The following is a 42,925-nucleotide window of genomic DNA, read 5'->3' as shown; positions in this document are numbered from 1 at the left end:
GTCTTGGAGTTCTTCGACAGAGATCTCGTCGAGATGGTCCATTGACTATAGCAACAATCTCTGAGCGGAAAATTCTAACGGATACTATAACTCGCTGCTGTCGCGCGAAGTGTGTGGGAGTAGGCATTACACTCAAGGCCGGAGAGTTCCCCTGCCTTCGCGACCCGTCAATTGACCGCATTGGCGCTCGCTGGCCACACGTCGTACTCGTCAAAGAAGTCCTTGATAATCAGCGAGACGCGAGGATGGAAGCCGAATGGGATGTCACGAACGGCATCCTCCGTTTTTGGAATCAGGCCAGTTCCTCAGCGTCATCTCGTCGTTGTGTTCTACGCGCTGTTTCACCTGCTGGCGGCAGGAACCGCAGATTCCCATCGACTCCCGACCCTTGATGCAGCGTTCGTGAACTGGAATGCAGATCATATTCCGATCGAGGTCGACCCACCGCTCAACGAGGTGGGCGATCTCGCCTTGTCGCATCCCCAACTGTCCAGCAAAGTGGAGCACAAACCCGGTTTGTAGTGAGTAGAAGTCGTCCATCTGGTGAGAGCCTCAAACCAACCGCTCAAACTCGTGTTGATTCAACGCATCTTCTCTCGAGTGGTGGACTTCATTGTAGTTTGATAAGTAAATAACACCATGCTCACATCAATAAGATGTATAATTACGCTGCTTGCAGCGCTGATTCACCCGTCCAATCCGCTCCTCAATATCAAATGGCTACCAGTTCTGCTTAGTCCGAACAGCTGTGTGTTGTTACCTGCTCAAACCCACTGATAACTGATGTGTTGTCCATAGGTGGCCATGCAGCGACACCGGCGTTGAGGGTGTAGCTATCGCTGACTGCCCAGCCACGCTCACGATATACGCTTGCGGGCGAAATTGTTGTTTTCTGCTTTGGTGTTAGTATAATAACATATTCAACATCGCCCTCAATATGCACCGTTGTGCGTTTATCAACGTTCTCAGAGTACCCGAGCCAGATTCGCTTGTTCTCTGTTGGATCAACGAATCGAACCCCGACGAACTCTGCTGGCAGGCCGTCACGATCCCCGTCGCGCCAGACTGTCGAATCTGAATAAGGCGCGAACTCAACAGAGAGGCGGTCCGGTACGTCCGTCATAGACTGAGCGTAGCTGGCCTGTGTCCACGTCCCTGTCTCACGGTTTGGCGCTTCGACCGTCAGCATCGCAGAACCGTTATTTGGTCCTGACTGACTCGTGAAGCTGCCGTTTGGTTCAAGCCCTGGTCTCCAGACGTTTAGTGACCACAGGGCTGGCCGTTGGTCGCCAAATTCGTTATCGTACATCCAGTATTCGAACGAGCTATCTTTGACTGCTGGTTCGCAGACTGCATTTGGATAGAGCCCGCTGAGTGCTTTCCGAGCTGTGTTCTCCCTGTCGTTCACTCTGACTTTGAAGCTGGTATCTTGTGGAATACCTTGCTGGATATACTTCACGTTCAGCGTGGCCTTCGTCGTCTCTCCTGCCGGTATTCGTGATATGTTAGACACCCAGTTGTAGTTGTTCTCTGATTTCCCAATGACGGAGAAAACAGGGTCAACTGGCTGGTCTCCGGTATTTCTCACTTTGACGGTGATCTCAGTGACTTGTCCAGTGCCGTTTGGATCAGCTGCACCAACGACGTCAATTTCTAAGTCCGACCCCGCTTGATCGACTACAGAGAGGCCAAAGACGAGGCCGACGAATACTGTGAAGCCAATCGCAAGACCAAGGGCCGGTGATATCTTCTTACGCATACTCCACCTCCGGGGACGTGTCGGCATCATCGCCTTGGTATCTATACATGCTTATAATTACGATGATCGCGATTGGGAGTAGCATTGTATAGTATTTCTGTGACCCTCGGTAATTCAGGAACATAAGTAGCATCGGGACAACCCACATCACATCTTTCAGTTCGTCAAGATAGAGGACGTAGGCGATAGCCGCAAACGCAAGTCCACCAAGGAGGACGTACGAATACGCTGATTTTGCAATCGGAACTAATCCTGCCCAAGAAAGGGCCGCGAGTCCCTGTCCATAAAATATCAGTGGCGCTCCTTCGCCAGCAATCGGTGTGAAAACGCCTTGGAACCAGGCTTCTGGGCTGGAGATGAGAAATGGTACATTCGGAATGAGGAATACTATTGATGAGATGCCGCCATATCTAATTGAGCGTTTGAGCCCTGTCCGATAATCGTCTGCACCAAAGACAAAGCGCAGGACGATGAACGGCCCGATAAGCCACGGATTTTGCTTTGCTGCACAGGTGATACCAAACCAGACGGCAGACAGGTCAAGATCGCGGTACCAGAACATAGCAGCCAGCATCAACGGCAGCACCCACAACATCTCGTAGTCGACGACGACTGTATTGAGGAAGCCCTGGTTAGCGAACAAGGGGAGAACTGGAATAACGCCCCACTCATCAGGCGCGTACCAGTAGATCAGCAGCACGACGATCGGGAATAGTATGACTGCACCCAAAAGACGGACATCTAATCCCATCCAGACGACGGGTACATACGCCAAAAATGAGAACGCGGGATACGACAATGACACGACGTGTGTCCCATCACGTTTTGGCGTGCTGACGTACTCATTGTGGCGCAGTAATTCATGAACTCCGTCGAAAGGAATTTGATACGGGTTGACGCCTTCGAGAACTTGCATCGCTGCATATCGTGTGAAGAGTGGAACATCGCTCCCAAGATGCGTCGGGCTCACTATGTATATGGTCCCCAATGCGAAGACGGTCGTTGAAACCAACAGCAAGCCGACCGAGCTGTGTTCCACGAACCGGAGCCGGGTTGAGCGAAAGAGTAGATGTGCGCCGATAATAAGAGCACCTGCCCAGAGAACGAGAACGATAATTGCGATAGTGGGGTGTTCGTGAATCCGGGAGCGCCGATAGATGCTCATCGAATATCCAAAGAGTATCATCACTGCAATGACGACCCCGATCCGCCTTAGATACCGCATTGACCGTTGAAGGTCTGAATCTGAAGTCATTCTATTGAATATGAGAGGCCACTGATGAGGACCCCTTTTTAACGTAGTGATATGCTGTCGGAACGAAAAGGAACAGAAACGTGGCTACAAGTGCAAGTGTTGCTGTACCACTGAATTCCATGTTGCGCTAATTCGACAGTCGATACATAAATGTATTGAAGCACTGGAAGTAGGATCCCCTTCTGCGCCGCCCTCTGTAACTTAGATTAGTTGATGGATCGTGGACGGTTCAGCACTGCTCGTCTCTACAACCATCTGTCGACTGCGCCCAGTCTTCCATGCGTGCAGCGATTCGAGCGAGCAACTTCTGGACCATCTCGAAGTGTTAGCCGTCATATGGGGTGACGGCCGCAGAAACAGTATACGACCCGGGTTCAAATTCGAGAGTCCCATTCGCTCCGGCAGCATCACACTTTGCCTGAAGATCATCGCAGGGACTGACCTGAACGCGATTATTAATTGTGTTCTCTCAATTGAGTACTTATCAAACGCTGGCTCCATCGAGTGTGCATACGGATTCTCCCCCTGTAACAGAAGGACAACCGAAAATTGGCAGGACAGCATCGCATCGGTACCGAGAGTACCCTGAAACGGATTCAGGAAGAACGCTATTATAAGCCCTGTGAAGATGACTGCAATCGAGACGTATGCTAGAGGTCAACCCCATTTAGAGAGATTGAGTTTAAGAACTCCAGCAATCGTGAGAGGAAAAACGAGACCGTAAATCGACCACAGAGTTAGTAACGTTGTAGAACCTCCGATTGGAGACGCATATCCTCTCGATGTCAACCAAAAATCATCAGCGCCGCTGCAGATACGATAAGACGATACTACCGATAGCAAGAGGAAGTTCAGGCTCTGGATCACTCATAATTATGTCCTAGGTGTTGGGGAGGAACGCAAACTTCTCCGCGCCGAGGAAGTTCCACAGCGAACTTCCGCCAATCGCGGCGAGATTAGCGATCAGATCAGGCGTTCCGAGTCCCTGAATGGCTACCGCGAGCAGCCCCGTGTAGATCAGGAACCCGGCGACAGACACTAGATTGAACCGCAGGTACTTCCCGAGGAGTCCATTCTCTGGTTGGTCGAACGTGATCAACCAATTTCCGAGGAAATTCCAGTGGACCGCAGCGACGAACGCGGCCGTCGCCGCTAGGAGGTAGTGGGAACCGATTCCGCGTCCGGCCATGAACACGAGTGTGTTCACGACGACGCCGATCCCACCGACGGCTCCGAACTCGAGCGCTCGAGTCGCGCGCTCCGGTTCGACGAACCGCTCGAGTTCACGACTACTCATACCGAGCATCGCGACGTGCTCGGCAAACTTCACGTACTCGTCGTGGGTGAGGTTCGACTCGCCACGTTCGCGTTCGGTGAACACGTACGGCACTTCGGCGACACCGTCAGGATCGCACTTCGCGAGTACTTCTAGCAGGATCTTATAGCCCTTCGGGTTCAGTTCGGCCTCGGCGAGAATATCCTGTCGGACGGCGAAGAACCCGGACATCGGATCTGAGATACCCCTGGCTTCGGGGACGCCCAGACGAGCAGCGCTTGTCGCACCGGCGCTTACGACGCGCCTGAACCGCGACCATCCTTCGATGCCACCGCCATCGATATGACGGCTGCCGATCACGACATCGGTCCCCTCCTCGAACGCGTCAAGGAGTTCGGGGAGCTTCTCAGGTGGGTGTTGGAGATCGGCGTCGATGACGGCGCAGAACTCGTAGGACGCTTCCGAGAAGCCGCGCAACACTGCCGTTCCGAGTCCGCTTTCCTCGGTTCGCCGGATCACCCGAACTCGGTCGTCGTTCGTGTATGCTTCACGTGCGATCCGCCATGTTTCGTCCGGCGAATCATCGTCGACGATGACAATCTCGACTGCGTGCTCCGATAACGCAGTGAGGCACCGATCGATTATTGGTTCGACGTTATCTCGTTCATTGTACGTCGGGATGACAAGCGTGACGCTCTTACTGTCTGCGAGAACTTCATCGACGGATTCGGACCGCGGATAAGCTATTGTCTCTGCGGAGCGTACTTGTTGCTCTGCAGTATCAGTCTGCTCTATCAGTATATTTTCTTCCGCCATTTAACTATATGGTTATATATGGCGTAGAGCAGATCTTACACCTGACTGCATAATCAGGATTATCTGATGATCTGATCTCCCCATGAGCACACCCTATCTTCGATCCTTCTAGCACGGAGCAAGACTTCCCCCTGTTATCCCCCGTATATTTCTCACGACCCATATTTTTTCCATACATTTTCTCACGTGGCACGTGCTGACTGTCAGAGGTGTTCTGACGAACGTAATATAATCTTAATGGCCGATCGGTCGCCCTCTTCTGAGAAAATCATGGGAGGAAAACGACAGGCCAACTCAATGAATGTGGGAAAACAATAATAAAAATTGACTTTGTGTCCGTTATTTACATATAGTATTTTATATTCATGTATAGGACCTATTTAGATATGTAAATGAGGGTTCGGAAATTGATCTAGAAACCGCTGATGGGGGTCACCGATAAAATAGTTTATTCCACGTGATTGACTGTGTTTCCGTTCAGTACGTCTTCTTGGGTGACAGTGACCGTTTCATTTCCGATAACATACTCGCCAGTATAGGGGACTGTCACCGTAATTTGACCGTTCTCGCTGACTGTCACCGTCCGTTCGTATGTGAATGATTCGGCCGATACGGACACGTCAGTACTGAGGGTTACAGCCTCGCCTTCGTAGCCAGACATGGTGATCGTCGCTCCGGGCACTACCGCGAACGCCGCGACATCATCGGCGGCGTATACCGCTTGATAGTGGGCGAGCGCATCGGTATTGGATCCGCCGGCACCCCAGTTCTCGAGCAAGCGGGCCTGCGCGCTACTAGCCGGACGTTCCCCGTCGGTCGCCGTCACGACGACGTAACCGACCCGGCCATCGAACCGGTCGTACCAGCCGTCGGGATCGGACGTCGACTGAAACGCATCGTAGTTGGTTCGGGCGTAGCTGTAACTATTGGCTTCCCCGTTGACGAGATAGTTGTACATCCGGTTGTCGCCCCACTCGCTCAGCACGTAGGTTTCGGGATACGTGCGGTCCGTCGTCGCGGCGTGGTCGTCGATCGCGCCCGCGGCTTCGACCTGTGCCTCGCTGTGGGTCACGTCCGCCGTCAGTCCAGGGACGTAGATGAGGCTTAGTCCGAAGACGAGCAACCCGATCACGATCACGTACCCGACTGCACGCTTGTCGGGTAGCGAAATCGACGGCTCGAGCCCCCGGCCACCGTCCGCGGCAACCATCTCCCTCTCTCGAGAACCACCGGTTGAACCAGAATTTCGGCCCTGAAACGGAACTGGCGTACGCGCCAGTTCGACGACCGAAAGCAGGTGGACGATGCCGAGGCCGGTAAGCACGGCCAGCGGGATCGCGAGTTGGCCGGCAAATCGCACCTGAATACCTGCCAACACGAGGAGATAGCCTGCGTAGGTACCAACGAGTAGCCACCCGGGTTCGTACTCACGGGTAACGGTCCATGCTACCCAACCCAGTACTGCCAACGCGACATAGAACCCCATGCCGAGCTGGTATAGCGGACCGAAGATCACGACGTATTCCATTGCGAACAGGGAGGCCGTCTCAGTCGCTCCACCGCGGAAAAAGAGATCGGTCGCCCGTTCGGCCGCGTTGGTCCACGCCGCAGGACGGAGGATTCGAAACCCGACGAGTCCGACGATCGCGACGACCGCTTCGAGAGCGATCAGTCCTCGAGATCGGACGTCGAACCGCTGCCATAGTTCCCCAAGCGCGGTCACGGCAGCCCCCCCTCCGAACACCAGCATTGGTGTGACTGCGACGAACGATGCGTGCCACCCCCACTGGTGGTGGACGACAAGCGAAAGACTACTGCCGACGAGCAATCCGCCGAGGAGTGGCAGATTCGCACGCACTGGTGAAAGCCCCGCTCGAACGTCGAGTGCGACGCGGAATCCGATGTACGCTGCAAGTGGAACCAGCAGTAGTGGCGAGCCACCCCACGTATGGACTCCGGCCACGACTGAGAGTCCGAAAAGGACGGCGATACTCCATGTCGTCGGTGATCGGAGGTGTTCTCGAACGGCTGTATCCTGATTGGTGCTACTCTCGAGTCGTCGCTGCAGGTCGACGGCGAGCCACGTGAGCGTTACCAGCGTGATTCCGAGCCAGAAATACTGATGGGCATTGTGATCGAGGAAGCCAAGCCCCGTATAGACCGCGTGGATCGGCGTCACCGCAAAGACGAGAACCGATGTGATCCCAACTCGGACATCCCGTGTCAGCAGGATGGTAAGCTCGTAGAGTACGAGGGCGAGCGCAACGGACGCGAAGATAGGCAGCCACGCCGCAACTGTATCGGCCGCGCCTTGGCCACCGCCAAGCAACTCGGCGAGGAACCAGTTCGTTGCGTGCGAGAGCGGCCGTCGGCTGGCCCCTTCGGTTGGAAGATTGATAAGAACTCCGTAGTCCGCCGGTCCCGCACTCGCCGCCAACAACTCCTCCATCCAGTATCGGAAGTAGTACGGGTCATTTCCTGGTGACACGATGTAGCCCTGCTGGAACACTGACCCATAGGCCGTCAGTCGAGCCGCAGCCACGACCAGTAGGCACCCCAGCAGCCCCGTCAGGGCCCGGAAGTCAACCGTGTCCCGAAACTGCTCGAGGTCAATTTCAAGCCCGCCGTCGTCCGCCCCCGCCTCCGGCTCGACCTCCTCACCCGTCAGCGCGGCCTCGACGATCGTCGGCTCCGCGACCTGATATGCGTCGTCGGCCTTTGAGACGATCCCTCGCGAGACGAGCTCCCCGAAGGTACCAGAGTCCAGGTCCACATCGTCGAAGGTCCACGTCTCGTGGTCAGCGTCAACTGCGAGGACGGCCTCAAGCGCCTGTTCGCCGTCATCGTGATCCGCGAGAAATGATGCGGTCACGTCCGCGAGGCGGCCCGCATCGCCGTCAGTAGGCATTGTGCTGCAGGAGAGCAGACAGGGCTATCATGCTTTCGCTCTGAACGAACGGTAACGGCCACGCCTGTAGACTTACCACACCTGTGCGCCCGGTGTACCACATTCGTCACAAATCACTGCTTCGTTCCCCTTGTAGCTGTCCTGCACGAGTCGTCCCCCCTTGCAGTAGGAACAAGCATTCCCCTCGAGCGCCTCGAGGAGAGGGTGTCCAGAAGCCGTATTCTCCGTCAGTTGCATCTCGTTAGCATCAAGTCACGATCTTTGTATAGTTCTTTTGCCCAGGTTGGTCATAAGCTAGGTAGTTCTCTGGAAGCGCCTTGGGATTAGCTTCGACGGAACGGTCACCTAACGAGTCTTACGAACGCCCCGCCTCTGGACACACGTCGCTCCTCAGACCAGTATAGAGACCATGCCGCCGCCGACAATCGCGAACGTTCCCAGACCGAAACAAACGAGCCAGAACGGAACGCGATCGACGGCCTTCATAAGCGCATCGATCGTGCAATAGCCAACGACAGCGCTGAGACTCAACGCCACCAATGCCGGCCCTAGTGCGATTCCCGGGAGGCCGCCGGCTCCCGCGACGGTGAGCGCGGCCGCCCCCAGGCTTGCGGGGATCGACAGCAAAAACGACAGGCGGAACGCGGTCGGTGGGTCGTAGCTGCGAAACAGCAGTGCACTCGTCGTGACGCCTGACCGCGAGATGCCGGGCAGGATCGCGACGCCCTGGACGGCCCCGACCAGCACCGAATCCAGCAGCGTCGGTGCGTCGCGGATCCCTATCGACATCGATTCAGATACCAGCTGCAGGCCACCCGTAAGAACCAACAGGACGCCGATAACTGCGATGAAGACGCCACCGGTGAGCTGGCCGGCGAGGTCGACCGCATAGACGTATAACGGAATGCCGACGAGTCCGGTCATCAGCGTGGCGACGACGACGTACGACGCGATGGCGTTCTCGCCACGGTACGCATCGCCAGGCCGCCAACTGGGCACCGCGCGGACGGCCGCCGCGATGTCGTCGCGGTAGTAGGTCGCCGCCGAGAGCGTCGTCCCGACCTGCAGGAACAGCGCCAACTGCACGGCGACCGCGGGATCGGTCCCGGCGAGTGTCAGAAACAGCGAGAGGTTGCCCTGACTCGAGACGGGGAGCCACTCGACGACTCCTTGGACGATCCCGGCGAGTATCGCGACGACGAATTCAATTCGACTCACTGCCGGGAATTCGGTAGTGATTTCACTCGACTGTTACGCTCTTCGCTAAGTGCCGCGGCTTGTCGATCGATCGCTCCAAACCATGTGCAATCCAGTAGGCTACCAGTTGTAGCTGAACGTTCGCGAGCACCGATCCACCGAGGTCGTCGGTGGCAGGAATCTCGAGGACGTGGTCTGCATAACGTGTCACCCTAGATTTGCCGTCGGTGACCACCACGATGGGCGCATCCCGAGACGCAATCTGTTTGACGTTCCCGATCGTCTTTCGGGCGGTCTCGCCGTCACCGGTGACGATCGCGAACACCGGCGTGTTCTCGGTCACGAGTGCGAGCGGGCCGTGTTTGAGTTCGCCGGCCGCGAACCCCTCCGCGTGCCGGTAGGTGATCTCCTTCATCTTCAGCGCCCCCTCGAGTGCGACGGGGTAGTGATACCCCCGTCCGACGGAGAAGTACGCGTCCGCGTCGACGTACGCCTCGGCGACCGCCTTGGCGTCGGTCGTCTCGAGGACGGTCTGGACCTGTCCGGGAACGTCCCGGAGCGCCTCGAGTTCGGCGCGCGTGGGATCGTCGCCGAGTTCGAACGCCAGCATCGCGAGCGCGAGTTGCTGGCTCGCGAACGTCTTCGTCGCGGCGACGCCGATCTCGGGACCGGCCCGGATATAGAGGGCGTGGTCGCACTCCCGCGCGGCCGAACTCGCGACGGTGTTGGTCACCGCGAGCGTCGTCGCCCCGGCCCGGGCGGCCTCGCGCAGGGCGCGCAACGTGTCGGCGGTTTCCCCGCTCTGGGTGACGCCGACGACGAGCGTGTCGCCGTCGACGGGAACGCGATCGCTCGCGTACTCGCTGGCGAGGAACGCCTGCGCGCTCACGCAGCCGGCCCGGAGCCGTTCCGCGCCGAACATCGCCGCGTGATAGGAAGTGCCACAGGCGACGAACTGGACCGGCCCGTCGTGGTCGATATCGCTCAGTTCCTCGAGATTGACCGTCCCCTCGAGTTCGTCGATCCGGCCGCGGAGACACTGGCGGAGCGAGGACGGCTGCTCGTGGATCTCCTTGAGCATGTAGTGGTCGTAGCCGCTTTTCTCCGCGTCTTCGGGATCCCACGCGACCGTTTCGATCGGTCGGTCGACGGTCTCCCCCTCCCCGTCGGTGACGACCGCACCGTCGGCGGTCAGTCGGACGAAGTCACCGTCCTCGAGGTAACAGACGCGGTCGGTGTGGTCGACGAACGCGGGGACGTCGCTCGCGAGGTACGTGCCAGTCTCGCCGAGGCCGACGACGAGCGGGGAGTCCTGCCGGGCCGCGTACACCGTCTCCGATCCGTCGAACACTGCGGCGATCGCGTAACTACCCTCGAGTTGGTCGATCGCCGACCGGAACGCCGTTTCGGGGTCCGCGCCGCGGTCGAGGTAGCGTCTGATCAGGTGCGGGACCACTTCGGTGTCGGTCTCACTCTGGAACGCGACGCCCGCGTCGGCGAGGTCGTCGCGCAGTCGCTGGTAGTTCTCGATGATCCCGTTGTGGACGACGGCGACGCGCTCCGCCTCGTCGCTGTGGGGGTGGGCGTTGGCATCCGTCGGCGCGCCGTGGGTGCTCCAGCGCGTGTGTCCGATTCCGACCGATTCGCCCGCGAGGTCGTCTCGGGGAACTGTTTCCTCGAGGGCCGAGAGTTCGCCGGCGGCCTTGTGGACCGCCATCGACGGGGTCGGCACGGCCAGCCCCGCGGAGTCGTAGCCGCGGTACTCGAGCGTCGAGAGGCCATCGAGGACCACGTCGACGGCGTCGTCACCGCCGGTAGACCCGACGTATCCGACGATTCCGCACATCGTTACTGCACCTCGGTCCCCTCTTCGACCGTCCCGCGAACGGTCGTTCCGGCGTTGATGACGGCGTCGGAGCCGACGATCGTTCCCGGCGCGTAGGTCACGCCGCCGTCGTCGCGAACGCGGTCCGCGAGCAGCGCACCCAGTTGCTCGCCCTCGTGGACGCGGTCGCCGACGCGGACATCTCCGGGCCCGCCGACGACAGTCGACCCGGTGCCGACGCGGACGTTGCGGCCGGTGACGCAGTCGACGAGCGCCGCCCCCGACCCGACGCGCGTGTCGGCATCGACGACGCTGTGCTCGACGACGGCGTTCGCCCCAACCGTCACGTTCTCGCCGAGCGCGACGTTGGGTCCGACGACGGCCCCGGGGCCCACGACGCAGTCCGCCGAAATCACGGTCGGCTCAACGATCGTCGCCGACTCGTGGACTCGCGCGGTCGACGATACCGTACTCTCGACGCCGTCCGCGCTCTCGAAGAGGGTCTCCGTGACCTCGAGTAAGTCCCACGGATACGTCGCGTCGATCCAGATCCCGTCGGAGGTGACGCCGCGGACGGTCTCCTCGGCGTCGACCGCGTTCGCGATGCCGTCGACGAGCGAGTACTCGTTGAGGTGCGGTTCCGGACCGTGGAGATAGTCGAAGAGTTCCGGCTCGAACGCGTAGACCCCCGCGTTGAGCTTATAAGTGCGGTCATCACGGGGCCGTTCGACGATAGTCTCGACGGTGCCGTCGTCCTCGCAGATCACGCCGCCGTACTCGCCGACGTCCGCATGCCGAATGAGCCCGAGCGTCGCGAGCGCGTCGTCGTCGTTCTCGTGGGCGTCGAGAACATCCTCGACGATCTGTCCGGCGACGAGTTGGTCACCGTTGAGGACGAGCCGCGGCTCCGAAACCGCGGATTCGGCCGCCAGCAGCGCGTGGCCGCTACCGAGTTGCTTGTCCTGGACGACGTACTCCAGAGAGGAATCGCGGTACGTCGACCCGAAATGCGACTGGACGTGGGTGTGGCCGTAGCCGACGACGACGGTGATCTCCGTGATCCCGGCGTCGACGAGCGCGTCGAAAACGTGCTCGAGAATGGGTTTGGTCGCCGCGGGAAGCATCGGCTTCGGTCGATGCTTCGTCAGCGGCCGCAGCCGGGCTCCCTCGCCCGCCGCGAGAACCACCGCAGAACGGATACTCATGTCGACAGTGACAGTAAGGCACTACTATCAGTGTTGTGGCTCGGGTTTCGTCTCTCACTGACTCGAGCCCACCGGCGTCCGGACAGACGTGCTGGCCCGTTATGAGAAATCGACGCTTCCCTGACTCGAGTTCCCGACCGCGTTGCGCTCTGTGAGGCTTACCTCGGCACGTTCGAAATAGCGGTCCGCGTTTTCGAGACGAGGTCCTCGAGTAACGCTCCCGCCGGCCGAACCTCGTCGGTGAGACCGACGCTCTGGCCGGCGAACAACGCCATCTCCTTGATCTCGCCGTCGACGGCCGGCGTCGCGAGCGCTTCGTCGTAGCGTTCGATCGGCTCGCCGCTGCCGTCACCGTCGTCGGCCCGCGCGATGACATCGTTCTCGCCCGGCCGTTCTCCGGCGGGTGGCCGTCCCTCGCGGTCCCAGCGCTCGAGCGTCTCGTTTTCCAACACGCGGTGTGGGGTTCCGGGCCAGCCCTTGTCGAAGAGGATCGTGTGCTCGGTTTGGGTCTCGTCGCTCTCGCGGAGTCGCCGCTGGTACTCGTCGTGAACCGCCGCCTCCTCGGTCGCGACGAACCGGGTGCCAAGCCACGCGCCATCTGCGCCGAGGGCCAGCACGGCTGCGATCCCGCGACCGTCTGCGATCCCGCCGGCCGCGACGATCGGGACCTCGTTGCCCACCGCGTCCGCGACGCGGGGCACGAGCGCCGTCGTCGCCACCTCGCTCTGGACGTGGCCGCCCGCCTCGAGGCCCTGCGTGACGATCACGTCGACGCCGCCGTCGACGGCCGCGCGGGCCTGCTCGGCGCTGCCGACGGTCTGAGCGACGACCGCGCCCGCGTCGTGAATCCGATCGACGTAGGGGGCCGCCTCGCCGAACGAGAGGGTGACGACATCGACGCCTGCTTTGAGGATCGTCTCGAGGTGCTCGTCCGTGTCGACGACCGTCGTCGCGTCGTCGAGGACGAGGTTGACCGCGAACGGCTCGTCGGTCCGCTCGCGCGTGTCGCGGATCACTCGGCGGGTCTCCTCGAGATCGCGCCACGTGACCGCGAGGTGGCCGAGTCCGCCGGCGTTCGAGACGGCGGCCGCGAGTTCCGGCGTCGTCGCGCTCCCGATCGGTGCCTGTACGATCGGGTACTCGATCTCGAATGCCTCACAGAGCGGCGTCCGGAGCGCCGTCTCACCGCTCATGCCTGCTGTTTTTGCTTATCGAGCACACGAACGTTCTCGATTCCCGTCTCGGGGTACTGGCCGTCGTCGTCTTTCTCGACCGCTTTGACCATGTCCCAGACGACGTTCAGGCCGGTCGTCACGCCCTCGAGAGCCTCCATCTCGCAGCCCGTCTTGCCGGTGGTCTCGACGCCGACCCGGACCTCGACCCGGTCCTCGGCGAGCGAGAACTCGGTGTCGACGTTCGTGATCGGGATCTGGTGGCACATCGGGATCGTCTCCCACGTGTGCTTGACGGCCTGAATCGCGCCGATGCGAGCGGTCGCGAGCACGTCGCCTTTCCCGACCTCGTCCTCGCGGATCGCCTCGACAGTGGCGGGCCGGAGGCGGATCTCTCCGGCCGCGACCGCACGGCGCTCGCTGTCTGATTTGTCGCCGACGTCGACCATCTGGACATCGCCCTCGTCGGTGGTGTGCGTGAGGTCGTCGGCCGCGCGTTCGCCCTTGCTCGCATCGGCTGCATCGGTGTTTGACTCGTCGCGCGCGTCGTCGTTCTCACTCATCGGAATCACCCCACAAGGCCGCCGGGATCTCGTCTACCATCTCCGACGCGAGGAGCCCGTTCGTCTCGGTCTCGGCGAGTCGCTCGCCGGCGAGTCCATTGACGTACGCGCCCGCCGTCGCCGCGTCGAGCGGGTCGGCGTGCTCGAGCAGCGCCGCGACGATGCCGGCGAGCGTGTCGCCAGTGCCGCCGACTTTCATGCCGGGCGCGCCGGCGCGGCTGATTCGGGTCCGTTCGCCGTCGGTCGCCACGTCGTCGACGCCCTTCGCGAGCACGACGTGACCCAGTTCGGCCGCGAACCCCTCGATTTCGTCGACTGCATCGCGGAGCGAGTCGGTGTCCGGACCGCCCATCCGCGCGAGTTCGCGGCGGTTGGGCGTACAGACCAGCGTCGCGTCCGTCTCGAGGTCGGGAACGACCTCGAGCGCGTCGGCATCGACGACCGCCGGCCCGGTATAGGACTCGAGGAACGCGCGCGCGGCCTCGAGGGTTTCGTCGGCGGTGCCGAGGCCCGGACCGAGGACGACGATATCGTCGTGGCGCTCGGCCGTATCGACGAGGCCGTCGACCTGCTCCGGGGTGAGCCGGTCGTGCTCGTAGGGCTGGACGATGAGATCCTCGGCGTAGCCCTGGATCTCGCCGGCGACGGAGTCGGGCGCGGCGACGAAGGAGAGTTCCGTGCCGGCCCGGAGCGCCGCCTGCGCGGCCAGCGCCGGCGCGCCGGTGTAGGGACCGCCGCCGATGACGAACGCGCGGCCGTCGCGGCTCTCGGGGCGAGCGAGGGCGATATCGCCGGGGCCGGCGAACCGCTCCGCGGCGGCCGGAATCCCGATGTCCGCGACCGTCACGTCGGCCGCGAGGGCCTCGAGTCCCGGCTTCGTGTCGTGGAAGGTGACGACCCGGTCGGCCTCGACGCCGTTTGCCGCGTGGTCGCCCGCGTCGGCGTCGAAACCCGAGGGCACGTCGACCGCGACGACGGTGGCGTCGGCGTCGTTGATCGCGTCGGCCGCGGTCGCGGCAGGCTCTCGAAGGTCGCCGCTGATCCCCGTTCCGAGCATCGCGTCGACAACGACATCCGCGTCCGGGAGGGCGAACCCGCTCGAGTCCGTGATCTCTCGCGTGTCGTACTCGGCCTGCTCGAGGGCGTCCCAGTTCTTGCGGGCGATATCCGTGCCGATGGTCGCGGCGCGCCCGAGCAGCAATGTGGTGACGTCATATTCATCAAGGAACCGGGCGGCGACGAACGCGTCCCCACCGTTGTTCCCGCGGCCGGCGACGATGGCGACTCGAGCCCCGGGGTCGGCCGCCTCGCGGACCGCGCGGGCGACGGCGTGTCCGCTCGATTCCATCAACTGCTTTCGCGGCACGCCCAGCGCCGCGGCGTTCGCGTCGACGGCAGCCATTCGCTCGCCTGTGATCATGGGCGAGGGTTCGACGGGCCGTCCGTTCAACGTTGCGGACCCCGTCGGAACCCGGGAACGCAGTTAGGCGGCAGAGCCAATTCGATCGAGTCCCTACCGCCGACGTGAACGTCTTCTGGCTCGACGAGGACCCGCGGCTCGCGGCGCGCTATCACTGCGACCAGCACGTGAACAAGTTGCTGCTCGAGGCCGCGCAGGTGCTGTGTACCGCGGCTCGCGAGAACGGCTTCGAGGCTGACTTTCTCTATAAATCGACCCACGTCGATCACCCCGTTACGAAGTGGGCGACGGAGTCGCGGGCGAACTGGCTCCGACTGCGCGAGCACGCCGAGGCGCTCAACGCGGAGTTCGTCGAGCGCTACGACAAGGACGGCGACCACGCGAGTTGGGATGTCATCGACCGCATCGACCCCGACGAGATCGCGTTCCCCGCCGCCGAGCCGACGCCGCGTCCGCAGGCCATGCCCGACGAGTACAAACGACCCGACGACCCGGTGGCCGCCTACCGCGCCTACTACGCCGGCGAGAAGGCCGACTGGGCGGAGTGGCAGTACACCGAGGAGCCGCCGTGGCTCGAGGCATACCTACCCCAGCCCGAGTGACCCTCTCAGCCGGAACGTGACGGTCTCATCACTCGCGGAGCCGGTGTCACTGCTGTCGGTCGGCTCCCTTCGTTCCGTGAGCCCACGTTCCGTGCGAGGGTTACTCAATAACGATTGTTGGTTTGTTATCTCGGAACTATATTTCTGAATTCATAAATAGCCGCAGTTCGTAGCCGATTCATGGACACAGTCGAAGCCGACGACACCCTCGAATCCGCCGCTGGTGACTACCCCGGCATCCCGCTCGAGCAGTCCGAACCCGACTGCTACTTGCCGGGAACGCCGACGGTCTCGTTTCTCGAATACGTCGACATCGCCGTTCGAACGCTGTTTCGCTGAGACGATTTGTGGGCGCGGGTCAGTACCGAATCTCGAATCCGTCTTCTCCCTGCGGGTCTTCGTACTCCGCCTCGACGTTCTCGACGTCGGCTGCCGGACTCCCTGTATGACACCACTCGATCAGTTCCTCGACGGCACCTTCGGGTCCCTCGAAGACCGCTTCGACGCGGCCGTCGTCTAAGTTCTTCACCCAGCCGTCGACGCCGGCCTCGCGAGCCGTGTCGCGAGTGTTCGCGCGGTAGTAGACGCCCTGTACCGTCCCCGAGACGAAGACGTGTGCGCGGGTTCGTTCCGCCATGTGCGAGCCCTCGACCGCGACCGCCAAAAATCCGGCTCCGAGAGACCGATCGAAGCGACAACGGGAGGTGCCTCGAGCCCCTAGCCCTCCCAGTGATGGGGCGGCATAGAGACAGCATTCGCTTCGAGTGCGAGGGCGAGGAGCCGCGGATCGTTGGCGACATCCTCGCAACTCCAGCCGGCTCCCGGGCACAGCCGCTGAAGCGAAATCGGACGACACCGGGTGAATTCTGCTGATGGGAATTATCGACCGCTTCGAGAACGAGTACGTCGATGTCTCGAGCAATCGGGCATCGCTTCGGGAGCTACTCGAGTTGCTCGTCGGCGCGGTGCTGTTCGTCGTCGGCGCGAGCGCGCTGACGTACTTCCTGCTCGGCCAGCGGATCGCGCTCTGGGTCGCGGGGATCCTCGTCGTCGTCTTCGTGATCACGCTCGTCTCGCAGGCCTACTGGGCCGTGACCGGCCGCGACGATTACGAGTAAGGCCGAATCCCACGGTCACGTCGGCTCCTCGTAGCGGCGAGCGCCGACGATCATCCGGGCGGTGAGTACGGAGACGCCGACGGCGAACGCGAGCCAGACTACCTCGGTGCCTTCGAATGGGTCCGCATATTCGATTACGGCAACCAGTAGGACGAGCGCCGCGACGTACAGGGTGTTGGTGCCGACGAAATCCGCCAGCCCCTCCTCGTCGGCGACCCGGTCCGGATCGTAGCCCGCGATCAGTCGGACCATCCCGAACCACTTGATCAGGATGCCCAGTGCGCCGATGACCCCCGCGGTCGCGAGGAGCGGGAGGACCGATTCGGTGGCCATACGAGGATATTGACAAGCGATTCACAAAACCGTTCCGCGGAGATCTGCACGGACTGACAGGCGTCACTCCCCGGTTCGAAGGTGATGAAAGACGTACGTTTGGGCGTAGCCGGCGTACTCGCCGCCCAACCGTTCGCGGAGCGCTCGAGAGGTCGCAGCGTAGGACCCGCGGTCGCAGTCGGGAAAGTAGTCCTCGATCGCCGACTTGATCCACGTATCGAGCGGGACGGCCTCGTCGAATTCGAGCGAGAAGAGGAGCACGCAGTCGGCGACCTTGTCGCCGACCCCGACGAATTTGGTGAGGTACTCTCGCGCGGCTTCGTACTCGAGTTCGCGCGCGTCTTCGGGATGGGCCTCGCCGCTGGCGACCATCTCGGCGGTCCGGACGACGTAGGGGGCGCGGTAGCCGAGCCCCAGCTCACGGAGTTCCGCTTCGGTCGCGGTCGCGAGTTGGTCCGGTGTCGGGAACGCGTGATAGGTCTCCCCGTCGACGACGATTTCGTCGCCGTACTCGCTGGCCAGCGTCTTCACCATCGTGTGAATGCGCCCGACCCGCATCTGTGCCGAGCAGATAAACGAGATCAGACAGCCGAAAGCGGGATCCTGCACGAGGCGCATCCCGCGGTGGGCCTCGTAGGCCTCGCGGAGCAGTTGATCGTCCGGCCCGGCTGCGACGATCGCCTCGAGGTCGTCGTCGAGGCGCAACAGTCGGCGCACAGTCGGTTCGGCGTCGGTTGTCGACTCCCACTCGAGGCGGCCGTCGCGGGTTCTGACGCGGATCACGTCCCCGTCGACGACGGTCGAGTACCACGCGCCGGGTGCGGGCGTCCCGCCGTACATCTCGCCGTCGTCGCGCCGCCAGAGGTAGCTCTGGCCGCTCTCGAGCGTGCGATACAGGTCCAGTCCGCCGGCGAGGTCGTCGAGTGGGATCGTCCCCGTCTCCATTCGTTCGAGCCTTCGGGGGCGCGGGCTTTTGCCTTTCGAACTGCCCGGGCGTCGCGTCGTGGGGTCGGCCCCGACAGGCAGCACGGTCCAATTGCCCGTCGTCGGGCGAACCTTCTTACTGTAGGGCATACAACGTCTGTGTATGGATTGCAGGGTCGTCGTCGAAGCTGCCGTGCCGGTATTCGACGTGGAAACGGAAGACGAGGCGATCCGTATCGCCATCTCGAAGACGGGCGAGATGTTGAACCCTGACCTCAATTACGTCGAGATCAACATGGGTGAGCGAACCTCCCCATCGGGCGAGGAACTCCCGCCCGCGTTCATCGCGGCCGACGAAGCGCTCGTCGCGCTCGAGTTGGAGATGACCGTCTTCAACGTCGAGCGCGAGGAACACGCCTCGCGTATCGCGCGCAAAGAGATCGGCCAACTCCTCGAGAACATCCCGCTCGAGGTGACGCAGATCGACGTCATCGAAGACGAGGACGGCGACGAAGGCGACGAGGAGTCGGCCGAAACCGACGAGTCAACGGACGCTGCGCAGGCGGACGACCGGGCCGAGACGGCGAGCGATTCGGACGACGAGGAAGACGACGAAGAGATCCTCCCCGAGTTCGAGGACCTCGTCGAGTAACTGATCTCGTCGTCGAGACGTCACCATCCAGAACCGAGTCTCGCCAGTACGGGCTGTGATCGACCGGAGGATGCGACGAGTTGCTCAGTCTGCAGTGGCGGCGACTGCTTCCTGCTCCTCTTCCCGCATGTTCGTCGTAATTCCCTCGGCGATCGCAAAAACAGCGGCTTTGTGATCAGTCTTCGATTTGTGAATCGAGGTCGGCCGGATGCCTTTCGACTCGTACTTCTCGAGGTCAATCTGACAGTCGTTCCACTCTGCACACTGGTTCGATACCTCCGCCAGAAGGCCGTGAAGGTGAATGAGCTCCTGCTTCTTCATAACCATCCACTCCTACCCACTGCAGGGTTATATTATTATCTTGAGTCGCGTTAACACGCAGCTCGTGTTGACCGGCCGGTCTGTCATCGAATGAGACGGTTCGAATGCGGTCCCTACGCGAGAAAAACCGCAGGACAACACGGAGTTACCGATTGTTTTACTCCTGTAACGAGTGTTTTCGGTCCAGTTTCCGAGGGGGTCACTCCCGAGAGTTAAACCATGGCTAGTGCTGGTATGACGGTCGTACAGATGACGGGTCACAAAAATGGAAACGGACCGTGACCGACCGCGGCACTACCCGAGCTGTTTTAACGTCTGCAGATCGCGGTCCGTCCGCATGAACTCGGCCGTCCGACGGGACGCGTGACAGTTCGGACAGTGGAACATCTCGGCGGGCGCGGGTAATTCGTCCGGGGAAACCTGCCAGTCTTTCGCGCATTCAGGACACAACAGTTGGACGGTCGTTCTATCCATGTCACACACTTTCACATGAGCGGTGAAAAACGTTGCCGCAGTTCCGTTCAACCGAAAAGACCACCCGCGTCAGCGGGACGACAGATGACAGCCGTCGATGCCGACCGTTTAGGCGGGCGCAGCAGTGTCCGAGGCCTCGAGCAGTTCCTTGTACCGGTTCCGGATGGTCACTTCGGAGATGCTCGCGACTTCGCTGACCTCGTTCTGGGTGACCTTCTCGTTGGTCAGGAGCGCGGCGGCGTAGACGGCGGCGGCCGCGAGGCCGACCGGCGACTTACCGCTGTGGACGCCCTCCTGACGGGCCGACTCGAGCAGTTCGCGGGCCATGCGTTCGGTCTCGTCGGAGAGATCGAGGTCGCTGACGAACCGCGGCACGTAGTGTTCGGGGTCGGCCGGCTTGACCTCGAGGCCGAGTTCCCGGATGATGTAGCGGTACGTGCGGGTCAGCTCCATCTTCTCGACGCGGGAGACGGCCGAGATCTCGTCGAGGCTACGCGGCGTGCCGGCCTGTCGGGCGGCGGCGTACAGCGACGCGGTCGCGACGCCCTCGATCGAACGACCCGGCAGCAGGTCCTCCTCGAGCGCGCGGCGGTAGATGACCGACGCGGTCTCGCGGACGTTCTCCGGGAGACCGAGCGCGCTCGCCATTCGGTCGATCTCGCCGAGTGCCTGCTTGAGGTTGCGCTCCTTGGAGTCGCGGGTGCGGAACCGCTCGTTCCACGTGCGCAGGCGCTGCATCTTCTGGCGCTGGCGACTCGAGAGCGAGCGGCCGTAGGCGTCTTTGTCCTGCCAGCCGATGTTCGTCGAGAGCCCCTGGTCGTGCATCATGTTGGTCGTCGGCGCGCCGACGCGGGACTTCTCGTCTTTCTCGGCAGAGTCGAAGGCTCTCCATTCGGGGCCGCGGTCGATCTCGTCTTCCTCGACGACGAGCCCGCAGTCGGAACAGACCGTTTCGGCGTGTTCGTCGTCGGAGATGAGTCGGCCACCGCATTCGGGACAGTGCTCTTGCTCGTCGGATACCGCGGTGGTCTCCTCTTCGGTTTCGGTCTCTTGCTCGTTCGTATAGGTTCGGATGCTGGTGTCTGTCATGGTGTGTCGGGTGGGTTACTCGGGGCTCCCGGGTGGGGTAACCAGAAGAAACCCGGTCGCCTCAGCTAACATAGAGTAAGGTCGTAAGGCATATAAATGCTTCGCCTACTTTATAAGCTAATCGCCAAAGTTGGTATATATGTTCCGGTTACATAGTGATTAATCGTTTGAGATGGCAGGGACCACGTTCACGTCCCCGACTCGCGTCACTCGACGGTGAAGAGGTGGCCCTCCGTCGGGACGTCGAACAGGCCGACACGGGCCCCGGCGTCGAGCCACGCGTGCCCGTACGAGAACGAGGCCAATGCATTGACGAGATCATCTTGTTCCCGGAAGTGGGTCCCGTCCTCCAGATAGGACGCCGCCATCTCGTAGCAGTCGTCGGCCGCCTCGGCCATCGGCGTCCCCTCGGGCGGCGCGACCGACGCCTCCTCCAGCGCCGCCGCGAGCAACTCGCCGTACCGATTCGTCTTCTCCTCGAGATCGGCTGCCATGATCGTTCCTCGTCGCTTGCGTCCGTAAGTGCGTCGGCTCGGTGGACGGTCATCGACGAGGTCAGAACCGTCCTCGGTGACGGCGAATACGCTCACCTCGAGTTGGTCGAGGACCGAGCCCAGTCCAATGATGTCGGAATCGTCAGCGACGAAACGGTCATGACGGTCGTCGTCCAGCGGCCCACAGACCATCCGTATCCCAGCCTCGTCGACCGACTCGAGACGGCGCTCGAGGATCGAACCGAGCGAGAACTGACGGTCTCTCTCGAGTTCGTCGATGGCGCAACGTCGGCGACCGAGGACCCGCAGCCGTCGTCACAAGAGGGGGCGATTGCTGAGAGCGCAAGGGGTTTAGGCGCTCTATCCATACCTTGATACATGAGCGACCAGCCACGCGTCGAGATCTATACGAAGACGGACTGCCCGTATTGCGAGAAGGCCAAGGACCTCTTCGACAGCAAGGGAATCGAGTACGAGACGTACAACGTCACCGACGACGACGATCTCTTCGACGAGATGGTCGACCGAGCGGACGGCCGCAAAACTGCCCCCGAAGTATTCATCGACGACGAACTGATCGGCGGCTGGGACGACACCAGCGCGCTCAACGAGACCGGCGAACTCGACGAAAAACTCGGCATCGCGACCGACGACGATGACGAGGTCGTCGAACACCGCAAACTCATCATCGCCGGCACCGGCATCGCCGGGCTAACCGCCGCGATCTACGCCGGCCGCTCGAACAACGAGCCGCTCGTCATCGAGGGCGACGAACCCGGCGGCCAGCTCACCCTGACCACCGACGTGGCCAACTACCCCGGTTTCCCCGACGGCATCGGCGGCCCGGAACTGGTCAACAACATGAAAGAGCAGGCCGAACAGTTCGGAGCCGACCTGAAAAACGGGATCATCGAATCCGTCGATGACTCCAGCCGTCCCTTCCGCGTCGAGATGAAAGACGGCGACGTCTACACCGCCGACGCCGTCATCGCCGCCTCTGGTGCCAGCGCCCGCACGCTCGAGATCCCCGGCGAGGACGAACTCATGGGCTACGGCCTCTCGACGTGTGCGACCTGTGACGGCGCGTTCTTCCGCGGCGAAGACATGCTCGTCGTCGGCGGTGGCGACGCCGCCATGGAGGAGGCCACCTTCCTCACGAAGTTCGCCGACACCGTCTACATCGCCCACCGGCGCGAGGAGTTCCGCGCGGAGGACTACTGGGTCGACCGCGTCGAGGAGAAGGTCGACGACGGCGAGATCGAGATCATGAAAAACACCGAACTGATCGAGATCCACGGCTCCCAGGAGGAGGGCGTCGACCACGTCACCCTCGTCGAGAACGACAAGGGCCACCCCACCGACCGTCTCGAAGACCCCGAAACCGAGGAGTTCGGCTTCGACGTGGGAGCCGTCTTCTTCGCCATCGGCCACACGCCCAACACCGACTACCTCGAGGGCACCGGTGTCGAGACCGACGCCGACGGCTATCTGAAGACCAAAGGCGGCGAGGGCGGCGGCCAGACCGAAACCCACGTCCCCGGCATCTTCGGTGCCGGCGACGTCGTCGACTACCACTACCAGCAGGCCGTCACCGCCGCCGGCATGGGCTCAAAGGCCGCACTGGACGCCGACGAGTACCTCGAGGACCTCGAGCGAGCCGACTCGAGCGTGGAAGAGGTCGAACCGGCCGCGGCAGACGACTGATCGGTTTCAGCGGCTGCGCAGCGCGTTGTCTCTCTGTCTGAACCGGCTGTCTCGATCTTTGTTGCGACGTATCGTTTTGTCTTCTCAAACTGGATAGGGACACGGCTCTCGCACAGTGACGCTGGCCCTGTGTCGACTTGTCGTCTCGAGGCGAACTTGAAATCGCATAGGCATCAGTCTCGAGCACAGCAAGACGAACTGTGCCGTTGGCGGCGTCGGCTCAGTCTTGGTTCCTCGAGACAGCTCGAACGCGATCAACTCGAGCGTGTTCGATCAGCTGGTCTGTGAGCGACCAGCGTTGTGTTGGTCCACAAGGAGAGGGGACTCTCTCGAGCGGGTCAGTGTCTGTCACCGTCTCGAGTGCAACGCAGGTGTCACCGATTATCTCGTCGGTTCTCGCAGATAAGCGGAGACAATCATGGCTATCCCTGTGTCGTTGCATCGACTCGAGACGACTACACCTATCGCTAGTGGTGTGGTGCCCGATAAAAGAAAACCGCGAAAGTTAGGGCCGGCGTGAGCCGGTAGTTGTTACAGTTTAGTTCTGGCGGCGGAGTGCCAGCATGGCAGCGCCGAGCAGCGCGACGAGGGCGACGCCGACACCGAAGCCGGGCGTGCCGTCGTCGGAGCTACCGGAGTCGTCCGAACCGGAGTCGTCCGAACCGGAGTCGTCCGAACCGGAGTCGTCCGAGCCGGAGTCGTCCGAACCGGAGTCGTCCGAACCGGAGTCGTCCGAGCCACTGTCATCCGAGCCACTGTCGTCTTCGGCGACAGTCACCGTGCCGGAGTCTTCGGTTTCGCCGTCAACGATCAGTTCCCACTCGTAGTCGCCTTTCTCAGCGGTCTCGAGGAGGGTTGCGCCGTCGACGATCGTGTCGCTTGCGCCACTGTCGAGGTCGACAGTGTCGTTGTAGAGCGTCTCACCGTCGAAGACGAACTCGACGTCCTCGGACTTCTGAGCGTCGTTGGGGTTGTCAACGGAAACCGTACCGGTGACAGTGTCACCGACCGTCGGCTCTGCGGGGTCGGTGGAGACGTCGTAGTCGAAGGACTGGAGCGCGTCACCAGGGATGGTGGTGCCTTCGAGGTCATCTTCCGTGCCACCCTCTTCGTCGGCCTCGAGGGTATAATCGATACCTGCCTCGTACTCGCTGAGGTCGTGACCGATTTCGAAGGTCCCGTCGTCAGCGACGTAGGCATCGTTAGACTGCGTGAAGTTACCAGCCGAGCGCAGGCGGTCGCTAACTTCCGTGCCGGGTGCGACGTTGGTCTCGCCGGTCACAGTTGCCGTTGCGGAGGCGGGCAGCTCTTCGTTGCTGTCGTCGAGCTCGAATTCACGCTGTTCGAGGTCGAACGAGTCAACGGCTTCCTCGTTCTCTTCGTTGTCCTCAGCTTCTTCGCTTGCGTACTCCCAGTCGTAGTTGACGTTGAAGGTGGTGTCGTAGGAGTCACCAGTTTCGAATTCGGATCCGAATCCGCTGTAATCAACGTTGAAGAGCACGGTGCCCTCCGACTGGTTCGCAGCGACGACCTCTACAGAGTCATTGATCGTAGCGGTCTCATCACTACCAACGGTGTCACTCGTGGTCCAGACTGGCGGGTCAGCGTTCGGGCCGCTGTCCTCGCCCTCGATGGTGAGGTTGAAGTCCTGACCATTGGAGTTGGCAGCGCTGTTAATGTCTTCGAAGGTGTCTCCCTCTTCGAAGTAGCTGTGGAGTCCCTCAGTCTCGAGACTGACGAGCATACCATCACCGTCGGCAACCGTGTCGGTAGCCGTGATGTTCTCCTCTTCGATTAGGTCGTTGAGGGTCTCGTCGTCGTCAAGTTCGTCAGTGATGTCGTTGAGGTTGCCCTGCGGCGCAGTGTGCGCCGTGACAGCGTCCTCAGCGAGAGTCTGACGGTTCTCGAGAGTCATGTACGAGGTGTCTTCTTCGCTATCGTCGAAGGCCTCGAGATCATCCTCAGAGAAGTCCGTCGCATCGTTCGCGTCGGTGAGCGTTTCGTTAATATCTGTCGAGAGCGACAGCGGGTAGTCGCCAGAGCCGAGATGCTCGTTTGCACTTTCGTTGTGGACGACTTCGAGGCTGACAGAGTCGTCGCTGTCAGCTGGCGAGAAGGCATCCTCAACACTCGAAGTGTTGTTAGCTGCCGCGATAGTGTCCATCTCGACGACGACCTCGCCGGTCTCGCCTTCGTTGTTGTCATCGTCCTCGACAAGGAGGTAGACTTCGTAGCCAGCGTCCTCCATCGTACCGACACGGAGGTAACCTTGGTCGGTCTCCTCAAGTTCGACCGGGATCTCGGCCGTGTTCGTGCGCGTTTCAATGACTTCGTCACCGAACGAGAGGCTGCCGTCTTCGCCCTCGGTCACAGTGATCGTGTCGTTCGATGTGGCGGACGTGTCGTTCGACTCGAAGTCGAACGTGTACTCACCGGTGTCGATGTCGGTAAAGTTCGCTGTGTAGTCGTCCGCGTCACTGATACCAGAGATCTTAATGACCTCGTCGTCACTGTCATTACTGTTGTCGTAATCGGTGACGTCGAAGTCATTATTGTCTGTCGACGTGTTGAAGATCGAGTCGAGATCTTCATCTTCGAGGCCATCGGCGGTAACGTTCACGGCGTACGTACCGCGATTGGAGTTGAATTCGAAGTCGACAGTTTCGTCGTCATCAACCGTATCGTCTTCGAAGTCAGTCGCACTGAACGACTGAACAACGATTTCGAACTGGTTGCTAGGGGTTGCATCCCCTCCTTCGAGGAAGTAGTTCCCAGCCTCGAGGGGCGAAGTGTCGATTTCGACGTTACCATCGTCGTCACTGCTCAACTGTTCGACGGTTCGGTTGCCGTCGTCACCTTGGTCTTCTTTCAGTGTAATCTCGTTGTCGCTACCAAGGTCGCCAACGCCTAGGACTTGTCCTTGCCAGACAAGTTTGCCATCCAAGTCGTCTGCGCTGTATTCTGTGTTAACATCGGAATCTCCGCCATTATATGCCGCTGCTGCACCGCCCGCAAACGCTGCGGACATGGCAACAACGGACAGCACCATAAGCGCGGCCAGGACTACTGCACGTCCCTTTTCGCGGTAGGTTGTGTCGTCTGTCATTTAGTGTTGTATTATCGTTGTATTTCGGTTGGTTAGCGAGTGATTCACCTGGAGTGCGAGTTATTGCCGATACCGCATCGATCCCGGCTTGGGGACTCGCACCGGGTAGGGGTGTTTCATTGGTATTAAGGATTTAGTAATAAGCTTTCTGGAAGCATAGCCCTCTGCCATTGCACGGTAAAAATTACTTAATCGCTGGACTGCAGCGTGGTACCACTGAAAGTGACCCTGGATAACATAGGACAACAACAGCCGCTACAAAATAATATTACGAGTTTCGAGACCACCACTCGATCTCAGTCCAGTCTCCTCGAGCGAGTATGCTCACCAATCGCGATGCAGAAATCCAGATTTTGGAGTAATACGGTCTTACGGGCCAACCAACGACAATGCTCCTGTCATATCAATCACTCTGAGATGGAGGATTCGGCTCGAGAAAACTAGTTCTTGTATACGCGCGACTCGAGATACCGCTCTAATTCACCGTGCACTTCCTCGAGCCACACATCGGCATCGGTGCTCGAGCGCCGAAGGATTGCCCCGATGAGTACCGTTTGGAGCGTCTCGGCGACGGCGTCCGGATCGCACTCCTGAAAGACGCCGGCATCGATCCCCGTGCGGAGAGCCGCCGCGAGCGACTCTTTGAACACGCGGTCGCTTCGGGTGAAGTGTGCTCGGTAGTCCGGGTCGTGAACCGCCTGCGCCCGGAGTTCGAGGACCGTCGTCAGGAACGCGTGCCAGTCGTTGTCGACATCCGTCGCGAACCACCAGTCGAGCATTTCCTCGAGTCGGTCCTGTGGATCGTCGACCCGTCCGCGACCGAGCTTGCCCTCGAAGTGCTCGAGCAGGTACTCGAGACACGCGATCACCAGCGCGTCCTTGTTCTCGTAGTGGTGATAGACGAGCGAGGGGCTCTGCTCGAGTTCGTCGCCGATCTTTTGCATTGTCAGGTCGGCGTAGCCGTGATTTCTGAGACAGCGGTAGGTGGCGGCCAGGATTTCCTCGCGCGTGTTCGCCGGATCCTCGAACACGCCGTCAGTCACGGTCGGTCACCTCGGCGTTGCACTGGGCTACGTCGAGTGTCGCTCGAACGCCCACGACGGAAACGAGCGATTCGATCGGAGTCATACCGGCCAATCGCATCCGGGTACCATAATGGGTTTGATTGAACGTTTATTCAAAAGAGTTATACCCCGTTCCTCCCAGACAGTAGTCAATGAGCGATTGTCATTCCGCCGAACATGATCCGTGGGAGGCGAAATCGTCGATCGACGCGTCGCCCGTGCTCGAGCGTCCTGACGGGTGGTCTCCGTGAATCGCGATCGAACTATCGCCCTCGTCCTCGCAGCCGTCACCGTCGTCGGGTTCATCGCCCCCTTCGGTGTCGCGGGTGCGCTGGCACAGCAGGCGAGCGGCGAGTTGACCCGCGGCGAACCGGACCTCGACGCCGTCGATTCGAATCCGGATGTCACGCCGGGAACCGAAGCCGCGCTCGAGGTCGAACTCGTCAATAACGGAGATCTTCACACCGGGGCCCAGGCCGATCGGGTGCTCACGGCCCGCGGCGTGACCGCCGAGATAGACGATGCCGGTCCCTTCGAGTCGGCCTCGGGCGAAGTAGCGGTCGGCCCGATTCAGGACGGTGCGATCGCGACGGCACCGCTCGCGATCGAAGTGCCCGAAGACGTCAACCCGGGAACGTACGAGATCGAGGTCGACGTCGAGTACTCCTACACGAACCGCGTCTCGGACGCCTCGAGCTCCCAACAGCGACTCACGAAGACCGAGACCATCGACTACCGAGTGACGGTTCCGGACGAACCACGCTTTACCGTCTCGAACGTCGCAACCGATGTCGCGCCCGGTGCAAGCGGGGACGTGACGATGGAGATCGAAAACACGGGAGCCAAAGCCGCGAATCACACGCGCGTCTCCGTCACCGGCTTCGGCGGCGTGACGATCGACGGCGGAACGAGCCAGAACGCTATCGGCGACCTCGCACCGAACGAGTCGACGACGACGACCGTCGAGGCGACGATGGCCGAGTCGACCGGCGCGGTGGACAAACCCATCGAGGTCGGGTTCACCTACGAGGACGGCTCCGGTATCGACCGGACTGCCGACGCCGTCCGAACGTCGCTGTCACCGACGGCCGAGCAATCGTTCTCGATCCGCAACCTCGAGGACACCCTCTCGGTCGGCTACGAGGGGAACGTAACTGGCGAAGTCGTCAACGACGGGCCGCGACCCGTCGACGACGCGGTGTTGATCGTCGAGCCGATGAGCGACTCGCTGTTCGTCGAGGACACGCGCTATGCGCTCCCCGAACTGAAACAGGGGGAAGCCGCGACGTTCGCCTATCCGACGGACGTCAGCGGGCAGGCCGATTCGGGAGCCCGGCAGCTCCGCTTTACCGTCGAGTACACCGGAAGCGGAGACACGACGCTGCAGGACGGCCCGATCTCCGAGCGGGTCGTCGTCGACGACCGAACCGACGAGTTCTCGATCAGCGACGACGGCGTGTCGGTCCGGCAGGGCGACTCGAGCGATCTCGTCCTCGAGATCACGAACGAGCGCCCGGAGACGCTGTCGAACATCGACGCCAGGCTCTACACCGATAGCCCCCTCGACGCGCCCGATGACGAGGCGTTCGTCGACGAACTCGAGCCGGGAGAGTCGGCCGAAATTCCCTTCGAGGTCTCGGCGTCGGGAGACGCGAGCGTCGAAACCCACCCCGTAGAGCTCGACTTCGAGTACGACACCGCACGCGGTGAGACGGTCCTCTCGGACGTCTACCAGCACCCGATCGAGGTCGAAGCCGGCGGCGATGACGGTGGCGGGTTCCCGTCGGCTATCGTCGGGATACTCGCTGCCCTCGCCGTGAGCGGTATCGGGGTCGGCCTCTGGTGGCGACAACACTAATCGATGCCGGACATCGACGAGATCCGCGACCGGGACGATGCCGCGGAGAGCGATCGCTCCCTTCCCGATCGACTCAATACGGCGATCACTGACCATCCGTGGCGGATCGTCCTCGCCTTTGCCGTCGTTACCGTCCTGTTCGTCGGCGGAATCGGCGGCGGGGGCGAGCAACAGGCCGGAACCGACCAGTTCACCGAGGGAATGGAAGAACAGCAGGCCCTCGAGGATATGCAAGCCGACTTCGAGCGGGAGGGTCGCGACGGCGGCGGCTCGACCGCGAGCCTGTTCATCGAGGAGCGCAACACCCTCTCGAAGCAGAGCCTCCTCCGGATGCTCGAGTTTCAGGAGCGGGCGGAAAACGATGCGGGGCTGCGAGTCGAGTCGTCGACGAGTCCGGCCTCGCTCGTCGCCCAACAACTCGATCCGGAGGCGGACACGCCCGAAACGCAGCGACGCGCCATCGAACGCGCCTCCCAGCGGCAGTTAGAGGGGGCGATCGCGGACGCCGATGAGGCCGCGGGGCTGCCGGTGAGTACGGACTTTACCCGGGAGTCGGCACAGGCAGATGTCGGCCAGATCGCGGTCACCTACGATACGCCGCCGAACGCTGACACGGACGACACGGCAGAACTCCAGTCGGAAACGGCCGCGGTAGCCAACGAGATCGACGGCTACCAAACGGGCGAGAACGTCGAGGTATTCGGCAGCGCGATCATCGAAGAGGAGATGCTGCAACTGCTCGGCGACACCGCGATCGTCGTCTTCCCGGCGGCGCTCGTGTTGATCCTGTTCTTCCTGATCGTCGCCTACCGCGACCCGGTCGATCTCGCCCTCGGGCTGGCCGCGCTGATGATGACGATGCTCTGGACGTTCGGGTTCATGGGCTATGCTGGCATTCCGTTCTCGGATATGATGATCACGGTCTTCCCGCTCTTGCTGGCCGTCGGGATCGACTTCGGGATTCACATCATCAACCGATACCGTGAGGAACGAGCGACCGGTGCGGCGATCGGCGACGCCATGGGTATCACGACGCGCCAGCTCACAGGTGCGTTCCTGATCGTCACGATGACGACCGTAATCGGATTCGCCTCGAACCTGACGAGTTCGATAGGCCAGCTCCGTGATTTCGGTATCGTCGCCGGGGTCGGTATCCTGTTTACCTTCCTCATCTTCGGCGTCTTCCTCCCGGCCGGGAAGGTCGGACTGGATCGACTCCGCGACGGGACTCGATTCCCGAAGTTCGGCACGAGCCCGATGGGGAACGAAGACTCCGTCCTCGGTCGGATCCTTCCGGTCGGGGTAACGCTCGCGCGGATCGCGCCCGCGATCATCCTCGTGAGCGCGCTCGTCTTCGGCGCGGCAGCGGCCGGCTACGGCACGGGCGTCGATTCGGAGTTCTCGCAGGAGGCGTTCTTCCCGGACGAGGATCGGATCGACCAGTATGAACGGCTTCCCGGACCGCTCGCACCCAGTCAGTACACGTTCATGACCGTACTCGACTACCTCGAGGAAGACTTCGATCAGGGGCTCGTGGGGTCGGTAACCGTCTACGTGGACGATCCGGACGTGAGATCGGCCGCCGGGCTCCGCGACATCGACCGGGCGCTTACCGATCCGCCCGAGACGTTCAAGGAAACCGATCGGCGCGCGGAGGCGGACAGCGTCGTCGGCACGATCGAGCAACGCAAGTCGTCCGACCCCGAGTTCGCAGCGACAGTCAGGCAAACTGACTCGGACAACGACGGGCTTCCGAATCGGGATATCGACCGGGTCTACGACGAACTGCTCGAAGAAGAGTCCGCCCAACAGTACGTCACGAGCGACCGTAGTTCGACCCGCATCGTCTATCAGGTCGACTCCGACGCCGACCAGACGGACGCGACCCACGCCGCCCAGGCGGTCGCAGACGAGATGGAGATGGACGCGACGGCGACGGGCGAGTTGGTGGTCAATCAGGCCGTCATCGACCGCATCGGCGACTCGGCGATCAAGAGTCTGGTCGTCGCGTTCCTCCTCACCGCGGTCTTCCTGATGCTGTCGTACTGGTGGCTCGAGGGACGGATGGTCTACGGCGTCATCAACCTCGTTCCGGTCCTCGTGACCGTCGCGATGCTGGCGGGCTCGATGCGCCTGTTCGACATCGCGCTGTCGCCGATCAACACCCCGATCCTGTCGATCTCGATCGGGCTCGGCGTCGACTACACGGTCCACTTCATGCACCGGTTCGTCGACGAATACGAGGCGGGAGCCGACGTCCACGAGGCGCTCCAGGTGACCGTCCGCGGCACCGGCGGTGCCCTGACCGGCAGTATGCTCACCACCGTCTGCGGACTCGGCGTGTTGTACCTCGCGTTGATCCCCATGATCATGGAGTTCGGACTCCTGCTCGCGCTGGGGATCTTCTACGCCTATCTCACGTCGATCCTCCTGCTTCCCTCGACGATCGTCGTCTGGGACCGCCTCGAGAGGCGATTCGGCCCGCTCGGGGAGATCCAGTGGCGGGAGTCGCTTCGATCTTTAGCGGGGCAGAACTAGGCGACTCGAGTCTAACGGCGGATCGATCCTCACTGCTCTCCGTTCTTCAACTCGCTCACTTTGACCTTAGAATAGACCACTGATAAATCCGACACCCATGATGATGAGGACGGTTGCGGAGAACGCCGGGAGGTACGGCGTGTACTGCTCGACTTTCTCCTCGGAGTGCTGATAGCCCGCAATCAACAGCATCGTCAGACTGACGATACCCACGATAACGGTGATGGCGTACGCACTCATGAGTTCGAGGCAGTAGTTCGACCCGGCACAGAGCGCGATAATCTCGAACTCCTCCTCGTGGGCGAATCCGAGGACGAATGCGAACCACGCGATACCGAGGAGGGTCCGGTCGGCGGCCTCGTCGTGGTCATCGTGGGAGTGAGAGTGCCCGCCGACGAGTGGGACGACGCTCTTCAGCCGAGAAATCAGTCCACCGTTATCGTGGTCGTGGCTGTGACCACGTGAATGGCCTCGTTCCCGCGAGCGACCGTGATGCACCTCCGAGTTGTGTTCGTGGTCATGCGAGTGTCCATGGTCGGAGTTGTGGTGATCGGAGTCGTGGTTAGCATCGTGGTTGCCGTGAGAATGTCCGTGAGAGTACTCACGAATGCCGAGCGCGATGAGTAAGACACCGGCCACGAGACTAACCGGTCCACCGATGTGAATGCCATCGAGAATCGGAATCGGCTCGTTGACTTGCGTGAGATCGAAGTACTCCTTCGCGTAGAAGAACGCTCCGACCATCGCAATACTGCTGACGAGATGGCCGACGCCGAGGATGAAACTCGCCGCGAACCCGTATGCCCACTTGTTCGTTCGGTCGAGCGCGTAGGATGCGGCAACGGGCCAGCCGTGACCCGGTTCGATGCCGTGAATGCCACCGAGTGCGACCGCCCCGAGGAGAAGCCCGAGCGAGTCACCGTGTAACATCTACGGCGAACTCCGCTGAGGACGCGAATAACGGTTTTTAATACCGGATCAGGGGAATCGTCATACGCGGACCCTCTTGTAGGAGAAAGACGAATCAGTAGCCGTGCGAACAAGTTTCAACATCCCAGACGAGGTAGTCGAGGAGTTCGACCGGGTGTGGACGGAACAGGGGATCGAAAATCGGTCGCGGGCCGTCCGAGAGGCGATGCTGGAGTATATCGAAGCCCATACTCGCCTCGAGGAGACAACTGAGGAGGTCGTTGCCCTCGTTGCTTTCGATTATCGCCACCACGAAGTGATACAGGAACTCCACGCCGTCCAGCACGGGTATCAGGACGTGATTCTCAATACGAGTCATACTCACCAAGGCGAGTGGTGTCTCGAATCACTATTCTGCCGAGGCGCTGCCGAGCGGGTCCGTGAACTGACGTACCGTCTCCGTGATTTCGATGACGTGCGCCGCGTGAAGGTGATGGTCATCCGTGATAGTGGGGTGTGAACTACCCCACCCTACTCAGCCGCTGGTGCGGCTTCGTTGAGGGTGGGGCTTCCTGTTTCGATGACGCGCTTTGCAGACATCGAATGAGTGTCCGTAGGGAGTGCAGTCTCCACAGGCGTGTCTTCGGGCCATCCCAGCCCTAGTTCAGAAAAGCCGCGCTGCAAGACGTTCAGCGCCGCATTCGCGTCCCNCGAATGAGTGTCCGTAGGGAGTGCAGTCTCCACAGGCGTGTCTTCGGGCCATCCCAGCCCTAGTTCAGAAAAGCCGCGCTGCAAGACGTTCAGCGCCGCATTCGCGTCCCGGTCACACTCGAACCCACACGACGGACAAGAGTGTTCTCGAACCCAGATGGGTTTCGCCGTCTCCACACCGCACTTCGCGCACTCCTTCGTCGTTCCTGCTGCTTCCACCTGAAGGACGTGACAGCTGTACAAGTCTGCCTTGTATTCGAGGAGCGTGATGAACTGTCGCCACGCCGCGTCCTGCTTATTGCGAGCGTTCTGTGACTGTTCCAGCATCCCCTTCACGTCCAAGTTTTCGACGAACACAGCATCGTACTCGCCGACGAGCCACGTCGTGATTTTGTGCTGGTAGTCCAGCACCTTCCGACGGATGTGTCGCTTGACCTTCGCCACTTCTCGGCGTTGCTTCTCGTAGTTGTTCGACCCTTGCTCTTTCCGCGAGAGCTTGCGTTGCTCGTGGCGGAGTCGGTCGTACTCGTCTTCGAGATCGAGCCAATCCACAGTCGTCCCGTCTGAGGTGTGAATGTAGTTGAGGATACCAAGGTCAAGACCCACGCTATTGCTCGTATTGAGTGAGTTCACGTCGGGTTTCTCGGTCAGGTCAGCGTCGTCGGTTTCCAGCCCGAAGGAGACGAACCAGTCGCCAGTTGTCTCCTTCTTGATGGTGACTTCTTTGATGTCGGCTTCGTCGGGGATTTCGCGGTGGTAGCGGATCGGGATGTCGCCGATTTTAGAGAGCCAGAGTGTCGCGCGTCGGCCACTCGTGTTTTTGAGTTCGAAGCCAGACTGCGAATACGTCATACTCTGGAATTCCGTTGGTGACTTCCACGTGAGCTTCCCGACCTTGCGTCCGTTTTGCTTCTGCTCGGAGAGTCCGTTGAGGTTCTGGTAGAACCGAGTGACGGTTCGTTGCAGTGCTTTAGAGTTTACTTCCGAGAAGATGGGGTATTCGTCTTTCCAGTTGGTGAGTCGGTAGTGGTGTTTGTACGCGGAACCGATGTCGTCGGCGTCCACGCTCTCGTACTCGTACAGGGTGTAGTTGTACGCTTGGCGATGAATGTCGATGTGAGAGTCCAGTACAGCCGCTACCTGTTGTGTCGGGTATGCGGGATAGCGGTGACTGTACTCCATCGCTATCCCTTGATTAGAGATGTGTTCACTTAATGGCTTGTACTGTCGTGCGGCGATTCATCCCCNGGGATAGCGGTGACTGTACTCCATCGCTATCCCTTGATTAGAGATGTGTTCACTTAATGGCTTGTACTGTCGTGCGGCGATTCATCCCCCCTACTCGCTCGCAATACTCGCTCCTTGAGGGAGGGGCATTCTCGCCTCAATTCTGGTAAATCCACGACCCAGCTACACAGCAATCGGAAGGCTTTCGACCGATACCGTCCGGTAGAAGCGGTAGTAAACCCGATTAGTGCTATACCTTATCACTTTTCTCGACCTTATTTAGATATATAATATTCAATATTCGAATATATGGAATACTGATGACTGTACCATTAATCGCCTACTGGTGGTAAGATTCTTTGTCTATGGCACCATAGTCATGGTCATGTCAGCAGAAACGGACGGGCAGGGGAGGCTGTACATCCCCAAAGACGTACGAGAAAAATACGGCGAAAAGTACCACATCGTTACGTACGAGGATAGAATCGAACTCGTTCCGGTTGCGGACGACCCGCTCACTGCAGTTCGGGAGGCAGCAGGCGAGTTACGTGACACGTCCAGCGACGATATTCGTGCGGACATCGAAGCAGAAGGGAAAGCTGAGGCCCGTGAGAAAGGGGACGATAGATGACGGTTTACGTCGAGACTGACTTTTTGCTTGCGCTCGCCAAAGACTCGGACTGGTTGCAGCAATCAGCAGAAGAAGCACTGGAGGAGTACGACGTAGAAACATCGGCGTTCTCCTATCTCGAACTCCTTCTCGCCCGTGAACGGTACGAGTTTGAGTACATCCCACTCGTGGCAAACCTGCTTGAGCTCGTCCCTGTCCGAGACGAGGAAGAGCGACAAATAGTTCTGAAGGCCGTCAACTACTACGACGAGGGAATGACGGCGTTCGATGCGTTCCACGCCGCGACTGCAGAAACACGTACGCTGAATGTGCTCTCATCGGAGAAAGAGTACGAAGACATTGAGGTGGAACGAGTCCCGCTCGAACCTACTGATGAATGATGTAGCAGCAATTATGTGGTGAGTTACCGATTCTCGCGTTTCTCGACCTTGTTCAGATAGATAAAATTCATGGTAGGAGTCACCGAGCACACCTATTGTGGGTAATAGTGGGCAACACTTATTCAGCAGTCGGTCCAAGTCGGTAACATGACGAAAGTAGATGCGCGGGACCTACGAACTAACGAGACCGACGACCGAGGCCGAATCTATCTCGGGACGGAATACGCAAACAAGCGTGTAACCGTCGCTGTCGTCGAAGTAGAATCTGATCATCCCGACGAGGACGAACTGGCTGCCGCGTATCGCGAGGCTTCTGAGAGTGCGGAAGAACTTGCGGACGAGTGGGATGAAGCGTCGGACGAAGCGTGGAGCGGGCTGGATGAATGAGCGAGGATACGGAGGTTCGTCGCGGTGACGTCGTTATCGTTCGCTTTGATCCAGCAGAAGGGCACGAGATGAAGAAAACTCGTCCTGCGGTAGTCGTCCAGAACGATGTTGGGAATAAGAATGCTAGTACGACTATCGTTGCACCTGCGACGGGGACATATCGGGGTTATCCGTTCGAGGTTCTTGTTGAAGCAGCGGAGTCGCCGTTCGAGAAAGATTCTTCCATTCGCCTCGATCAAATTCGTGTCGTCTCCATCGAAAAACGGATTCACTCGGTGCTTGGAAGTCTCGACCGAGAGTCAATGGAGACAGTGGACGAAGCGTTGAAACTGAGTCTCGGACTGGACTGACGTATCTGCTGTGATCAGTATAGGCGGAGAAGTGTGCACTCACCGCGAGCGAACGCAGTGAGTGAGCGGGCCGACGACCGACCCGCAGGGGAGGGAGGAGTGCTTTTCATCGAAGTTTTGCCGAGGGCGCGACTCCGTCGCGCCCGCAGCGCAAAAGTTCGGTTCGCACGTATAGTGTCCGCTGGCTCCGGTTATCGGTCCACAGCCCATACCCTTCGATACGAACTAACTGAACAACAACCGGACGATTTCTGAGGTCGAATCACGCGGTACACGCTCTCAAGAACTCGCTTAGTGCTATCTACTATCCCTTTGCTCTACCTTGTTCAAATGGATGAGATTCACCATATAGAGTGGAGAACCGAACTACCGATCAATCGTGCCGAGCGTGACCAGAATGCACACCCGTCACTGTTCTTGTGAAAACAGCAGCCGCAATTCTACGCGATAAGGTCACTTGGTTCCGGTTCCGTGATCGAGTAGTTCGCCGTCGAACATAGGCATCGTAGTGTCGAGGTCGTCAGCCAGATCAAGGCGAATCGTAATCAGTGTGTACAGCAGCCTGGCGTGAAGACTGTACGCGGAAATCGGGTCGCTAATCTCTGGTACGTCAAATCGATATCTGCTAGTCACCCCGAGAGTACATCACCGAGTTTGAGACCATCGATGGGCACTATTCACGTGTTTCAGTACCGAATTGGTGCTCCTCGGTTCGACAGGTTACTGCGTGGTCGAATCGTCGTGGTATCATACTGGTCTGGATATATTCCGTCCCGTCGGCGTAATCAACGCCAGGCTGGATATAGGGATACGGCCCATCCGCAGGGGTGTTCTGTGCGCCATCACCGACCGTTTCCACGAGGCCCATTACGTCGTACTCGACTGGCGAATGGGCGGCAAGATATTCTTCGATGATATCTACAGGAATCGTTCCAGACTCGACCCGAACGTTACGGAACGGGAACCCACAGCCACCGAGATCCCGGTCGGGATCGCCCGGTCGCCGGAACGTCGCAACACGATACGTCTCGCCAGCCTCGATCGGATCGCCATCCACACGCATCTCGACCAGTCGTCGCCCGCGCTTGGCAGTCGGGTCGAGGACGCACTCAACGTTCGAAGAATAGCTGCGGACGCGGCCATCCTCCTGGCCATAGACGTGGGGTGTGAAGTTGTTGAAAAGATACCGCTCCATGTGTGTCTGAAGCTGTTGTCCCCACGCGTCACCGATGGCGACCGGTGCCGTCATCGGGAAGACGGTGTAGAGGTCTCCGAGCGTGATCTCGCCGGCGGGAATCGCCTGTCCGTATCTGAACCCATGTGCCACCGCAAGATCGGTCTCGAAGTATTCCCGGAGTGCGTCGTTGAACAATGTGTTCCACGCACTCTCGAGGAACGACTGCCGGGAAAGCGGGCGATCAGTCTCGCCGACGACTGTATCGAGTGGCCGGTCGAGCGTCACGTCCCCGCGTTCGTGTACGGTATCGTCACCAAAGAAAGGAGCACGAACCTGTTTGATCGTCTCGCGTGTTTCCAGGTCGGGATCGGGTGTGTACTCGTGGCCCTCGACGAAGCAGTAGAGAACGTGCCGGAATGCCGCGCCCTCCGGGTCGAACCGAACGTCGATTCGTCCCAGCGCCTCCCCCATGCCTGATTCGACGACGACAGTACCGGTCTGCTCGATGACGATCGGGTCGTGCGTATACTCGTGGGTATGGGCACTGAGCATCAGGTCGATGCTCTCGAAGTCTTTGGCAGCCTGTACCATCCAGGGCAGACCGATTTCGGTCACCGCGACGACGAAGTCTGCGCCCTTGTTGCGGAGAGCCTTCGCAGCGTCGTCGAGGAGCTTCGGTGCCTTGTCGAACTGGTACTTCCCCTCGTGGAACGCAGGGGCCATCTGATCGATGTAGACGTTCGTCATACCGACGACACCGACGCTGATGCCGGCCCGCTCGAAGCAGATCGTCCCATCGTAGAGCAGTTCCCCGTCGTCGTTGCGGAGATTACACGCAAGAACCGGCGCATCGATCGCATCGAACAGTTCGCAGGCGCTTCCATCAGCAGCCGCTTCGTGTCCGAAATCCCAGTTTCCGGGGACGTAGACGTCCGGTTCGACGTGTTCGTTGAGCGGGTCGAGCATCACTTGCCCGTTCGTGTACGTCGTCTCGGCAGTCCCATGGAAGGTGTCACCGCTTGCGAGCGTCAGGAGGTCGCTGTCGCCACCCGACTGAAGTTCTGATAGCTTCGCGACGTGGGTCGCGATTCCACGGACTGGGCGAACCGTTTGGTCGCCGTCAAACTCGATATCAGGTCGAGAGTGAGGATTGTCGTAGTACACCTGATGGGACGGCCCGAGTTGCCCGTGCAGGTCTGTGAGATGCGCAAGCGTCAGGTCGGCCTCCCCGTCGGGGGCTGGGCGACCGTCGAACTGCCGCCAGTCACTCATGTACGACTCATCTATCATATCGTGTTGTTTGTGACCGCGCAGCAAGACATCTGGGATGTTCGTAGTATGTTATGCGTCTACCCGAGACCAGTTGAGCAACAATCAGAAAGAGATCTACAACCTAACCCTACGAGACAGACTCTGTATACTTTGTTTTGTTACCACTCTCTCTTTGTTCAACTTTGTTCAGATATCTTAAATCTATGCTGTAATCTCGTGAAAGTAAAGCCGTATCACAGACTTATTCCCCTAAATTCGAGATGGAGAGGGCGTCTGTAGACACTATATATAAATAGAGATACTCCCGCTCTACAGGCGGTCGTTCCGATCGACTAGAGTGTGTCGAATGAGTCGATCACGTCGCTTGTCGAATGTGTCTCGACGAGATTTTGTTTGTCGAAGTCGGTATCATCGCTCCAGATGGCTGCATCACTGGCGAGAGCACAGGCGGCGTACAGCACGTCGTCCGGATCAGTTTCACCGATCGCTGCTTCGGCCTCTTCGATGTGCGGATAGAACTCGTCGGCGGGGACGACCTCGATGTACTGAAACAGGAGGTCGACGAACTGGGCGACTCGCTCTGGACTCATACCGGACTTCTCGACGATCAAATCCGTGTAGTTCTCGATCTCGTCGTAGACGAATTCGGGCGTCAGGAGGTCGGGTTCGAGTGTGACGATGAGTTTACGGGTTTTCGAGTCAGCGATGAGCGCGGAGATGACGACGTTGGCATCGACGACCAGCTTCATTCGTTGAGGCTACTCTGACTCCTCTTCGACGCGCTCGCGTGCGCTATCGTTGATTTTGTCGGCGATATCGGCGACGTCGCTCTCAGTGAGTTCACTCCCGGACGTGAGTTCGTCCATCACTTCAAGTGTCTCTATTTTTTCCTGGATGGCCTGTCGGGTAACCTCACTCCAGTTGATTTCCGGGTGTCTCTCCATCCGGTCTTTGAGGTCGTCGTCGACGTTGACGGTGATACTGGGCATACAGGAAACTATGTGTACACGGAATATTGTGCCTTTGGGTTGGGACACAGCAGCAAGAACAGATCGCTAGCTTCGTGGTGCTCCTCTCATCGATACTGAGCGGGGGCTCTGGCGGTGTTGTTGGAACGTCTTCAATACGGATGCGTATCCGGTCTTCCGGCTGCTCACCGACTCCAATCGAACGCGAAGGATACCTCAAAAACGAATTTTAAATTGCTACTTGAGGGATAGAACGCCTAAGGAGTGCGTCTTGAGCCTCACCGACTCTCTCTTTGTTCGACCTTGTTCAGTTCGATCAACAGCCGGAAGATCGCCTTGACCAGATTCGCGTCGACATCGAACTGTTCGGCGTTGTCGCCCGCCCGGTCCATGACCTGCTGTTCCTGTTTCTCGTCGGTCGTTGGCAGTCCCTGTTCGTCTTTGACCGCCGCGATCGTATCCGCGACGTACGTTCGCTGGGCGATCAGTTCGACGATCTCCTGATCGATCGTCCGAATCTCCTCGCGCAGTTCGTCGAGGTTCATCTCCTCCGGCGTGCGTTCCTCCTCGTCGATTCCACCGTCGGTCGCCGCGTCCGTTGGCTCTCGAGTCATGTCGTTTGGGTACCGTCCGTCCGCGTTTGCAGTAATCGTGTCGTTCCGTCGCGCTCGGCCCAGCGTTGCTCGACCGCCTCGAGTGTCTCTTGCTCCCCGACGGCGACGTAGCTCGGCCCGGTTCCGGACAGCGAGACGCCGGCGACGTCGGGCATGGCGTCGACCATCGGCCCGGTCGGGAACTCGAGTGCGGCCGCGAAGGCGAAGCCGTTGACGGTCATCGCCTCGGCGTAGCGGCCGTCGAGTGCGAGTTCCTCGACGAGTCGGGCCATCGGCGCGATCCGCTCGCAGGCCGACACGTCCGCATCGGCGCTGTAGGACTGTTCCGGCGGGGTGTAGACCAACGCCGTCCAGTCGATCTCCTCGCGAGCGAGCAACGCGTCGGTCGCGTTGTCGGTCACCGTCACGCCGCCGAGCATACTCGCGCTGGCATCGTCGAACGCGCCGGTGGCGGTGACGCCGGCGTCGCGAGCGGCCCGGACGCCGAGTCGGCAGGCCTCGATCCGCTCGACCGAATCGGCGACCTCGAGGGCATCGAGCGTCGCGAGCACCGTCGCGTTGGCCGCGGCGCTGGAACTCTTCAGGCCGGCGGCCATCGGGATCTCGCTTTCGGTGCGGACGCGAGCGCCCACATCCGTCTCGTCCAATCCGGCCGCGTCGGCGTACTCCGAGACCGTCAGTTCGACACAGCGCTCGATGAGCGTCGCGTCGGCGTCGGGCCGGCCGGCGATGTCGCCGACGATCTCACTGTCGCTCGTGAGTTCGACGGTTGCCGTCGTCTCGAGGTCGATCGCAAAGGCCGACCCCGTACCGGTCGCAAGTGCGTTGAGTACCGTCCCGGCTGCGGGGGCGACAGCACGGCCATCCATACCACAAGCGACTCAGAGCGCGTATTTACGGCTGACGGTCTCGGCGAATCGGGCGATCGGGCGTTTCGGTCCGCGGGCGACGGCAACCGTGCCGAGCGGACGGCAGACGAACCGGCGACTGGAACACACCGCTTTTCCCCGATCCGACCGAACGAACGCACATGAGCGCGCGCAACAACGTCGCCCCCAGCACGATCGGCGTCGATTTCGTCGACGGTGGCGTGGTCGTCGAGTACCACGACGGCCGGGAGGTATTCTACCACGGGCCGCCCGAACCCGTCGAGGGGCCCCTCTCGACCCCGCCAGGCAAGGAGGTCCACGTTCTCGTCACCGACCCCGACGGCGTCGAGGGCGTCATGACCTACGTCAACGACCGGAACACCCACGACGACATCCTCGAGACGACCGGCGTCGGCCGCGTGATGCTCGATCGCGACGACGAGGAGGAACTGTTTCCGGGCGTGACCGTCGCGACGGAGGCCTATTCGATCCGCGTCGACGCCGACCTCTCGCTCGTCGACGGTCGCGTCTTCGTCTTCGCCGAGGACGAGATGAGCGAACACGCCTACGAACTCGTCGAGAGCGCCGACTGATGCCGCTGCAAAAACCCTGGCGGGACCTCGAGCGAGAGACTGTCGCCGCCGCACCGGACCGACCCGGCGTCTACGAACTCGGCGACGGATCGGGGACGGTGCTCGCGGTCGACCACGGCGTCCTCCGGGACGAACTCAAGACTGCGCTGGCCTACGGCGACGGCGACCGCGTCCGCTGGACGGAGACCCACACGCTCGAGGGAGCGCGCGAACTCGCGGCCGAACACCGCGAGCGACTCGAGTGAGCGGCTCGCGGGGGTGAGAGCGGGGTCGGAGCCGATCAGGCGATCGACTTACTGAATGTAGGTCGGATCGGAGCCGTCACACCGCTGCTCGTGTTCCGTCGCGTCCGACTGCTCGTCGAAGAGGAGCCCGCAGCTCTCGCACTCGTACCAGGTCGTGTCGTCGCGTTCTGTCTGGACGACCATGCTAGACGGTGGAACACGGACGATAAAAGGCGTTTCTCCGGTCCCTGCAGCCGAACCCGACGAACTCCCTTGAACCGGTCCTCAGGCGTCGAGTTCGGTCAACTCTTCGACGTCCGGAATCGCCTCGCTCGCGCTGGTGATCTGTTGCATGCGCTGTTCGTGTTTCGTGTACGCATAGTCGGCCAGATCGGACGGGCTCGGCCCGGGCCCCGCCTCGGTGCTGGCCCCCTCATCGCCGGCCAGGCTCTCTTGGACGAGCGGCACCAGTTCGTCGATCGTCTCGCGGAGCAGGTCGGGGTCGACCTCGCCCTCGCTGACGAGCGACTTGAGTTTCGCCATCCCGAAGCCGACGTGGCGTCCCTCGTCGCTGCGGACCAGTTTGAGTCCTTCGACCAGTCCCGGGAGGTCGGGCAGGTCGGGTTCGTTCTCACCGTAGGCGAGGGTGAGTCCGTAGTAACCGGTCTGGGCCAGGATCCCCTCGATGGTCAGGTGGTAGTGACAGTAGGCCCTCGCGCGGTTGTCCGGCGTGTCCTCCTCGAGGAGTCGTGCCATCGCCTGCTCGTTGCGCTCGAACAGTTCGTCGTAGGGCTCGTTGAACCACGCCTCGTCGGTCGGCGACGTGAGATCCTGCCCGCGCCGCTGCTCTTCGGGACGGACCACGTCGCGCCAGTAGCGGTCGAAGAAGTCGGTGTGTTTGGACTCCTCGTAAAGCTGCGTCGTGATGAACATCTGATCG

At 60.7% G+C, this 42,925-nt stretch carries 45 protein-coding genes and 1 pseudogene (1 of these 46 running past the window's edge); 15 read left to right on the top strand and 31 right to left on the bottom strand.

The features are described 5' to 3' along the window. Positions 1-264: 264 nt before the first annotated feature. From C489_RS11090 to C489_RS11040, 12 genes are all read right to left on the bottom strand, one after another. Entirely contained in the window at positions 265-540 is a 276-nt protein-coding gene (locus C489_RS11090; protein WP_006431347.1) for a hypothetical protein, read from the bottom strand. A gap of 193 nt (positions 541-733) precedes the next feature. After that, positions 734-1,759, bottom strand: a complete 1,026-nt coding sequence (locus C489_RS21585) for a hypothetical protein (RefSeq protein WP_152423145.1) — start codon at positions 1,757-1,759, stop codon at positions 734-736. Beyond that, positions 1,752-3,014 carry a hypothetical protein gene (locus tag C489_RS11085; RefSeq protein ID WP_152423144.1) on the bottom strand — a complete coding sequence of 421 codons (1,263 nt, stop codon included), beginning with the start codon at positions 3,012-3,014 and terminating at the stop codon, positions 1,752-1,754. The genes C489_RS21585 and C489_RS11085 overlap by 8 nt, the downstream gene beginning before the upstream one ends. Before the next feature lie 880 nt (positions 3,015-3,894). Then, positions 3,895-5,106 (bottom strand): glycosyltransferase family 2 protein, encoded by a 1,212-nt coding sequence (locus C489_RS20825; RefSeq protein ID WP_083902804.1) that lies wholly within the window; start codon positions 5,104-5,106, stop codon positions 3,895-3,897. 448 nt (positions 5,107-5,554) lie between these two features. After that, positions 5,555-8,014, bottom strand: a complete 2,460-nt coding sequence (locus C489_RS11070) for a hypothetical protein (protein WP_006431343.1) — start codon at positions 8,012-8,014, stop codon at positions 5,555-5,557. A 72-nt stretch (positions 8,015-8,086) separates the two neighbouring features. Then, positions 8,087-8,251, bottom strand: coding sequence for an HVO_A0556 family zinc finger protein (locus C489_RS22950; RefSeq protein ID WP_338041766.1), 165 nt, complete (start codon positions 8,249-8,251; stop codon positions 8,087-8,089). Between the two features lie 153 nt (positions 8,252-8,404). After that, a complete protein-coding gene (locus tag C489_RS11065; RefSeq protein WP_006431342.1) occupies positions 8,405-9,232 on the bottom strand; it encodes an undecaprenyl-diphosphate phosphatase in 828 nt (275 codons plus the stop codon). Between the two features lie 22 nt (positions 9,233-9,254). Beyond that, positions 9,255-11,057 (bottom strand): glutamine--fructose-6-phosphate transaminase (isomerizing), encoded by a 1,803-nt coding sequence (gene glmS / locus C489_RS11060; protein WP_006431341.1) that lies wholly within the window; start codon positions 11,055-11,057, stop codon positions 9,255-9,257. Between the two features lie 2 nt (positions 11,058-11,059). Then, complete coding sequence (locus C489_RS11055; protein ID WP_049890790.1) at positions 11,060-12,241, bottom strand: sugar phosphate nucleotidyltransferase; 1,182 nt, start codon at positions 12,239-12,241, stop codon at positions 11,060-11,062. A gap of 158 nt (positions 12,242-12,399) precedes the next feature. Further along, positions 12,400-13,434, bottom strand: coding sequence for an NAD(P)H-dependent flavin oxidoreductase (locus C489_RS11050; protein WP_006431339.1), 1,035 nt, complete (start codon positions 13,432-13,434; stop codon positions 12,400-12,402). Beyond that, complete coding sequence (gene moaC, locus C489_RS11045; RefSeq protein ID WP_006431338.1) at positions 13,431-13,976, bottom strand: cyclic pyranopterin monophosphate synthase MoaC; 546 nt, start codon at positions 13,974-13,976, stop codon at positions 13,431-13,433. The genes C489_RS11050 and moaC overlap by 4 nt, the downstream gene beginning before the upstream one ends. Beyond that, positions 13,969-15,396, bottom strand: coding sequence for a bifunctional ADP-dependent NAD(P)H-hydrate dehydratase/NAD(P)H-hydrate epimerase (locus C489_RS11040; protein WP_006431337.1), 1,428 nt, complete (start codon positions 15,394-15,396; stop codon positions 13,969-13,971). The genes moaC and C489_RS11040 overlap by 8 nt, the downstream gene beginning before the upstream one ends. Positions 15,397-15,500: 104 nt before the next feature. Between C489_RS11040 and C489_RS11035 the strand changes: the two genes are divergently transcribed. Beyond that, on the top strand, positions 15,501-15,998 hold the full coding sequence (locus tag C489_RS11035; RefSeq protein WP_006431336.1) for a hypothetical protein: 498 nt from the start codon (positions 15,501-15,503) through the stop codon (positions 15,996-15,998). A 180-nt stretch (positions 15,999-16,178) separates the two neighbouring features. Further along, positions 16,179-16,337 carry a hypothetical protein gene (locus C489_RS22180; protein WP_169331186.1) on the top strand — a complete coding sequence of 53 codons (159 nt, stop codon included), beginning with the start codon at positions 16,179-16,181 and terminating at the stop codon, positions 16,335-16,337. A gap of 19 nt (positions 16,338-16,356) precedes the next feature. Here the strand turns inward: C489_RS22180 and C489_RS11030 are convergent, their stop codons facing one another. Further along, entirely contained in the window at positions 16,357-16,635 is a 279-nt protein-coding gene (locus C489_RS11030) for an acylphosphatase (protein WP_049890794.1), read from the bottom strand. 235 nt (positions 16,636-16,870) lie between these two features. Here C489_RS11030 and C489_RS11025 point away from each other — a divergent pair, with 235 nt between their 5' ends. Beyond that, the gene (locus tag C489_RS11025; RefSeq protein WP_006431334.1) at positions 16,871-17,116 is read left to right on the top strand and encodes a hypothetical protein; all 246 of its coding nucleotides are present in this window, start codon (positions 16,871-16,873) and stop codon (positions 17,114-17,116) included. Positions 17,117-17,131: 15 nt separating this feature from the next. Here C489_RS11025 and C489_RS11020 read toward each other — a convergent pair whose 3' ends face one another. Together C489_RS11020 and C489_RS11015 are read right to left on the bottom strand one after the other, a co-directional pair. Further along, positions 17,132-17,449, bottom strand: coding sequence for a DUF3784 domain-containing protein (locus C489_RS11020; RefSeq protein ID WP_006431333.1), 318 nt, complete (start codon positions 17,447-17,449; stop codon positions 17,132-17,134). 63 nt (positions 17,450-17,512) lie between these two features. Further along, positions 17,513-18,394 (bottom strand): DNA-3-methyladenine glycosylase family protein, encoded by an 882-nt coding sequence (locus tag C489_RS11015; RefSeq protein ID WP_006431332.1) that lies wholly within the window; start codon positions 18,392-18,394, stop codon positions 17,513-17,515. A gap of 142 nt (positions 18,395-18,536) precedes the next feature. Here C489_RS11015 and C489_RS11010 point away from each other — a divergent pair, with 142 nt between their 5' ends. Then, a complete protein-coding gene (locus tag C489_RS11010) occupies positions 18,537-19,025 on the top strand; it encodes a DUF555 domain-containing protein (protein WP_006431331.1) in 489 nt (162 codons plus the stop codon). Positions 19,026-19,109: 84 nt separating this feature from the next. Here C489_RS11010 and C489_RS11005 read toward each other — a convergent pair whose 3' ends face one another. The 4 genes from C489_RS11005 to C489_RS10990 form a co-directional block, all read right to left on the bottom strand. Next, a complete protein-coding gene (locus C489_RS11005) occupies positions 19,110-19,346 on the bottom strand; it encodes a UPF0058 family protein (RefSeq protein ID WP_006431330.1) in 237 nt (78 codons plus the stop codon). Between the two features lie 294 nt (positions 19,347-19,640). Then, positions 19,641-19,820: a DUF7836 family putative zinc-binding protein gene (locus C489_RS11000; RefSeq protein WP_049890789.1), complete on the bottom strand. Its 180-nt coding sequence runs from the start codon at positions 19,818-19,820 to the stop codon at positions 19,641-19,643. A gap of 108 nt (positions 19,821-19,928) precedes the next feature. Continuing rightward, positions 19,929-20,909, bottom strand: coding sequence for a transcription initiation factor IIB (locus C489_RS10995; protein ID WP_006431328.1), 981 nt, complete (start codon positions 20,907-20,909; stop codon positions 19,929-19,931). A 206-nt stretch (positions 20,910-21,115) separates the two neighbouring features. After that, on the bottom strand, positions 21,116-21,403 hold the full coding sequence (locus C489_RS10990; RefSeq protein WP_006431327.1) for a DUF357 domain-containing protein: 288 nt from the start codon (positions 21,401-21,403) through the stop codon (positions 21,116-21,118). Between the two features lie 102 nt (positions 21,404-21,505). On the opposite strand from C489_RS10990, the gene C489_RS21580 reads away from it, so the two are divergent. Both C489_RS21580 and C489_RS10985 read left to right on the top strand, forming a co-directional pair. Then, positions 21,506-21,778: a hypothetical protein gene (locus tag C489_RS21580; RefSeq protein WP_152423143.1), complete on the top strand. Its 273-nt coding sequence runs from the start codon at positions 21,506-21,508 to the stop codon at positions 21,776-21,778. Between the two features lie 3 nt (positions 21,779-21,781). Further along, on the top strand, positions 21,782-23,107 hold the full coding sequence (locus C489_RS10985; protein WP_006431325.1) for an FAD-dependent oxidoreductase: 1,326 nt from the start codon (positions 21,782-21,784) through the stop codon (positions 23,105-23,107). 538 nt (positions 23,108-23,645) lie between these two features. Here C489_RS10985 and C489_RS10980 read toward each other — a convergent pair. The 3 genes and pseudogenes from C489_RS10980 to C489_RS10975 form a co-directional block, all read right to left on the bottom strand. Next, entirely contained in the window at positions 23,646-25,934 is a 2,289-nt protein-coding gene (locus tag C489_RS10980; protein ID WP_239642051.1) for a BGTF surface domain-containing protein, read from the bottom strand. 177 nt (positions 25,935-26,111) lie between these two features. Next, a pseudogene (locus tag C489_RS23045) lies at positions 26,112-26,213 on the bottom strand (surface glycoprotein); the annotation flags it as partial. A gap of 440 nt (positions 26,214-26,653) precedes the next feature. Next, entirely contained in the window at positions 26,654-27,256 is a 603-nt protein-coding gene (locus tag C489_RS10975; protein WP_006431322.1) for a TetR/AcrR family transcriptional regulator, read from the bottom strand. A 259-nt stretch (positions 27,257-27,515) separates the two neighbouring features. Between C489_RS10975 and C489_RS10970 the strand changes: the two genes are divergently transcribed. Both C489_RS10970 and C489_RS10965 read left to right on the top strand, forming a co-directional pair. Beyond that, positions 27,516-29,135: a COG1361 S-layer family protein gene (locus C489_RS10970; protein WP_006431320.1), complete on the top strand. Its 1,620-nt coding sequence runs from the start codon at positions 27,516-27,518 to the stop codon at positions 29,133-29,135. Positions 29,136-29,138: 3 nt separating this feature from the next. Continuing rightward, positions 29,139-31,673 carry an efflux RND transporter permease subunit gene (locus tag C489_RS10965; protein ID WP_006431318.1) on the top strand — a complete coding sequence of 845 codons (2,535 nt, stop codon included), beginning with the start codon at positions 29,139-29,141 and terminating at the stop codon, positions 31,671-31,673. A 66-nt stretch (positions 31,674-31,739) separates the two neighbouring features. On the opposite strand, the gene C489_RS10960 is transcribed toward C489_RS10965, so the two are convergent. Then, positions 31,740-32,603 (bottom strand): FKBP-type peptidyl-prolyl cis-trans isomerase, encoded by an 864-nt coding sequence (locus C489_RS10960; RefSeq protein WP_006431317.1) that lies wholly within the window; start codon positions 32,601-32,603, stop codon positions 31,740-31,742. Positions 32,604-32,706: 103 nt separating this feature from the next. Between C489_RS10960 and C489_RS10955 the strand changes: the two genes are divergently transcribed. After that, entirely contained in the window at positions 32,707-33,102 is a 396-nt protein-coding gene (locus C489_RS10955; protein ID WP_006431316.1) for a CopG family ribbon-helix-helix protein, read from the top strand. Positions 33,103-33,113: 11 nt separating this feature from the next. Here the strand turns inward: C489_RS10955 and C489_RS10950 are convergent, their stop codons facing one another. Further along, complete coding sequence (locus C489_RS10950; RefSeq protein ID WP_006431315.1) at positions 33,114-34,475, bottom strand: RNA-guided endonuclease InsQ/TnpB family protein; 1,362 nt, start codon at positions 34,473-34,475, stop codon at positions 33,114-33,116. Between the two features lie 430 nt (positions 34,476-34,905). Between C489_RS10950 and C489_RS10945 the strand changes: the two genes are divergently transcribed. The 4 genes from C489_RS10945 to C489_RS10930 all read left to right on the top strand — a co-directional run bounded on the left by C489_RS10945 (position 34,906) and on the right by C489_RS10930 (position 36,268). Continuing rightward, positions 34,906-35,151, top strand: coding sequence for a hypothetical protein (locus C489_RS10945; RefSeq protein WP_049890793.1), 246 nt, complete (start codon positions 34,906-34,908; stop codon positions 35,149-35,151). Continuing rightward, positions 35,148-35,531 carry a PIN domain-containing protein gene (locus C489_RS10940; RefSeq protein WP_006431313.1) on the top strand — a complete coding sequence of 128 codons (384 nt, stop codon included), beginning with the start codon at positions 35,148-35,150 and terminating at the stop codon, positions 35,529-35,531. The genes C489_RS10945 and C489_RS10940 overlap by 4 nt, the downstream gene beginning before the upstream one ends. Positions 35,532-35,678: 147 nt before the next feature. After that, positions 35,679-35,918, top strand: coding sequence for a hypothetical protein (locus C489_RS10935; RefSeq protein WP_006431312.1), 240 nt, complete (start codon positions 35,679-35,681; stop codon positions 35,916-35,918). Next, the gene (locus C489_RS10930; RefSeq protein WP_006431311.1) at positions 35,915-36,268 is read left to right on the top strand and encodes a type II toxin-antitoxin system PemK/MazF family toxin; all 354 of its coding nucleotides are present in this window, start codon (positions 35,915-35,917) and stop codon (positions 36,266-36,268) included. Before C489_RS10935 ends, C489_RS10930 begins: the two co-directional genes overlap by 4 nt. A gap of 673 nt (positions 36,269-36,941) precedes the next feature. Here C489_RS10930 and C489_RS10920 read toward each other — a convergent pair. The 5 genes from C489_RS10920 to C489_RS10900 all read right to left on the bottom strand — a co-directional run bounded on the left by C489_RS10920 (position 36,942) and on the right by C489_RS10900 (position 41,168). Continuing rightward, a complete protein-coding gene (locus tag C489_RS10920) occupies positions 36,942-38,735 on the bottom strand; it encodes a bifunctional metallophosphatase/5'-nucleotidase (protein ID WP_049890787.1) in 1,794 nt (597 codons plus the stop codon). Positions 38,736-39,049: 314 nt separating this feature from the next. Further along, the gene (locus C489_RS10915) at positions 39,050-39,466 is read right to left on the bottom strand and encodes a PIN domain-containing protein (protein WP_006431309.1); all 417 of its coding nucleotides are present in this window, start codon (positions 39,464-39,466) and stop codon (positions 39,050-39,052) included. Positions 39,467-39,475: 9 nt separating this feature from the next. Continuing rightward, positions 39,476-39,706, bottom strand: coding sequence for a hypothetical protein (locus tag C489_RS10910; protein ID WP_006431308.1), 231 nt, complete (start codon positions 39,704-39,706; stop codon positions 39,476-39,478). Between the two features lie 257 nt (positions 39,707-39,963). Continuing rightward, positions 39,964-40,299, bottom strand: coding sequence for a chorismate mutase (locus C489_RS10905; RefSeq protein ID WP_006431307.1), 336 nt, complete (start codon positions 40,297-40,299; stop codon positions 39,964-39,966). Then, positions 40,296-41,168, bottom strand: a complete 873-nt coding sequence (locus C489_RS10900) for a shikimate kinase (protein ID WP_006431306.1) — start codon at positions 41,166-41,168, stop codon at positions 40,296-40,298. The genes C489_RS10905 and C489_RS10900 overlap by 4 nt, the downstream gene beginning before the upstream one ends. A gap of 161 nt (positions 41,169-41,329) precedes the next feature. Between C489_RS10900 and C489_RS10895 the strand changes: the two genes are divergently transcribed. Together C489_RS10895 and C489_RS10890 are read left to right on the top strand one after the other, a co-directional pair. Next, complete coding sequence (locus C489_RS10895) at positions 41,330-41,761, top strand: DUF5796 family protein (RefSeq protein WP_006431305.1); 432 nt, start codon at positions 41,330-41,332, stop codon at positions 41,759-41,761. Continuing rightward, on the top strand, positions 41,761-42,006 hold the full coding sequence (locus tag C489_RS10890; protein WP_006431304.1) for a DUF7508 domain-containing protein: 246 nt from the start codon (positions 41,761-41,763) through the stop codon (positions 42,004-42,006). The genes C489_RS10895 and C489_RS10890 overlap by 1 nt, the downstream gene beginning before the upstream one ends. A gap of 48 nt (positions 42,007-42,054) precedes the next feature. Here C489_RS10890 and C489_RS22880 read toward each other — a convergent pair whose 3' ends face one another. Together C489_RS22880 and C489_RS10880 are read right to left on the bottom strand one after the other, a co-directional pair. Next, a complete protein-coding gene (locus C489_RS22880; RefSeq protein WP_006431303.1) occupies positions 42,055-42,189 on the bottom strand; it encodes a DUF7128 family protein in 135 nt (44 codons plus the stop codon). Between the two features lie 81 nt (positions 42,190-42,270). After that, positions 42,271-42,925, bottom strand: partial view of a ribonucleotide-diphosphate reductase subunit beta gene (locus C489_RS10880; protein WP_006431302.1) — the 3' portion only. Its footprint extends 248 nt past the window's final position; the window shows 655 of its 903 coding nt (coding positions 249-903); its start codon lies off the right edge, out of view — the gene reads right to left on this strand; it ends in the stop codon at positions 42,271-42,273.

The organism is Natrinema versiforme JCM 10478, from assembly GCF_000337195.1.
Lineage (GTDB): Archaea > Halobacteriota > Halobacteria > Halobacteriales > Natrialbaceae > Natrinema > Natrinema versiforme.
Note: the sequence above shows the minus strand (reverse complement) of the source record. Positions and strands in the feature narration are given on the sequence as shown.

Bases quoted from the DNA above. Each gene is read 5' to 3' on its own strand.
- C489_RS11090 (WP_006431347.1), bottom strand. From the start codon at position 540: ATGGACGACTTCTACTCACTACAAACCGGGTTTGTGCTCCACTTTGCT.
- C489_RS21585 (WP_152423145.1), bottom strand. From the start codon at position 1,759: ATGCGTAAGAAGATATCACCGGCCCTTGGTCTTGCGATTGGCTTCACA.
- C489_RS11085 (WP_152423144.1), bottom strand. From the start codon at position 3,014: ATGACTTCAGATTCAGACCTTCAACGGTCAATGCGGTATCTAAGGCGG.
- C489_RS20825 (WP_083902804.1), bottom strand. From the start codon at position 5,106: ATGGCGGAAGAAAATATACTGATAGAGCAGACTGATACTGCAGAGCAA.
- C489_RS11070 (WP_006431343.1), bottom strand. From the start codon at position 8,014: ATGCCTACTGACGGCGATGCGGGCCGCCTCGCGGACGTGACCGCATCA.
- C489_RS22950 (WP_338041766.1), bottom strand. From the start codon at position 8,251: ATGCAACTGACGGAGAATACGGCTTCTGGACACCCTCTCCTCGAGGCG.
- glmS (WP_006431341.1), bottom strand. From the start codon at position 11,057: ATGTGCGGAATCGTCGGATACGTCGGGTCTACCGGCGGTGACGACGCC.
- C489_RS11055 (WP_049890790.1), bottom strand. From the start codon at position 12,241: ATGAGTATCCGTTCTGCGGTGGTTCTCGCGGCGGGCGAGGGAGCCCGG.
- C489_RS11050 (WP_006431339.1), bottom strand. From the start codon at position 13,434: ATGAGCGGTGAGACGGCGCTCCGGACGCCGCTCTGTGAGGCATTCGAG.
- moaC (WP_006431338.1), bottom strand. From the start codon at position 13,976: ATGAGTGAGAACGACGACGCGCGCGACGAGTCAAACACCGATGCAGCC.
- C489_RS11040 (WP_006431337.1), bottom strand. From the start codon at position 15,396: ATGATCACAGGCGAGCGAATGGCTGCCGTCGACGCGAACGCCGCGGCG.
- C489_RS22180 (WP_169331186.1), top strand. From the start codon at position 16,179: ATGGACACAGTCGAAGCCGACGACACCCTCGAATCCGCCGCTGGTGAC.
- C489_RS11030 (WP_049890794.1), bottom strand. From the start codon at position 16,635: ATGGCGGAACGAACCCGCGCACACGTCTTCGTCTCGGGGACGGTACAG.
- C489_RS11025 (WP_006431334.1), top strand. From the start codon at position 16,871: ATGGGAATTATCGACCGCTTCGAGAACGAGTACGTCGATGTCTCGAGC.
- C489_RS11020 (WP_006431333.1), bottom strand. From the start codon at position 17,449: ATGGCCACCGAATCGGTCCTCCCGCTCCTCGCGACCGCGGGGGTCATC.
- C489_RS11015 (WP_006431332.1), bottom strand. From the start codon at position 18,394: ATGGAGACGGGGACGATCCCACTCGACGACCTCGCCGGCGGACTGGAC.
- C489_RS11010 (WP_006431331.1), top strand. From the start codon at position 18,537: ATGGATTGCAGGGTCGTCGTCGAAGCTGCCGTGCCGGTATTCGACGTG.
- C489_RS11005 (WP_006431330.1), bottom strand. From the start codon at position 19,346: ATGAAGAAGCAGGAGCTCATTCACCTTCACGGCCTTCTGGCGGAGGTA.
- C489_RS11000 (WP_049890789.1), bottom strand. From the start codon at position 19,820: ATGGATAGAACGACCGTCCAACTGTTGTGTCCTGAATGCGCGAAAGAC.
- C489_RS10995 (WP_006431328.1), bottom strand. From the start codon at position 20,909: ATGACAGACACCAGCATCCGAACCTATACGAACGAGCAAGAGACCGAA.
- C489_RS10990 (WP_006431327.1), bottom strand. From the start codon at position 21,403: ATGGCAGCCGATCTCGAGGAGAAGACGAATCGGTACGGCGAGTTGCTC.
- C489_RS10985 (WP_006431325.1), top strand. From the start codon at position 21,782: ATGAGCGACCAGCCACGCGTCGAGATCTATACGAAGACGGACTGCCCG.
- C489_RS10965 (WP_006431318.1), top strand. From the start codon at position 29,139: ATGCCGGACATCGACGAGATCCGCGACCGGGACGATGCCGCGGAGAGC.
- C489_RS10960 (WP_006431317.1), bottom strand. From the start codon at position 32,603: ATGTTACACGGTGACTCGCTCGGGCTTCTCCTCGGGGCGGTCGCACTC.
- C489_RS10945 (WP_049890793.1), top strand. From the start codon at position 34,906: ATGTCAGCAGAAACGGACGGGCAGGGGAGGCTGTACATCCCCAAAGAC.
- C489_RS10940 (WP_006431313.1), top strand. From the start codon at position 35,148: ATGACGGTTTACGTCGAGACTGACTTTTTGCTTGCGCTCGCCAAAGAC.
- C489_RS10935 (WP_006431312.1), top strand. From the start codon at position 35,679: ATGACGAAAGTAGATGCGCGGGACCTACGAACTAACGAGACCGACGAC.
- C489_RS10930 (WP_006431311.1), top strand. From the start codon at position 35,915: ATGAGCGAGGATACGGAGGTTCGTCGCGGTGACGTCGTTATCGTTCGC.
- C489_RS10920 (WP_049890787.1), bottom strand. From the start codon at position 38,735: ATGATAGATGAGTCGTACATGAGTGACTGGCGGCAGTTCGACGGTCGC.
- C489_RS10915 (WP_006431309.1), bottom strand. From the start codon at position 39,466: ATGAAGCTGGTCGTCGATGCCAACGTCGTCATCTCCGCGCTCATCGCT.
- C489_RS10910 (WP_006431308.1), bottom strand. From the start codon at position 39,706: ATGCCCAGTATCACCGTCAACGTCGACGACGACCTCAAAGACCGGATG.
- C489_RS10905 (WP_006431307.1), bottom strand. From the start codon at position 40,299: ATGACTCGAGAGCCAACGGACGCGGCGACCGACGGTGGAATCGACGAG.
- C489_RS10900 (WP_006431306.1), bottom strand. From the start codon at position 41,168: ATGGATGGCCGTGCTGTCGCCCCCGCAGCCGGGACGGTACTCAACGCA.
- C489_RS10895 (WP_006431305.1), top strand. From the start codon at position 41,330: ATGAGCGCGCGCAACAACGTCGCCCCCAGCACGATCGGCGTCGATTTC.
- C489_RS10890 (WP_006431304.1), top strand. From the start codon at position 41,761: ATGCCGCTGCAAAAACCCTGGCGGGACCTCGAGCGAGAGACTGTCGCC.
- C489_RS22880 (WP_006431303.1), bottom strand. From the start codon at position 42,189: ATGGTCGTCCAGACAGAACGCGACGACACGACCTGGTACGAGTGCGAG.